This is a genomic window from Rahnella sp. BIGb0236 (genome assembly GCF_004364755.1).
Classification (GTDB): domain Bacteria; phylum Pseudomonadota; class Gammaproteobacteria; order Enterobacterales; family Enterobacteriaceae; genus Rahnella; species Rahnella victoriana.
In genome coordinates this window covers 286713-344383 of record NZ_SOAO01000001.1, presented here as the reverse complement: position 1 = coordinate 344383, position 57671 = coordinate 286713, and the positions used below count along the sequence as shown (strand labels likewise).

The 57671-nt window shown below is 50.3% G+C and carries 45 protein-coding genes and 1 pseudogene (2 of these 46 cut by a window edge); 19 read left to right on the top strand and 27 right to left on the bottom strand.

What is annotated here, in order from left to right; genetic code table 11:
- The 8 genes from EDF78_RS01460 to EDF78_RS01425 form a co-directional block, all read left to right on the top strand.
- Positions 1–157, top strand: the 3' end of a protein-coding gene (locus EDF78_RS01460) for an NADH:flavin oxidoreductase (RefSeq protein ID WP_133822345.1). 950 nt of this gene lie to the left of the window's left edge; the window shows 157 of its 1107 coding nt (coding positions 951–1107); its start codon lies beyond the left edge, outside the window; the stop codon is at positions 155–157.
- A gap of 76 nt (positions 158–233) precedes the next feature.
- Complete coding sequence (locus EDF78_RS01455; protein ID WP_133822344.1) at positions 234–1043, top strand: oxidoreductase; 810 nt, start codon at positions 234–236, stop codon at positions 1041–1043.
- 116 nt (positions 1044–1159) lie between these two features.
- Entirely contained in the window at positions 1160–2167 is a 1008-nt protein-coding gene (locus tag EDF78_RS01450; RefSeq protein WP_133822343.1) for an NADP-dependent oxidoreductase, read from the top strand.
- A gap of 274 nt (positions 2168–2441) precedes the next feature.
- Complete coding sequence (locus EDF78_RS01445) at positions 2442–5207, top strand: family 78 glycoside hydrolase catalytic domain (protein ID WP_133822342.1); 2766 nt, start codon at positions 2442–2444, stop codon at positions 5205–5207.
- A 63-nt stretch (positions 5208–5270) separates the two neighbouring features.
- Entirely contained in the window at positions 5271–6302 is a 1032-nt protein-coding gene (locus EDF78_RS01440; RefSeq protein ID WP_243839406.1) for a LacI family DNA-binding transcriptional regulator, read from the top strand.
- A gap of 386 nt (positions 6303–6688) precedes the next feature.
- Complete coding sequence (locus EDF78_RS01435; RefSeq protein WP_095925818.1) at positions 6689–8578, top strand: beta-glucoside-specific PTS transporter subunit IIABC; 1890 nt, start codon at positions 6689–6691, stop codon at positions 8576–8578.
- Positions 8579–8595: 17 nt separating this feature from the next.
- Positions 8596–10017 carry a glycoside hydrolase family 1 protein gene (locus EDF78_RS01430; RefSeq protein ID WP_095925817.1) on the top strand — a complete coding sequence of 474 codons (1422 nt, stop codon included), beginning with the start codon at positions 8596–8598 and terminating at the stop codon, positions 10015–10017.
- Between the two features lie 63 nt (positions 10018–10080).
- Positions 10081–10917, top strand: a complete 837-nt coding sequence (locus tag EDF78_RS01425; protein WP_133822340.1) for a PRD domain-containing protein — start codon at positions 10081–10083, stop codon at positions 10915–10917.
- 143 nt (positions 10918–11060) lie between these two features.
- On the opposite strand, the gene EDF78_RS01420 is transcribed toward EDF78_RS01425, so the two are convergent.
- Positions 11061–11951, bottom strand: coding sequence for a proline iminopeptidase-family hydrolase (locus EDF78_RS01420; RefSeq protein WP_133822339.1), 891 nt, complete (start codon positions 11949–11951; stop codon positions 11061–11063).
- 89 nt (positions 11952–12040) lie between these two features.
- On the bottom strand, positions 12041–12796 hold the full coding sequence (locus tag EDF78_RS01415) for a LuxR family transcriptional regulator (RefSeq protein WP_095925814.1): 756 nt from the start codon (positions 12794–12796) through the stop codon (positions 12041–12043).
- A 226-nt stretch (positions 12797–13022) separates the two neighbouring features.
- Between EDF78_RS01415 and EDF78_RS01410 the strand changes: the two genes are divergently transcribed.
- From EDF78_RS01410 to EDF78_RS01380, 7 genes are all read left to right on the top strand, one after another.
- Entirely contained in the window at positions 13023–13961 is a 939-nt protein-coding gene (locus EDF78_RS01410) for an ABC transporter permease (protein WP_095925813.1), read from the top strand.
- Positions 13958–14818 (top strand): ABC transporter permease, encoded by an 861-nt coding sequence (locus EDF78_RS01405; protein WP_095925812.1) that lies wholly within the window; start codon positions 13958–13960, stop codon positions 14816–14818. The genes EDF78_RS01410 and EDF78_RS01405 overlap by 4 nt, the downstream gene beginning before the upstream one ends.
- On the top strand, positions 14815–15810 hold the full coding sequence (locus EDF78_RS01400) for an ABC transporter ATP-binding protein (protein WP_095925811.1): 996 nt from the start codon (positions 14815–14817) through the stop codon (positions 15808–15810). Before EDF78_RS01405 ends, EDF78_RS01400 begins: the two co-directional genes overlap by 4 nt.
- Positions 15794–16846, top strand: coding sequence for an oligopeptide/dipeptide ABC transporter ATP-binding protein (locus tag EDF78_RS01395; protein WP_095925810.1), 1053 nt, complete (start codon positions 15794–15796; stop codon positions 16844–16846). The genes EDF78_RS01400 and EDF78_RS01395 overlap by 17 nt, the downstream gene beginning before the upstream one ends.
- On the top strand, positions 16827–18341 hold the full coding sequence (locus EDF78_RS01390) for an ABC transporter substrate-binding protein (protein ID WP_133822338.1): 1515 nt from the start codon (positions 16827–16829) through the stop codon (positions 18339–18341). The genes EDF78_RS01395 and EDF78_RS01390 overlap by 20 nt, the downstream gene beginning before the upstream one ends.
- 228 nt (positions 18342–18569) lie before the next feature.
- The gene (locus EDF78_RS01385) at positions 18570–20066 is read left to right on the top strand and encodes an MFS transporter (RefSeq protein WP_095925808.1); all 1497 of its coding nucleotides are present in this window, start codon (positions 18570–18572) and stop codon (positions 20064–20066) included.
- Between the two features lie 47 nt (positions 20067–20113).
- A complete protein-coding gene (locus EDF78_RS01380) occupies positions 20114–20692 on the top strand; it encodes a TetR/AcrR family transcriptional regulator (protein ID WP_133822337.1) in 579 nt (192 codons plus the stop codon).
- A gap of 36 nt (positions 20693–20728) precedes the next feature.
- On the opposite strand, the gene EDF78_RS01375 is transcribed toward EDF78_RS01380, so the two are convergent.
- The 25 genes from EDF78_RS01375 to tssB form a co-directional block, all read right to left on the bottom strand.
- A complete protein-coding gene (locus EDF78_RS01375; RefSeq protein WP_013577857.1) occupies positions 20729–20893 on the bottom strand; it encodes a DUF2474 domain-containing protein in 165 nt (54 codons plus the stop codon).
- 11 nt (positions 20894–20904) lie between these two features.
- Positions 20905–21912, bottom strand: a complete 1008-nt coding sequence (gene cydB / locus EDF78_RS01370) for a cytochrome d ubiquinol oxidase subunit II (protein ID WP_131693953.1) — start codon at positions 21910–21912, stop codon at positions 20905–20907.
- 2 nt (positions 21913–21914) lie between these two features.
- On the bottom strand, positions 21915–23339 hold the full coding sequence (locus tag EDF78_RS01365; RefSeq protein WP_095925805.1) for a cytochrome ubiquinol oxidase subunit I: 1425 nt from the start codon (positions 23337–23339) through the stop codon (positions 21915–21917).
- A 550-nt stretch (positions 23340–23889) separates the two neighbouring features.
- Positions 23890–24360 (bottom strand): hypothetical protein, encoded by a 471-nt coding sequence (locus EDF78_RS01360; protein WP_133822336.1) that lies wholly within the window; start codon positions 24358–24360, stop codon positions 23890–23892.
- Between the two features lie 65 nt (positions 24361–24425).
- Positions 24426–25814 carry a VasL domain-containing protein gene (locus EDF78_RS01355; protein WP_133822335.1) on the bottom strand — a complete coding sequence of 463 codons (1389 nt, stop codon included), beginning with the start codon at positions 25812–25814 and terminating at the stop codon, positions 24426–24428.
- 11 nt (positions 25815–25825) lie between these two features.
- Positions 25826–26254, bottom strand: a complete 429-nt coding sequence (tssE, locus tag EDF78_RS01350) for a type VI secretion system baseplate subunit TssE (RefSeq protein WP_131693956.1) — start codon at positions 26252–26254, stop codon at positions 25826–25828.
- A gap of 1 nt (position 26255) precedes the next feature.
- A complete protein-coding gene (gene tssJ, locus EDF78_RS01345; protein ID WP_279586756.1) occupies positions 26256–26792 on the bottom strand; it encodes a type VI secretion system lipoprotein TssJ in 537 nt (178 codons plus the stop codon).
- A complete protein-coding gene (gene tssG, locus EDF78_RS01340) occupies positions 26773–27870 on the bottom strand; it encodes a type VI secretion system baseplate subunit TssG (protein ID WP_133822334.1) in 1098 nt (365 codons plus the stop codon). Before tssG ends, tssJ begins: the two co-directional genes overlap by 20 nt.
- Positions 27834–29597 carry a type VI secretion system baseplate subunit TssF gene (gene tssF / locus EDF78_RS01335; RefSeq protein WP_133822333.1) on the bottom strand — a complete coding sequence of 588 codons (1764 nt, stop codon included), beginning with the start codon at positions 29595–29597 and terminating at the stop codon, positions 27834–27836. Before tssF ends, tssG begins: the two co-directional genes overlap by 37 nt.
- 24 nt (positions 29598–29621) lie before the next feature.
- Positions 29622–31226: a type VI secretion system protein TssA gene (gene tssA / locus EDF78_RS01330; RefSeq protein ID WP_133822332.1), complete on the bottom strand. Its 1605-nt coding sequence runs from the start codon at positions 31224–31226 to the stop codon at positions 29622–29624.
- On the bottom strand, positions 31226–34648 hold the full coding sequence (locus tag EDF78_RS01325) for an ImcF-related family protein (protein ID WP_133822331.1): 3423 nt from the start codon (positions 34646–34648) through the stop codon (positions 31226–31228). The genes tssA and EDF78_RS01325 overlap by 1 nt, the downstream gene beginning before the upstream one ends.
- 1 nt (position 34649) lies before the next feature.
- A complete protein-coding gene (locus EDF78_RS01320; protein WP_133822330.1) occupies positions 34650–35870 on the bottom strand; it encodes a hypothetical protein in 1221 nt (406 codons plus the stop codon).
- 4 nt (positions 35871–35874) lie between these two features.
- Entirely contained in the window at positions 35875–36132 is a 258-nt protein-coding gene (locus EDF78_RS01315; RefSeq protein ID WP_133822329.1) for a PAAR domain-containing protein, read from the bottom strand.
- Between the two features lie 30 nt (positions 36133–36162).
- Positions 36163–37032 carry a hypothetical protein gene (locus EDF78_RS25685; protein ID WP_243839405.1) on the bottom strand — a complete coding sequence of 290 codons (870 nt, stop codon included), beginning with the start codon at positions 37030–37032 and terminating at the stop codon, positions 36163–36165.
- A gap of 2 nt (positions 37033–37034) precedes the next feature.
- Positions 37035–39086: a peptidoglycan DD-metalloendopeptidase family protein gene (locus tag EDF78_RS01305; RefSeq protein WP_133822328.1), complete on the bottom strand. Its 2052-nt coding sequence runs from the start codon at positions 39084–39086 to the stop codon at positions 37035–37037.
- Between the two features lie 2 nt (positions 39087–39088).
- A complete protein-coding gene (gene vgrG / locus EDF78_RS01300) occupies positions 39089–41725 on the bottom strand; it encodes a type VI secretion system Vgr family protein (protein WP_133822327.1) in 2637 nt (878 codons plus the stop codon).
- Positions 41726–42369: 644 nt separating this feature from the next.
- On the bottom strand, positions 42370–43011 hold the full coding sequence (locus EDF78_RS01295; protein ID WP_133822326.1) for a hypothetical protein: 642 nt from the start codon (positions 43009–43011) through the stop codon (positions 42370–42372).
- Between the two features lie 167 nt (positions 43012–43178).
- Entirely contained in the window at positions 43179–43523 is a 345-nt protein-coding gene (locus EDF78_RS01290; protein ID WP_133822325.1) for a putative T6SS immunity periplasmic lipoprotein, read from the bottom strand.
- A 227-nt stretch (positions 43524–43750) separates the two neighbouring features.
- Complete coding sequence (gene tssH, locus EDF78_RS01285; protein WP_133822324.1) at positions 43751–46408, bottom strand: type VI secretion system ATPase TssH; 2658 nt, start codon at positions 46406–46408, stop codon at positions 43751–43753.
- 162 nt (positions 46409–46570) lie between these two features.
- Positions 46571–47062 (bottom strand): Hcp family type VI secretion system effector, encoded by a 492-nt coding sequence (locus EDF78_RS01280; protein WP_112289529.1) that lies wholly within the window; start codon positions 47060–47062, stop codon positions 46571–46573.
- 32 nt (positions 47063–47094) lie between these two features.
- The gene (locus EDF78_RS01275; protein WP_133822323.1) at positions 47095–48789 is read right to left on the bottom strand and encodes an OmpA family protein; all 1695 of its coding nucleotides are present in this window, start codon (positions 48787–48789) and stop codon (positions 47095–47097) included.
- A 3-nt stretch (positions 48790–48792) separates the two neighbouring features.
- Positions 48793–49446 carry a type VI secretion system protein TssL, short form gene (tssL, locus tag EDF78_RS01270; RefSeq protein ID WP_072012253.1) on the bottom strand — a complete coding sequence of 218 codons (654 nt, stop codon included), beginning with the start codon at positions 49444–49446 and terminating at the stop codon, positions 48793–48795.
- Positions 49443–50780: a type VI secretion system baseplate subunit TssK gene (tssK, locus tag EDF78_RS01265; RefSeq protein ID WP_133822322.1), complete on the bottom strand. Its 1338-nt coding sequence runs from the start codon at positions 50778–50780 to the stop codon at positions 49443–49445. Before tssK ends, tssL begins: the two co-directional genes overlap by 4 nt.
- A gap of 11 nt (positions 50781–50791) precedes the next feature.
- Positions 50792–52339 carry a type VI secretion system contractile sheath large subunit gene (gene tssC, locus EDF78_RS01260; protein WP_095925782.1) on the bottom strand — a complete coding sequence of 516 codons (1548 nt, stop codon included), beginning with the start codon at positions 52337–52339 and terminating at the stop codon, positions 50792–50794.
- Positions 52340–52370: 31 nt separating this feature from the next.
- Positions 52371–52865, bottom strand: a complete 495-nt coding sequence (gene tssB / locus EDF78_RS01255) for a type VI secretion system contractile sheath small subunit (protein WP_095925781.1) — start codon at positions 52863–52865, stop codon at positions 52371–52373.
- Positions 52866–53713: 848 nt separating this feature from the next.
- On the opposite strand from tssB, the gene EDF78_RS01250 reads away from it, so the two are divergent.
- The 4 genes and pseudogenes from EDF78_RS01250 to EDF78_RS01235 form a co-directional block, all read left to right on the top strand.
- A complete protein-coding gene (locus tag EDF78_RS01250) occupies positions 53714–55261 on the top strand; it encodes a methyl-accepting chemotaxis protein (RefSeq protein ID WP_133822321.1) in 1548 nt (515 codons plus the stop codon).
- A 320-nt stretch (positions 55262–55581) separates the two neighbouring features.
- Positions 55582–56139, top strand: coding sequence for a fimbrial protein (locus EDF78_RS01245; RefSeq protein WP_133822320.1), 558 nt, complete (start codon positions 55582–55584; stop codon positions 56137–56139).
- 57 nt (positions 56140–56196) lie between these two features.
- The gene (locus EDF78_RS01240; RefSeq protein WP_133822319.1) at positions 56197–56943 is read left to right on the top strand and encodes a fimbria/pilus periplasmic chaperone; all 747 of its coding nucleotides are present in this window, start codon (positions 56197–56199) and stop codon (positions 56941–56943) included.
- Positions 56891–57671 (top strand): annotated as a pseudogene (locus EDF78_RS01235) (fimbria/pilus outer membrane usher protein) (it continues 1643 nt past the right edge of the window). Before EDF78_RS01240 ends, EDF78_RS01235 begins: the two are co-directional and overlap by 53 nt.

Sequence of the window (57671 nt, the reverse complement as noted above, 5' to 3'; positions counted from 1 at the left end):
GGATAATCTGTACACACGCATGGAACGCGAAGAGTTTGACCTGATTGCTGTTGGCCGCGCACTCCTGTCTGACCCGCAGTGGGTTCAGAAAATCCGCACCGGTCGTTTGGAAGATCTGCACGGGTTTCAGGCAGAAGACCTGGGGACATTGTTCTGATGGATTTAATCCACCGACAAATCAATACATACCAAGCCGGCTCTGGCCGGCATTTTTTGCATCAAGGGAAAGTGATATGAAAGAAAAAAAACCTGTCGCCTTGATCACCGGCGCATCCTCCGGCATCGGCCTGGCCGTCGCGGAAAGGCTATATCATGCCGGTTACACTGTGTATGGCACCAGTCGAAAACAGGTGAGAGAAGACCAGTTCTACTTCAACATGCTTACACTTGACGTGACCCGCGATGAGTCAGTGAGTGGGGTAGTCAACGAGCTCATCGCCCGTGAAGGTTGTATTGACCTGCTGGTCAACAACGCCGGATTTGGTTTGGAGCCGGCAGCCGCCGAAGAAAGCTCAATAGCGCAGGCGCAGAGCCTTTTTGATACTAACTTTATGGGTATTGTCCGGATGGTACGGGCGGTGCTGCCGCACATGCGTGCGCGGAAGCAGGGGCGCATCATCAATATCGGCTCGGTTCTGGGATTGGTGCCGATGCCCTATGTTGCTCTATATGCAGCAAGCAAGCACGCGGTTGAAGGTTACACGGAATCGCTGGATCACGAAATGCGCACCGAGGGTATCCGGGTATCCGTTATTGAGCCTGCCTACACGCGCACACAGTTCGAAGCCAACAATGTCCCCCCCGATGCCCCGCTGGACGTTTATAAAGCCCGCCGGAGCGCACTGAAAATAATTGTCAGCGATGCATTGAAGTCAGCCGATGAACCCGATGTCGTGGCCCGCGTGGTTGTGGGTGCGGCGCAGGATCGACGTCCACGGACTCGCTACACCGCCGGAAAAACAGCAGCCAAACTGGCTTTTATGCGCCGCTTCCTGACAGCTTCTCTGCTGGATAAAGGAATTCGTAAAAGCCTCGGGCTCTGAGAGATCAGTTATCCATCACCTGACGTTGCACGCCCCCATAAAACTGTTTACTGAGTTTCAGGCATGTTGAATGTGCCCACAGGCATTTAATCTTGGTGAGCTTACGGATGATGAGTATGAAAGCACTGGTACTGAAAAGTTACGGAAAGAATGCCCGGCTGGATTTTGAAACCCGCCCGATGCCGCGCGTTAAAGATAATGAAATACTGGTAAAGATTCATGCGGTGGGGTTAAACCCCATTGATAACATGATTCCGGCAGGAACATTCAAACCCATTTTGCAATTTACGCTGCCGGCAGTGATGGGCAGCGATCTTGCAGGTATTGTGGTGGAAAGAGGAAAAAATGTAACCCGGTTCCACTCGGGCGATGCCGTTTACGCCAGCATCTTTGACACTGATAATGGTGCGCTTTCTGAATATGTGGCGGTGCCTGAAAGCGCAGCATCGCTCAAGCCTCGGAGTCTAGACTTTATTGAGGCAGCGTCGTTACCCATGGTGGCTTTGACCTCATGGCAGGCCTTTGAGCATGTAAACTTGCTGGCTGGCCAGAAGGTCTTTATACCCGCGGGGTCTGGCGGCATAGGGACTTTTGCTATTCAACTGGCACGGCATCTTGGTGCAAGCGTGGCAACCACCACAAGCGCAGGGAATTCAGAACTAGTCAGTCGTCTTGGTGCTGAGCATATCATTGATTATAAAACACAAGATTTTGAAAAAGTACTCTCCGGTTACGATGTAGTGCTCGGAACCTTGCGCGGTGACAGTATACAAAAAGCCATTCAGATCCTCCGGCCCGGCGGCAATCTCGTCTCACTGACCGGGCCCGTTGACCTGCCTTTCGCACGCCACAGAAACATGAATCCAATCATGAAAGCCTTATTCTGGCTGATGAGTCGTAAGATAAACGAAATGGCGTCACAACGACAGGTCCGGTATGGATTCCATTTTGTTCATCCAGATGGCAGCCGCCTGTCTGACATTGCTGAACTGGTGGATGCCGGAAAGTTGGCTCCCGTCATTGACCGGGTATTTTCCTTTGAGGAAACCCTCAGTGCGCTTTCCTATCTCAAAACCGGGCATGCGAAGGGGAAAGTAGTCGTTGCACTTTCTCCTGAGTCATAGCCCTTTCCTGACGACTACGCCCATTTTTCAAGCCTCAGCTTGCAGTACCTCTCTTTGAGAGGTACTGCACAAATCCCTCTGAAACCGGTTGCAAAGATAATGGGTGCAAATGTTACTCTGCAACCGGTTACAAAGAGCTTTAGCGCAAAAATCTCACCGTGACATACATCATGATTGGCCTGCGAATGTACTCATGTTATGAAATTCATAGCATTTAATCGGGGCAGTCTTACTCATGCGCTGAGCTAAACTTATTACAAAAGGCCATGCTGACATGTATTTGTATAAAATATCGCGTTTTAGCCCTGTAATGCTGATGATGCTCATCCCTTTAAACGCCCATGCAGTCCCCCAGATTCAGCCTTCTGATTTGCGGCTTGAACTGCAAAAACAACCTCTTCTGGTAGAAGATCTCAATCATTTTTCAATGAACTGGGTGCTTAACAGCAACCAGCGTAATGATATTCAAACAGCTTACAGAATCGTGATATCCGCGGATGCCGATTTTATAGATGCGAAGGGCCGTATTATTTATCAAAAACCGTTCTGGGACTCCGGAAAAGTGAACACATCAGATTCGTCAGGTGTGATTTATCATGGGCCTCAACTTTCCGCAGCGACCCGTTATTACTGGGCAGTCCAGACATGGAATCGGCAAAACGAAGCGAGTCCTTTTTCATCCATCAGTCATTTTGATACCGCGCTTAAAAATAACTGGCGTGCTAAACCTGTCTGGGTCGCCCAACGTCCAGACAATAATAATCAGGAAGATGATTGGGCATTTTTCCGTAAGGAATTCCGGGCCAGTAATAAAGCCATTAAACGCGCGATTATTTATTCAACCGGCACGAACCCTGTTGAATCCCGGCAGTATGTTTATAAAGTTAACTTGAATGGTGATTTTGTGGGGTTGGGTCCTGTCCGGGGCTTCGATGGTAAAACGTTTTATAACGCTTTTGACGTTACACCCCATATCAAGGCAGGTCAGGAGAATATCCTTTCCGCATCAGCGTTTAGCTATGGTGACAAAAAGTCGTTTATGGCAGAATTGCGCATTGATTACGCCGATGGCGATGTGCAAATTATTGCAACAGATAGCTCATGGAAGTCGCTGGCCGGGAATAAAGCATTTCCGTACGCTGGGGATGTGCATGACCCTGAAGCCATTTCATGGGTGGGATTCCGCTATCCCCACGAAAATATCAATGTAAAAGAATACCCTTCTGGTTTTCAGAACATTCATTTCGATGATGCTAAATGGCAACCTGTGGTTATTAAGCCCGACCTGAAGAATTTGGTCGGTTATCCGGCAGAAAACCTGACGAAAAGAAATATTTCTCCGTTAAGCGTCAAAAAAACGACTGACAATAAGTTTGTGCTCGATTACGGCGTCACTGTTGTGGGTGGTATGAATCTCACCATTGATACGGGGGATAAAGGGGGGGAAGTTGTCACCATCAAGGCCGGAGAGGTCATGAAAGATTCCCAAAAAGTGCAATGGAAAACAGCCGCTTTGGTCAATAATAACGATGTGTGGACACTGAAAAACGGCCCTCAATCTGTTGAACACTTTGGGTTTCGTGTCTTCAGGTATGCAGAGGTTTCAGGGCTCCCGGACTTTGTCACCGAAAAAAATCTCCACAACTATCTGACGACATTCACTTTGCAGTATCCGTTTGATGATCAGGCTGCATCGTTCCGTTCCTCAAATGAGCAACTCAACAAAATATGGGCTTTTTCACGTGACTCAATCAAAAACCTTAATCACGATTTATACGTGGATTCGCCAAATCGAGAACGCGCTCCCTATGAGGCTGACACCTACATTCAGCAATTAAGTAATTATTCCCTCAGCAACGATTACGCCCTTGCCCGGTTTTCTGTGGACTGGCTGACCCATAATTCTACGTGGCCGATGGAATGGAAGGTGTATAACATTCTCAATTCCTGGAATGATTACCTCTATACGGGTGATCGAAAACTGATTGAGAGAAATTTCAGCCTGTTGCAAACGAAAATCCCGCCCAAACTCTTGCAAGGATTTAGTCCGAAAACCGGGCTGGTCACCGCCAGCTATGGTGATGGCGGCCCGGGGCCCGATCATGACATTGTCGACTGGCCCAAAAAACTGAGAGACGGATATCAATTCTCAGACACGCATATTGTGACTAACGTATTCTTTTTTGCAGCGACAAAGGCGATGTCTGATATTGCTGCCGCGTTAAATAAGACGCAAGACAGTAAAAAATATGTGGCGCTCTACAGCAAATCCCGCACCGGTATTCAAAAAACATTCTTTGACCGCCAGCATGAGGCATTCAGAGATAATGTAAATGGTGAGCTGCACTTCTCAAGTCAGGCCAATTCATTTGTCACTGCACTGGGCGCAGCATCCCCGACACAATCAGTAAACGCCGCCAACTACCTTGCTGAACAAAAAATGCTTAAGGGCAGTGTCTACAGTTCTCTGTTTGCATTGACCGCAATGGCTGAACATGGTCAGGCGGAAGAAGCGGTTAATCAGATTACCGGTATGAACTCAGATGGGGTTCCGCGTGATAACAGCCATAACTGGCGACATATGATGGAACTGGGTTCCGGTTCAACAATGGAAGCATGGAATGAGACGGATGATTTTACTGTGAGTCACTCTCATCCGTGGGGAACATCACCTTCTATTGTCATCCCTGAAAGTCTCTTCGGCATTAAGCCGCTGGAGCCTGGCTGGGCCGTGTTTCAGGTGAAACCCGCGCGTGCAGGGCTGAGCAATGCGTCGGTGAAAGTGCCCACTATCCGGGGAGTCGTAAAGGTGTCTTATGAAACAGTCGGTACCGTATTGCATCTGAAAGTGTCTGTTCCGGTGAATACCCACGCCTTCATCTATATTCCTGCGGATAAGGTGACGGCTGTCAAAGAGAGCGGTTCTGCATTGAGAACAACGCAGGACAATCCAGAAATTGTGGGTGTGCAAGACGGATACCTTAAAGTGAAGGTTGGCTCTGGAGATTACAATTTCACCTCCGAACTTGTCCGATTTTAAACAAGGCTCGTGATGACATGATATGCGGGAAACGATGAAACATAGCACTCTTTAAGCGGTAAGATGGTTACTGCAGTAGATGCGCTGGAGAACGTAATGATTACAATGCTTGATGTGGCAATATGCGCGGGGGTGTCCAAAGCAACCGTTTCCCGGGTTTTAAATGGTAAAGATGTGGTCAGAAAAGAAATTAAAGAACGGGTCTATAAAGCCATCAAAGAAACCGGTTATCGGCCTAACCTGCTTGCTCAGCAGATGACAACGCAAAAAACGAGCATGATAGGGCTGGTGATCACCAATGAGGTGTATAACGGACCCTACTTTTCGACTCTTTTTTATAATGCAGCAAAATATTGCGAGCAACATAATCACCGTCTTATCTTCGCTGACGGGAAGCGGACTTTTGAAGAAGAGATTAACGCCATAGATTTTCTGGTGGGGATGAAATGTGCAGGCGTGATGGTTTATACAAAATATTTGAGCGCGTGTAAGCTTGATAAAATCGTCAGTTCAAGCCCCATTCCGATTATTGCATTGAATCAGAAGCTGGAAAATAATGCTGAGAGCTCTGTTTTTATTAACCATTATCTCGGTTGCTTAAAAATGATGGACTTTTTGTACGGTATGGGCCATAGCGAAATTGCTTATATTTCTGGTAAAAAAAACTCGCGAAGTAATACGGCCCGACAAACCGCGTATCTTGAAAAAATGGCAGAGTATGGGCGGGCTGTCGATAATAATATGATCGCGCAGGGATCGTGGAATATGCAGAGCGGCTACGAAGCGGCTAAAGAGTTAATAAATAATAATTCGGTTTTTACGGCAATACTTGCTGGCAATGATGACATGGCATTTGGGGTGATAAAAGCCTTGAAGGAAGCCGGGAAACGGGTTCCTGAAGACATTTCTGTCGCGGGGTTTGATAACGCAAAAATGGGCAACTTCTTTTCACCCACCCTGACGACTCTGGATGTACCCCTGGAGGAGATGTTCAGGCGTGCTGTCGAATCAATTTTGGATGTTCACCAGGATGAGGGATTTTCTGAGCTCTCCGGCACGTTAGTGATCAGAGAGTCAGTCCGAAAAATAAATTAATATAACAAGCATATGACTATTTTCCCTGACGCAGTTTTAGGGAGTTATCATTTCTGTTGAATTTTTCTGTACCATAAATGTGCCAGACTATTATTATCCGCGAGTTGAAGTAGAGACTTTTTTTTCTGCTCTGGTTGCCAGAAATTAAGTTCAATTTTTGACGTGTTAATTTATATGTGAGGAATAATTTCCATTGGTTATTTGTGACTCAACTCACAAAAAAAGTCAAATGCGGTTGTGCATGCCAATGCTTTTTTACTAGCATGAGTGTCTGGACGTTATCGGTTTATCCGAGCGAAACCTGACACTTCTGCATTAATATTATGCAAAAGTGTCAGGTTTTTTTTTGCTCTGAAAATCATCGATATTCTTATTTCGAGGCAGCTATGCATAATAAAGAATTGGCTGGAAAAATACTTGATTTCGTTGGGGGCAATAATAACGTTGTCGAACTGGTGCATTGCGCAACACGTCTGAGATTTACGCTCAATGACAAGAAAAAAATTGATGTTCATGCGCTTGAAAACTTAGACGGCGTCATTACGACGGTGCAATCAGGTGGGCAATTTCAGGTCGTTGTGGGTAACAAAGTCGCTGAAATTTATCGTGAATTAGAAAATATGTTGCCGCAAGATGGTCGTAAAGAGCGTGCAGACCCGACAGATGACAATAAAGGCCCGTTGCTAAGTCGTCTTATCGATATTATTTCTTCAATCTTTACCCCTTTGCTGGGAGCGATGGCGGCATCAGGGATCATTAAAGGCCTGCTGGCTATCGCGTTCGCGAACGAGTGGCTTGATAAGAAAGAGAGTTCAGCGGTGATTTTACAAGCCGCCTCAGACAGCCTCTTCTATTTTTTACCGGTACTGCTGGCGATAACGGCAGCGCGTAAATTCAAAACGGACATTTTCGTGGCTGTGACTGTGGCCGGGGCTTTAATTTATCCTGACATTGTGGCCTTTTTCACTCAGCACACAGAGGTTCATTTTTTTGGCCTCCCGGTCATGATGATGAAATATACCGGCACGGTATTGCCAATCATTTTGGCTGTCTACGTGATGTCATTGCTGGAAAATCTGATAAAAAACGCGATTCATGAGGCTGTCCGAAGTGTCATTTTGCCGTTTATTTTACTGCTTGTGATGGTACCCCTTACGTTGCTTACTATTGGCCCTGTGGGGGTGTTTACAAGCGAGGCAATTGCTGGCGTATTTGTCAAAATATTCAGTTTTAATCCCATTATAGCCAGCGCCTTATTCGCAGCAGGCTGGCAGGTGTTTGTGATATTCGGCATGCACTGGGCTTTTACTCCCGTCATCATCAACGAAATTACGGTGCTGGGTAAAAGTACACTGAAAGCCGCGACGGTTCCCGCTGTGTTTGCTCAGTCAGGTGCTGTGCTGGCGGTATTGCTGAAAACCAAGAACAAAAAAATGAAGACACTGGCAAGTGGTGCCTTTGTCTCGTCGATATTTGGGATCACCGAGCCTGCGGTATATGGCATTACACTTAAACTCAAAAAACCCTTCATCTGCGCAGTACTCGCGTCGGCAGTGGGTGGCGGGATCGTCGGGTATTCTGGCAGTGGCGCAATATCGATGGGGATCCCGAGTCTGGTTACGCTTCCAATATTTTACGGTGAGGGATTTGTTGGGCTGCTGATCGGCATTGCGACCTCTTTTGTACTCTCTGCTGTTTTAACCTATATCGTCGGATTTGACGATCCGATAGAGACAGATGATATTCCAGAAAAGCAACAATCTGTCAGCACACAGAATTCCTTCCCTAAACCTGCATTGATCCGCAACGTAGCGAACATTGCCACTCAGGAAAATATCTGGTCCCCGGTCAGCGGCCAATTAGTGCCATTGGAAAGTGTAAATGACAACGTTTTTTCTTCTGGCGTTGTGGGCTATGGGATCGCTATCGAGCCCTTCTCGGGGCAAATTGTCGCACCGGTCAACGGTACTGTCGTGTCCACTTTTGCCAGTGGTCATGCCTTGCACTTGCTATCGGACCAAGGGGCCGAAGTCTTAATTCATATTGGAATCGATACCATTAAGCTTGATGGGAAGTTTTTCATTATGCATGTGAGCTCAGGACAACATGTTAACAAGGGTGATCTTTTGGTTGAGTGCGATTTTAACGAAATTCGTAACGCCGGGTTCGATACCGTTATTCCTGTCGTCATCACTAATCCTGAAAAGTACCAGTCCATTGAACCTCAGCAGAAAGAACGCACAGAGTCGGGTGCGTTGTTATTGTCACTTTCATAAACAGTAAGGGAGCACCTATGCGATACACACACCTGAAACCGTTTCCGGAAAATTTCTTCTGGGGAGCATCGACTTCAGCCTATCAGGTTGAAGGTGCATGGAATGAAGACGGCAAAGGGCCTTCTGTTATTGATGCCCGGAGTGAATATCCTGAAGGAACGACGGATTTCACCGTGGCCAGCGACCATTATCATAAATATAAGCAAGATATTGCTCTGCTGGCAGAAATAGGCCTCAAGGCCTACCGTTTTTCCATAGCCTGGACACGCATCGTTCCTGATGGGGACGGAGAGATCAATACCGCAGGTTTGGATTTCTATCACCATTTAATTGATGAAATAAGGGTTCAGGGTATGGAGCCTATTGTGACCCTCTATCACTTCGATTTGCCCCAGGCGCTGATGGATGTCGGAGGCTGGTATAACCGGCAGACTGTTGATGCGTTTGCCCGCTATGCTGAAATTCTGTTTGATGCGTTTGGTGAAAAGGTTAAGTACTGGTTGACGATCAACGAGCAGAATTTGATGATTTTGCAGGGGAATGCCCTCGGTACCGTTGATCCTAAAATACAGAATGACAAAAAAAATCTGTATCAGCAAAACCACCATATGTTGGTTGCCCAGGCAAGAGTAATGCAATTACTTCACGAAAAATATCCGGCTTCACTGATTGGTCCCGCGCCGAATATCGCTCTGATTTATGCAGCGACCCCAAAACCTGAAGATGTGCTGGCGTCAGAAAATTACAATGCTATCCGTAACTGGCTCTATCTGGATATGGCTGTGCATGGCAAATACAACCATCTGGCCTGGGCATATATGGAAGAGAAAGGATTTCTCCCGGACGTTCAGGCAGGAGATGACGTGATACTGGCTGCCGGCAAACCCGATTTTATTGCCTTTAACTATTACACCACGCAAACCGTAGCAGCCAGTCAGGGCGACGGACATGATGAAGTCATCCGGGGAGGAAACAAATACCTTAAGTCAGGTGAGAATGGCGTGCACCGTGGTGCAGCGAATGAACATTTGCCTCGCACTCAGTTCGGCACGGAAATTGACCCTGTCGGGTTTAGAAATACGTTACGCGCAATCTATGGCCGGTATCGTTTACCTTTGCTGATCACAGAGAATGGAATCGGGGCATTTGATAAACTGGAGGCGGATGGAACAATTAATGATCAATATAGAATTGATTATTTGAGAGCGCATATTCATCAGATGCAGTTAGCCATTACTGACGGTGTTGAAATCTTAGGTTATACACCCTGGTCGGCGATTGATTTAATATCCACGCACCAGGGATGCTCAAAGCGCTATGGGCTGATATATGTCAATCGCGATGAGTTTGACCTTAAAGATCTGCGCAGGATTAAGAAAAAAAGCGCTTATTGGTATGGTGAGATGATAAAGAGAAACGGACTAACCGATGCGGTCTGAGGGACAACGTAGTGTGATGCAGTGTGCATCACACTTTATATTTTTGAACTAAGAAAACGTGCTATGAAAATAATCAAGATATTAAGTAATAATGCGATTATGGTAGAGAACGAGCAGGGTGACACTCTCGTCGCACTTGGCCGTGGCATCGGTTTTGGGAAAAAAAACGGTGATCGTGCTGATGCCAGAACGTTTGAAGCCCAATACCTTGAAAAAAAAGAGGATATCACGTTGTCCTGGCGCCAGCTGTTCAGCAATATTCCGGATGATATTATCCAGATTTCCAGGGAAATTGTGGGCAATATTGAAAAACGTTTTCCTGTTGCCTCGCAGTTGTCATTGATCCTGGCTTTAAGCGATCACATATATTATGCGATAACTCGGGCCGGAAATAATCAGATGATAAAAAACCCACTGGCATGGGATATAAGAATGTTTTATCCGGAAGAATATCAAATGGCAAGTGACGCTATTGCACTAATAAATAGGAAAATGTATGTGGAACTTCCAGAAGAGGAAATTGGATTCATTGCATTACATATCGTAAATTGCAGGCATAATGGGAATATGTACGACACCATGCAATCAGCCACCTTAATAAAAGATATAATCAATATTATAAAGTTGAATTTTCTTCTTGAATTAAATGAAGGTTCAATTAACTTCCAACGTCTGGTGACTCATCTTAAGTTTTTTTCAATGCGGATGATAAATAACGCCCCCTTTAAGCTGGATGACGACTCTGTTTATTTTAGTATACGAGAGAAGTTCTCTGAGTCATATCGGTGCACAGAGAAAATTGAAGTTTGGTTGGAAAAGAATCATTCTTATAAAATGAATTTCGATGAGAAAATGTTTCTTACCATACACATTGAAAGATTAAGAAATTCTGATGCTTAATAATGGGAAAGCATAGTTAATGTATAAGGCTTTATTTCTTTTTAACTTAATATCCACTGCGTTTTTTTATCCAACTAGTGTATTAATATGGCCAGGCTATTTTAATATATGATGATGTCCCCTTTGCAGGGGAGCAAATAACGTTAAATCTTATCCAAAAAATCCACCACGCATTTCATACACGCCTCGCGTTCTTCCACATGCGGCATATGGCTGGAATTTTCAAAAATCGACCATACGGCACCGTTGATGAGATCTGCGAACGGCTGCACCACTTCCGGGGCGGCTTCGTCGTAGCGACCAGATATCAGCAACACCGGCACGTTAATTGCGGGCAAACGGTCGATCACCGTCCAGTTTTTCATGCTGCCGATAACGTGGAATTCAGTCGGCCCGTTCATGGCGAGATATACGGTCGGATCGTCGTCCATTGCGGCAAACGTGCGTTTCACATCGTCTGGCCACGGGTTGAGACGGCAGACGTGGCGGGCATAAAATACCTGCGATGCAGCTTTGTATTCCGCACTGTCGAGGGTTCCTGCGGCTTCATGCGTGAGTAAGGTTTCCTGAATGTCCGGTGGCAGTTCGCTGCGCAGTCTGGCGGCGGCTTGCAGCCAGAGTTCCATAGACGCAGGCGAGTTGGCGATGATCAGTGCTTTCAAACCGGCAGGCTGCGTGACCGCGTGTTCGGCACCGAGCATACCGCCCCAGGACTGGCCGAGCAGGGCGTAATTATTCTGGATACCCAGGCGACGCAGCAGATTATCAAGCTCCGCCAGAAAGAAAGACGGCTGCCAGAAGTCCGCCGGTTTGTCCGGCAGATGCGTCGAACGGCCATTACCAATCTGATCGTAATGAATCACCGCGCGTCCTGTTTCGGCGATATCGCGGAAGGCATCGACGTAATCATGTGTGCAGCCCGGACCACCGTGCGCAATCACCAGCGGCGTTTCGCCGTTGTGTAAATCGCCGCAGATGCGGTACCAGGTCTGGTATTCCTGAAACGGAGCATAGCCTTCAGTAATGTTGTACATTTTGTTTCCCCTGCCGGTGAATAATCATCACAGGGTAAACATCAGGGCGGCGCTGAACAGCTAGTAAAAAAGATAGAAAATCGCGCGGATCAACTGTCGAGTAAACGGTAATGCATTGCCCGAACCACTGCCTGCACGCGGTTGCTGGCGCCCAGTTTACGCACCGCTGTATTGAGATGCAGCGTGACCGTGGCTATTGAGCGGTTCAGCTTGCGGGCGATTTCTTTGGCGGTTAATCCCTCCGCCGCCCAGCTCAGACATTCGCGCTCGCGCTTGCTCAGTCGCACGTGCTGGCAGGTCAGAACGCTGCTGTCGAACAGCGGGTAAACGCACTCCTGAAAGGTCAGCGCCAACAGGCTCAGTTCGGCCAGCACGTCATGAATATCCAGCTCATGCCCGGCACCGGTGTGGATGCCGGTGACCGTCACAAATCCCCCGTTCGGCAAATGCAAAGGAACCGTCGCGCCGCACGGCATATTGTTATCGCACATGTAATGGGTGACCGGTTTATTCAGCTCACTGAGCCGGTTTTGCAGCGGGGTGTTGTCAGGGCGCTGATAAGACCAGACAAACGGCGCGCAGCTTTCCACCGCGTAATGCTGCACCGGATCCACCTGATAATAGCCATTCTCCAGCCATAACCGTTGCATGTCGCCGGGCACGTTGCCCATGCGCAGCAGGGACGGCGTGATCAGTTCTCCCTCCAGCGTTCGCGGAACCGGCGTGTAGTCGTAAATCAGGGCATCAAATCCCAGACGCGAGGTCTGGGCGAAAAGCTGATCAAACGCACCATTGACGGTGGTTTCCCGCAAAGACACTGCACTTTCCTGCACCGTGAGCTTCATGAATTTATCTCCGCATGACGTCTTTTCTGTCCTGAAGGGCTGATCGGGCATCGATTGTGCTCAACCTCATTTGTTAAAGAAAAGTTATGCAATCGTGGTGCCACATCGCCCGCGGACAAACCTAGTAATTTTGCTAACTACCGGCGGGGTCTGCCTGCGGCTAACGTAAAGCCACAGGGGAAAAGACTCTCACTCTGCACCAGAAACGGCCATTAAGAGGATTGTCATGCACCGTTACCGATTTTTGCTCTGGCGACCGCTGCAACTGCTGCCGGTTTTGCTGGGGATCAGCATTCTGACTTTCGTGATGGTGCGCGCCATTCCCGGCGATCCGGCGCGGATCCTGCTCGGCGTCCACAGTTCACCGGAGGCCATCGCCCGTATCCGTGTGCAGTACGGTCTGGATCTGCCCGTCTGGCAGCAATATCTCTATTTTTTAAGCAATCTCTTTCACGGTGAAATGGGTAAGTCGCTGATTTATCGCGTCGATACGCTGAAGCTGATTATGACGCGCATCGAACCGACGTTGTTTCTGGTGCTGGGCAGCGTGCTGCTGGCGATGCTGTTTACCGTGCCGCTGGCGGCCAGTGCGGCGCGTCATCGCGGACGGCTGGCGGATCAGGTGATCCGTTTGCTTTCCACTATCGGCCTCGGATTACCCGCGTTCTGGCTGGCGATCATGATGATTTTGCTGTTCAGCCTGTCCCTCGGCTGGTTCCCGGTATCTGGATATGGCAGCGATGTTGGCGAGCGGATACATCATCTGTTTTTGCCCTGCCTGACCGTTGCACTGGCGCTGTCGGCGGTGCTGACCCGCAACCTGCGCGCCAGCCTGCTTATGGAATTGCAGAATGATTACGTCACCGCTGCCCGTGCGAGGGGGCAGAACGAAAACCGTATTTTTTGGCGTCACGTGATGCCCAATTCGCTGGTGCCGACTGTCAATCTGCTGGCGGTGAATATTGGCTGGCTGATTGGTAGCACGGTGGTGATTGAAAGCGTGTTTGCTATCCCCGGTATGGGGCAATTGCTGGTGAAAGCCATCATCAGCCGCGATTACATGGTGGTGCAGGGCGTGGTGCTGGTGTTTGCGCTGGCTACCGTTGTGGTGAATCTGCTTGCCGATTTACTGACCGTGGCACTGGACCCGAGGGTGAAACTATGAGTATGACTGAAAAGATCGCCACGAAGCGGATGGGTCAATTTCACCTGCGCTGGTTGCCGCGTCAGCAGGCGCTGCGACTGGGAATAATAATGCTGAGCGTGTGGGTGTTGATTGCGTTGCTCAGCCCGTGGATCGCGCCGTTTGACCCGGTCGCGCAGGATGCTTCGGTGACATTGTCACCTCCGACTTTTGCCCATCCGTTTGGTACCGATAATTTTGGTCGTGACATTCTTTCCCGCGTGATGTGGGGCGCACGGATTGATCTGCAAATCTGTCTGATTGGCGTCATTTTCCCGTTTACCTTCGGCACGCTGATTGGCGCGTTTTCCGGCTATCTTGGCGGCGCGGTGGACACCTTTCTCATGCGGGTGATCGACGTGGTTCTGGCGTTTCCTTTTCTGGTGCTGATGCTGTCGATTATTGCGATTCTCGGGCCGGGACTCGGCAGCTTTTATATCGCCATGGCGATGGTCGGCTGGGTGTCCTATGCCCGTCTGGTGCGCTCGCAGGTGCTGACTCTTAAGCACCGGGATTTCATTCTGGCTGCGCGCAGCCTCGGTTACAGCCATCCGCGCATTTTACTTTTGCACCTGTTGCCCAACGCGCTGACCAGTTCGCTGGTGTTTTCCATGTCTGACTGCGTGCTGGTGTTGCTCAGCGGCGCGTCGGTGAGTTATCTCGGTCTGGGGGTCCAGCCGCCGGTGGCGGAATGGGGAGTGATGGTCGCCGAAGGGCAAGGCTTTATTACCACGGCGTGGTGGATCACCACCTTCCCCGGTTTAGCGATCGTTGTACTGGCGATGAGTTTCAGCCTGCTGGTGGACGGACTGGGCGACAAACTGGGAGAGCGACCATGACACTGATGCAAGTTTCCGGTTTAACCATCGAAGACCGGCAGGGCATGGCGCTGGTCGATAACCTGTCGCTGACGCTGAATGCGGGCGATATTCTCGGGCTGGTCGGAGAAAGCGGTTCCGGCAAAACACTCAGCTGCCGCGCCATGATGCGCCTGCTGCCGGATGAAAGGCTCAAGATCAGCGCGGGAGAAATCCGGCTAAACGGCACCGATTTGCTGACCCTGAGTGATAAACGCATGACGGCCATTCGCGGGCGGGAAATTGGCATGATTTTCCAGAATCCCGCCAGTCATCTTAATCCGGTAATGACCATCGGCCAGCAGATTGCCGAAAGCCGCCGGCTGCATTTCGGTGCCAGCCGCCGCGAAGCCCGCGCCCAGGCGGTGGAGTTGCTGCGTCAGGTCGGCATTCCTGATCCGCTGCGCCGCGCGGATAACTATCCGCACGAGTTTTCCGGTGGTATGCGCCAGCGGGCGATGATCGCCGTGGCGCTGGCCTGCGAACCCAAAATGCTGATAGCGGACGAACCGACCACCGCGCTGGACGTCACCGTGCAAATGCAGATTTTGCGCCTGCTCCGTGACCTGCGTGACCGGCTCGGTATCGCCATTATTCTCATTACTCATGATCTCGGTGTGGTAGCGCAAACCTGTGACCGCATTGCGGTGATGTACGGCGGGCGAATGTGTGAAACCGGCGAAAAACGGCCGGTACTGGCACAGTCGCTGCACCCGTATACCCGCGGACTGATCGACTGCCAGCCGGTCAGTGAAGGTGGCGCAGGTCGGCTGATCACCTTACCTGGCCAGCCGCCGGTCGCGGCGCGATTCCCGACCGGTTGCCGGTTTCATCCGCGCTGCGAAAGGGCGACATCAATGTGCAGCGAGGTACAGCCCGCGATGCCATCCGGCAGCCATGTGGTCGCCTGCCATCATCCGTTGCCGGGTCTGAACGCGGTAACGTCCGGGAGGGAAAATGAACCCACTTTCTGATGTGAGCAAACGCCCGTATCCGCTGCTGGAAGTGGAAGAACTGAGTGTCACCTTTCCGGTATCGGGCGGTTTGGGTCTGAAAAAACGCAGCGTACAGGCGGTCAACAATGTGTCGCTCCATATCAATGCTGGTGAAACGCTGGGACTGGTAGGGGAATCGGGCAGCGGGAAAAGCACGCTCGGCAGGGCGATGCTGCATTTGGAAAACACCAGTGCCGGACGCGTGCGGTTTAACGGCCAGCTGATCACCGGCGGAATGAAGCCGGATATCGCCCGTTTACGGCAACAGACGGCGATGATTTTTCAGGATCCATTTTCGTCACTGAATCCGCGTCAGACGATTGGCGAAAGTATCGGCGAAGTGCTGCGCGTGCATCACAAAGTGGCGAAAGGGAATATTCCGGCGCGCATTAATACGCTGCTGACGCTGGTCGGACTCAGCCCCGAACATGCCACGCGTCGTCCGCAGGCGCTGAGCGGCGGACAATGTCAGCGCGCCGGAATTGCCCGCGCGCTGGCTATCGAACCGCGTCTGATTGTCGCCGATGAATGCGTCGCTGCGCTGGATGTGTCGATTCAGGCGCAAATCATCAATCTGCTGATGGATCTGCGCGAAAGCATGGGGCTGGCAATTCTGTTTATCGCGCACGATCTGGCGATTGTCCGCCGCCTGTGCGACCGGGTGGCGGTGATGTATCTCGGTAAAATTGTCGAAAGCGGGCCGACGCAGACGGTATTTAACGCGCCGCGCCACCCGTATACCGCCGCACTGGTGGCGGCGATTCCTGAAATCGATCCTGACCGCCCTTTGCCTGAACATCCGTTACAGGGCGAGCCACCGAGTCCGGTGTCGCTGCCTGCGGGCTGCGCTTTCCATCCACGCTGTGCTTTTGCGATTGATGCGTGCCGGCACGGCGCGGCGCCTGAAACCCGGCATATTGCCGACCATGCCTTTGCCTGTGTGCTTGACGGCCACAGCAGTGAAGGTGTCTATCCGAAGACTGAAGGAATGTTACATGAAGCAAAAGCATTTTAACGTTGTGGCCGCCGGGGTGCTGCTGGCGTTGAGTCTGGTCAGCGAAATGGCGCAGGCGGCCGGTGTTTTGACCATTGGTCGCCGGGAAGACAGCACGACATTCGACCCGATCAAGTCCGCGCAAAACGCGGATAACTGGGTATTTTCCAACGTGTTCGATCCGCTGGTGCGTGTCGATAACACCGGCACCAAACTGCTGCCGGGGCTGGCAGAAAGCTGGACGATTTCGCCGGACGGTAAAACGTATACGCTGAACATGCGTGACGCGAAATTCTCCGACGGCACGCCGGTGACCGCCTCTGATGCGGTGTTCAGCCTGACGCGAATCCGTGATGACGCCGGATCACTGTGGAAAGATTCCTACAATATTATCGATACGCTGAAAGCCACCGACGCGCATACGCTGGTCATCACCCTGAAAACGCCGTCGGCGGCCTTTTTATCACAGCTGGCGCTGCCCAATGCGTCGGTGATTTCACAACATGCATTGACCAAACAGGGCGCAGACGATTTTGCCGAGCACCCGGTCGGTTCCGGCGCGTTCAGTGTAAAAGAGTGGACGCGCGGTGAGAAAGTTGAACTGGTGAAAAACCCGTATTACTGGGATGCCGCAAAGGTGAAACTGGATGGCGTCGAGTGGCTGACGCTGCCGGATGACAATACCCGTATGCTCAAAGTGCAGGCGGGCGAAATTGACGCAGCGCTGTCTATTCCGTTCTCGCGCATTTCGTCGCTGCAAAAAGACCCGAAACTGGCGGTAGAGCTGGATACATCAACCCGTGAAGATCACCTGCTGATCAACCATTCACACGGCGATCTGGCCAAAGTAGAAGTACGTCAGGCGCTGGATTTTGCCATCGATAAAAAAGCCATTATTGATACCGTGACCTTCGGTTACGGCAAAATCGCCAACTCGTATATTCCTGACGGCGCGCTCTATCATTACGCAGATAACCTGCAACGTCCGTATGATCCGGAAAAAGCGAAACAGTTGCTGGCGGCGGCGGGTGTGAAAAACCTGACCCTGAAATATCTGGTGAACGCCGGCGATGAAGTGGATGAACAGATTGCCGTACTTTTACAGCAAGAGCTGGCAAAAGCAGGGATCACTTCCAACTTACAGAAAGTGGATCCGAGCCAGAGCTGGGACATGCTGGTCGCGGGCGATTACGACATCTCGGTGATGTACTGGACAAATGACATTCTCGATCCGGATCAGAAAACCACCTTTGTGCTCGGGCATGATTCCAACAACAACTACATGACGCGCTATCACAACGAGAAAGTGAAGGCGCTGGTCGCTGCGGCGCGGGTGGAGATGGATCCGAAAAAACGTGAACAGATGTACATCGAGTTGCAGAAAATGGCAAAAGCGGATGTGAACTGGATTGATCTCTATTACAGCCCGTACCGCAACGTCACCCGCACCAATATCAAAAATTTCCATCAGAATCCGCTGGGGCGCTTCACGCTCGAAGAGACTGTGAAAGAATAAAAAATCCTGCACCAGGGAGATAATAAGAAAGCTGAGACAAAAGTCTGTTTTACCCCTTTTTGCCCACTTCCTAGTGGGCTTTTTCTTGCCTGTAAATCTGACCTTTTCCCGCGCCGTATCTTCAACGCTTCATCAACTGTCAGGCACATGCTGCTTGAGTTTGAGCGGTTGCTCAAGTATCTTGCTGGTCTTGAGCAACTGCTCAAAATCTATCTGAGGCACTTTTTTATGTTCGTCAATAATCGCTGGCTGATACTTGCCATCGTCACCAGTACGCTGTTTCTGATCATCATCGATATGACCGTGTTGTACACCGCGTTACCCCGTCTGACACAGGCGCTGGGTGCCACGGCATCGGAAAAACTATGGATAGTGAATGCCTATCCTCTGGTGGTCGCCGGGCTGCTACCGGGCGCGGGAATGCTGAGCGACCGGCTCGGGCATAAGAATCTGTTTATGAGCGGGCTGCCGGTTTTTGCCCTTGCGTCTCTGTGCGCGGCATTTTCTGCCAGCGCCGGGATGCTGATCGCCTCCCGCGTGTTTCTGGCGATTGGCGCAGCGATGATGATGCCTGCGACGCTGGCGATTGTGCGCCATGTATTTACCGATGAGCGTGAACGCGCGCTGGCGATCGGCATCTGGTCGGCGGTGGCTTCCGGTGCGGCGGCGCTCGGGCCGGTGATCGGCGGCGTATTGCTGGAATATTTCTGGTGGGGATCGGTATTCCTGATCAACGTGCCGATCGTGCTGGCGGTTTTCCCGTTCGCGCTGGCGCTGATCCCGCGTGGTAAAGGCAACAAACAGCGCCCGTGTGACTTTATCGGTTCTGCGCTGGTGATGGCGGGGCTGGTCGGCGTGATTTACGCGCTGAAAGAACTGAGCCATATCAATTCCTCATGGCTGGTCATCGTGTCTGCGGCGACGGCGGGCGTGATTTTCCTCAGCTTATTCGCCAGAAGACAACAGCGCGCATTGCAGCCGATGATCGATTTCTCGCTGTTCCGTAACCGGGCGTTTGCCTGCGGTGTCGGTGTCGCTATCACCTCAATGATTGCGCTGATTGGCATCGAACTGGTGCTCAGCCAGCGGTTACAACTGGTGCTTGGCCTGTCGCCGTTTATGGCGGCGATGTTTATCCTGCCGATCCCGGTGGCGTCTGCACTGGCCTCGCCGCTGGCGGGTATGCTGATCCCGCGTGTCGGCGTGCGTAAAATGATGCTGGGCGGCTTTGCGCTATCGGCACTGGGGATTGTGATGCATGCGCTGGTGTTTGACGCTGGCGTGACGCTGCAACTGATCAGCCTGTTTATCTTAGGTTTCGGGCTGGGAGGAGCCGTGACCGCGGCTTCAACCTCGATCATGCTCAACGCGCCGGAAGACAAAGCCGGCATGGTGGCGGCGATCGAAGATGTGTCGTGGGAAATGGGTGGCGTGCTTGGCGTCACCTTGCTGGGCGGTCTGATGACGGCGGTGTACAGCCGCACCCTGGAACTGCCTGCCGCGCTGGTCACCGGCGACGCGGCCTATGACAGTCTCGACGAAGCGCTGGCGATCGCCAGCCATCTCAGCCCGGAACACGCGACAATTATCACGGATCTCGCCCGCGCGGCGTTCGACCAGGCGTTTATGGCGGTGCTGGTGTCGGCGGCCGCGCTGGTCATAGCGACGGTGATTGTGGTGAAAATCGTCTTGCGTAAGTCGTTGGGCGCACGTCTGCCTTCCTGATAAAATGCGGCCAGGAGCGGTTGCTCGATGCCAGCACAGGATTGATTATGAAAGAAAATCAGGAGGCGTTAAGGGCTAAAATTCTTGACGGTGCCATCAGTCTCTTTATCGAAAAAGGGATTGAAAAAGTGACGACGCGCGAGCTGACGGAGCGCGTCGGCATTTCCCGCAGCCATATTTATCATTACTTTCGCGACTGGCAGACCTTATGTATCGAGGCGCTGAAGGAGGTGATGCTGGCTGAGCTGACCGAATTCACCGCTGAAATTGCGCCGCTTCAGCCGCAGGAAAAACTGCACACGCTGGTACGCAATTATTTGCCGGACACGCAGGGCGATATCTGGCAGCTTTACGGCTCACTGTGGCAACTGGCGGCGCATAACGAGGCTTACGCCGGACTGGCGCAACTGATGGTGCACAAGTGGCTGGCACTGCTGGCGGAGATTATCAGTGCGGGGATTGAGGCGGGCGTGTTCAGACCGGCGAATGCGGCACGGGTGACGCGGCAGTTATCTGCCATCATGAATGGCTATTCCGATCAGCTGATCGTCATGCCCTCTGCCGAAACCCGTCAGGAAGCCATGGACGATATTCTCGATTTTATCGGGCGGGTGCTGGAGAAATAAAAAACAGAAGGCCGCCATGATGGCGGCCTTTTTCACTTAATGACTTCTCATTCCCGCCGCAAACATCAGCAGATGAAATACCGATGCCACAACAAATAACGCCAGCACGCTGCCGCCCCAGATGACGGCCATCCAGCCGACACGCTTTAAGAACGGGGCTTTAGTGATGTTGCTGTCATCCATTTTTCTGATGAGATTCATAGCGAGATTCCTCAGTGATAACCCTGATCCGGTGTCACTTTCCCGCGGAACACGTAGTAGCTCCAGAAGGTATACACCAGAATGATCGGGATAATGAACAGGGCGCCGACCAGAATGAAGCCCTGGCTTTGCGGCGGTGAAGCCGCTTCCCAGATGGAGATGGACGGCGGAATAATGTTCGGCCAGATGCTGATCCCCAGACCGGTATAGCCCAGGAACACCAGCGCCAGTGTCAGCAGGAACGGCGCGTGATGCGCGTTTTTACTGATGGCGCGGTACATCCACGCCGAGACCAGCACCACCAGCACCGGCACCGGCAGGAACCAGTAAAGGTTAGGGCGCGAGAACCAGCGGGTGGCGATGTCGCTGTGGGTCAGCGGCGTCCACAGGCTGACGGCCAGCGTCACCAGCAGGAATACCACCAGCAGCGGTTTGGCGATTTTGTGCATCGCTTCCTGCAATTCGCCTTCGGTTTTCATGATAAGCCAGGTGCAGCCGAGCAGGGCGTAAGCCACTACCAGCGCAAAGCCACAGAACAGGGTGAACGGCGTCAGCCAGTCCAGTGCGCCACCGGCGTACGTGCGGTTCACAACAGGAATGCCGTTGATCACTGCGCCCAGCACCACGCCCTGACAGAAGGTGGCGATAACCGAACCCCAGATGAAGGATTTATCCCACACGTGGCGTTTGGCCGGGCTGGCTTTGAAGCGGAACTCAAACGCCACACCGCGGAAGATCAGACCGAATAACATCAGGGTCAGCGGGATAGTCAGTGCATCCAGGATCACCGAGTACGCCAGCGGGAATGCGCCATACAGCGCCGCACCGCCGAGTACCAGCCAGGTTTCGTTGCCGTCCCAGACCGGCGCAACGGTGTTCATCATCACGTCACGGTCGTGCTCTTTTTTCACCAGCGGGAACAGCAGACCGATACCCAGGTCGAAGCCGTCCATCACCACATACATCATCACGCCGAAGATGATGATCAAAAACCAGATCAGCGGTAAGTCGATACCCATTATCAAGCTCCCTTATTTTCGTCGGTCAGTGATTCTGAAATCGCAGACAGCGGACGCGCAGGTGTGCGGTGCTGGCCGGGACCACCGTGGTCAACGCTTTCACCTTCATGCGCCTGCGGACCCTTGCGGATCAGGCGCATCATGTAGCCGTAACCGACACCAAACACCGAACAGTAAATGACGATGAACAGGATCAGGCTGACGCTCATCTGCAACACGTTATGGTTGGATACCGCGTCTTTGGTGCGCAGCAGGCCATACACCACCCACGGCTGACGCCCCATTTCAGTGGTGATCCAACCCGCCAGCAGGGCCAGCAGACCGGAAGGGCCCATCAGGAAAGCAAAGCGCAGGAACGCTTTCGAGGTATACATTTTGCCGCCACGACGCAGGATCAGGCTCAGCACACCCAGCAAAATCATCAGCATGCCCAGACCGGCCATGATGCGGAAGGTGTAGAAGATCACGGAGGAGTTCGGACGGTCTTCTTTCGGGAAGGATTTCAGCGCCGGGATCTGATGCGTCAGGCTGTGCGTCAGGATCAGGCTGCCCAGATACGGGATTTCAATCGCGTAACGGGTTTCTTCACGATTCATATCGGGGTAGCCGATCAGTACCAGCGGGGACGGTTTGTTGTCTTTATTTTCCCAGTGGCCTTCGATGGCCGCGATTTTAGCCGGCTGATATTTCAGGGTATTCAGACCGTGGGCATCACCGAGGAATGCCTGAATCGGAGACACGATCAGCGCCATCCACATGGCCATCGACAACATGGTACGGATGGCTGGCGTATCACGACCGCGCAGTAAATGCCATGCCGCAGCAGAACCGACGAAGAAAGCAGAGGCCAGGAACGCGGCGGTGGTCATGTGCATTAAGCGGAACGGGAAGGACGGGTTGAAGATAATCTTCATCCAGCTGACCGGTACCACCAGATTGTTAACAATCTCGTAGCCCTGCGGGGTCTGCATCCAGCTGTTTGAGGCGAGGATCCAGAACGTCGACATCAGCGTGCCGAGGGCAACCATGCAGGTAGAGAAGAAGTGCAGGCCCGGTCCGACGCGGTTCCAGCCGAACAGCATCACGCCGAGGAAACCGGCTTCCAGGAAGAACGCGGTTAACACTTCATACGTCAGCAGCGGGCCGGTAATACTGCCGGCAAAGGAGGAGAACATGCTCCAGTTGGTGCCGAACTGGTATGCCATCACCAGACCGGAGACCACGCCCATACCGAAGTTCACGGCAAAGATTTTCGACCAGAAATGATACAGGTCGCGGTAAGCCTCTTTCTTCGTTTTCAGCCACATGCCTTCCAGAACAGCCAGAAAACTGGCAAGCCCGATAGTGATAGCGGGAAAAATGATATGAAAAGAGACGGTGAAGGCAAACTGGATCCGGGCCAGTTCTAGCGCATCAAGACCAAACATAACAACCTCTTTTTGTGTGTCAGGTGACCCTTCCAAACAGCAATACCGGTACGGGAACCGGCGATGTCTGACATTCGCAGGTGAAGTCTTGAATGAAAGGGTGGTACAGCTGGGGTTTCGCGAGGAGCCGATTTAACCACATCGTATGAAGGCATTAACAGGGACGGTTCCGTGGGGAAATTAGTCGTTGAAACACTTTCTGTGCGGGTAACACGCAGGGGCGGGAAAACTAAATTCGGGGAAAAAGGAGACGCAGGGCGTTAACCACAAAAAATGAGAGGTCATGTTGTTGCATTGATCTGGATCAAAAAGTTTTGATGTTTTTCAAATGTAATTTCCCTGCATCCGGTAATGACTTGTTGTGTGCAAAATTGGTAACAAGAAAGTTAAATCGTGCAGGGCATCAGCGCATTCTGATTTTTAATGCAATGTAAATTTATGTCATCGATTTTGGCCGAAAATGCCGCCAGAAGGTAATTCCCGTAACATTATTTTACATTTGTGCTGCACGTTATCCGGATGAATGACAAAAAAAAGACGCCCGAAGGCGTCAGGGTAATAATCCTTCAATCAGTTCAAAAAAGAGCTCTTCGCCAAACGCCCGCTCTTGCGCCGTGAAAGGATTCGCGGGACGCCATGTCCAGTCTCGGTTCTCACCTGCGCGCATAAATAACCGGCACAGAACAGTGACCCGGCCCTGCGTGCAAAGGCTGGTTTCCACACAGCCCGTGACGCCTTGTCCGTATAAAAACACCGGTGTGAAGGTCACCTGGCTGTCTTCATAGGTCAGCCGGATACCGGGAACACTGAACGATTTCCCGCCGATCAGGCATTCAATCAGCGAGACGGTGGTGCTTTCGACCCCGATGCCGGTGCCTTCCAGCCATTCTTCCATGTTTTCCTGCAACAGCGCGATCCGCTGCCGGAACTCGGCGATATCCGCCTGTCCTTTATTTTCATATGAGCCAGTGCGGGGCTGGCTGTCCTGTAGTTTTTTCAGGAACCGTTCTTTTGCTGACATACTTCCTCTGTATTTAAGATGGCTGACGTCATCATATTTTCTGATCACGCCGCCATATTCATTGGTCAGTTATCTGCCTGACCGTTTTTACCGGCGGTCGCCGGTAAGGCTTGAGTAAGCAACGCGTAGCGGTTCAGCAACTGCGTAAACTGATTATCAAGTTGCAGCATCAGTTGCGGCGGAATCGCGGTTTTGTGTTGCTGTAGTTCGGCAAGTTTACGCAGGGATTCTTCCACCGGCGGCGCGCTGTTCAGAGCCTGCTGGATAGCAAATACCGACGATTTCAGCTGTGAGACAGTCATGTATTTACCGCGCTGCTCATCCAGCCCGTTGAGTTTATCCGCCAGTTGTTGCAGCTGGGTATTGGCCTGTTGCCAGCCGCTGAGGTTTTCCAAAGGCACGGCATTGGCGTTCAGTTGCTGCGTCCAGCTTTTCGCCAGCGCGGCGGTTGCCGGATTATCAGGCCATAACATCAGCGCCTGACCGACCAGATGTGACCCGGTATCCTGCGCCCAGCGCGGCGACAAGGTGGCGAGCTGGCGCGTTTGCTGCTGCATGGCGGCCAGATACGCCGGTGCCTCGCGGTGCAGCATCTCAGCCTGCCGGTTCTTCAGCGTTTCCAGCGCCTGTGTGTTCAGCGGTTTGGGCAACACCGGCAGCGTCGCCATCAGCTGCTCACCGGAAGGCGGATGATAAAACGCCCTGATGCCCGCCGAAATCCCGCTACCCAACAGCACCGTCACCACCATCCCGGCGATGAACCCTTTCCATTGCACCGGATGCTTCACCGGCGCGGGTGGCGCAATCGTCACCTGTGGTTCGGCAGGTTCAGCCTGCGCGACATAGACCCACTGCTCGCGGGGTTGCGCGGCCCACTCTTTTTCCGCGTTTTCAGTCGCTGCCGCAGGCAGGACGATCGGCGCATCGCTGGTGGCGTGCATATTTTCCAGCCTCACGGCGGCACCGTGCATAAAACTGCTCAGTGCTTCCAGTTGGCTGACATGCTTCAGCTCCAGACGCTGCAGGACCTCGCACAGCGCATTGATCAGTTTTTCGGCCTGATAGATCTGCGACAGATCGTGATAATCCAGGGTCATGCTGCGCAATGTCTGTTGCAGACGCTGGCTCAGGCCGGAGAGTATTTCCATCCGCGCATGCACCGGCTGCGGCCACAGTCCCGGCCACTGCCGTGAAATCAATGCCTCGAGGATCGCCAGCCCTTCATTTAAACCCGATATCCCCGCTACGCGCGCCCGGGCCTGCGTATACCACGATGCCGTTTGCAGCTCGATACCGTTTTGCTGGAACAGATTCAGACACAGCTGTTCCACTTTTTGCCAGTTAACATCCGGGCGTGCCGGATGGGTAAATTTGCTCAGTTCTTCGCGTAAAACGGCGTAATCAGCCAGCGCACGCGGGTCACCCCCGGTGCGCAACTGGCGTTCAATTGACATGGTTGTTTTCCTTAACTGACGTAATTCTGCTGTTTCATATGGCGCATCAGTACGCGGCCTTCCGGCATAAATTCGGTACCGAATCGCACTAAGCCAAGCTCTTTCAGTTCGGCGTCAATGGCGTATTCAAGATGTCCGGGGCTGGACTGGGGCAATAAAATAACGTGCAGTTTTTGGATGCGTGGCTCGTATTTCAGCAAGGTCTCTGACAAAACATCCAGCAGGGAATGCGCTGTGCCGGGCATCCCTTGCAGGATTTTGCTCATGTCCGGCAGGCCGTAATCCGGCAGATGGCTTAGCGTGCCAGCACGACAGTTGAGAATGCGCTGCATGTTGTCGAGCACGGAGAGGATCACCTGATTCTCTTCGCTGACGTTGTGCAGATCGAGGCCACCGGCAAAATTGCCGAGCAGCATTTCGTAGAGTGAGGGTTGCGGCATATCACTTGTCCTTCAGTGGCAGCAGTGTCATTCCCTGATTATTCAGTTCGATCTGGCGCGCCTTATCCGGATCCAAATCATCGCGGCTGAGCACGATACGCCAGGTATTGTTGGTAATATCCGGTGACAGGAACATGCCTGCGACCGCGACATACTGCGCTTTTTCATTCATCGGCACGTCGACAGACACTGCCGCCCCCGGAAGTACCCGGATATCTTTTTGCTCCAGCAGATCGGCTTTTATCGCCTGACTGTCTTGTGCAAACAGCGATGGATAATCGGTATCGTCAAACACTTTTCGGTCTTTCAGCTGATAGATACGCACCACCGTAGAAAGCGGAGCGCCGCTGGCATTGTTGTTGATGGCATCGCGAGCTGTGATATCCAGATGCAGCGTTTTCACTTGCTTGTAAAAAATGGATTTGGTCACAGCAACCGTGCCGTCGCTGACTTTCTGGGTCAGCCCACATCCGCTCAGTGTGGAGACCATTGCCAGCATCAGTAATGTAAAACGGGTTTTACCAGCGGTAGTCGCCATATTCATCAGTTTCCCTTCTGTGAAGATTTTCCTGAACGCGCTGATAGCGGCCCAGATTAATAGTGATCATTTCATTTTTATTTTGCATCGCAGGAACAGTCTTTAGTCTGCTCATCACGGCGGTTCTTCCCAGAAGCACACCGGATTTTGCCGGCTGACAGGAAAGTCGCGCATCGGGCAGCAGCGCGCGGGAGACCGACAGTTGCAAACGAACGTGCAGCCGCGACCCGAGGTATACCTGCAGTAACGCCAGTAAGTCGGTATAAAGCTGCCCTTCTGGTAACCATTCCCGGGCTTCGTCCGGATTTTCAGTGGTCAGTTTCAGCAGAACCTGACAGTTCACATCGACGGTCTGCCGTCCCATCACCGGACTGCTGCTCATGCTGACGGGTGCGGTAGCACTCATGGTTAGCTGCTTGCGCAGGGGGATCAAGCAGCGGTCATGCGCCATTATCTGCGCCTGTGTATCCGGTGCCAGCAGCTGAACCAGCGCGATAATGCCTTCGCTGGTGCGAGTCGGCAGCCGCATCATGCTGGTCAGTGCCAGAAAACGGGAAACCGGCGTGGCGATATCTTGCGTACATCCTTCTATGCCGAGCCCGCACAGACTCAGCAGATATTTCGACGTTTTATCCGTCCCGCCGGGGGTAAACGTGGCGGGATATGAGTATTTACGCCAGATCCGGTAATACTGCGTGGTCAGCCGGTGGTTAAAGATATCCAGAAAATCGGCGACAGCCTCGTAACCATCGCGACGCTGGGTAATGTCATCGATATAGGCTGTAGGAAGCGGCGATTCGACACCGTATAGCCCCATAAACGTCGTGCGGATGGTCGGTGGAAGATGCGGATGCTCCGGCATTTCCACCCGTTTAAACTCGCTGGCGGGAAATCCCATCCCCGGATGTGGACGAAAACGTACGGGATCGTGTCTGACTTGCCACTGGCTGCCCAGAGCAGGGGCATCTGGCTGGCTTTGCTCCAGCAACTGACAAAATCGATAAAACTGGGTGTAGGGCAGTTTATCGTGCAGTTGCTCGATTAGCCGGGCAGGCGCTGATTGTGATTCTCTTTCCATCGGATGCATTTCCCGGCAGGCTGAACGATAAGAGTTAACTGATTGAATAAATGGATATCAGCGTAAAGCGCAAAGAAGCGGTTGAGCATTTCCCCGAACAGGTGAATATCACCTTCACCGGTAAAACCATTGCCATCGAGCGTCACTTCTATATCAATTCCGCGCAGCAAAAAACCTTTCTCAAAACGTTGGATCTGATGATGTTGCACCTGCTGAATGGCGTCCAGGCGGCGGTTGTTCAGCTCATCGCTCTGCCAGTTATAGAGCTCCAGCGTCCCGCGTAACACGTCTGCATTGCTCATCAGGTTGAGATAACTGGAGCCAAGATGACTAAGCACGCGCCACTGGAAGTGATCTTCTGCCGGAGGATAAGAAGGCAGGGTCGGCTTGCTGAGATTTCGGACTTTCAGCGACGTCTGTAATACGGCCTCACAGCGATCAAGTAAGGTGCTTTGTAACGCTTTGCGTGGTAACTGACCGTTAGTGCCGGTTATTTTCAGGGAGACGGGCTCGCGGGTGAATTCGCGATCCACTTCCCATTGCTGACCGCCAAGGATCAGCCACGTATCATGCAGCCCGGTCACACCGCGTTTAACTCGGGTGTGAAAATAACGCTCCGGCGCATGGCGTCTCTGCATCCCGCCGCGGTGACGGAAGCTGGTGAAGGGCACGTAAGTCGCGTCCGACGTGCGTTGCGAGCCTGTAACAGAATCGACCGAATATATTTCAGTATGACCGTCCTGTAACCGTCGTGGACGCAGCAGGTACTCATTCTCCAGTCCGTTAATAAGCAGCGGATCTGCTTCCAGCGTGAACAGATTGATCACCGGTACACAATGCAGCGCCATGGCTTCATCGGTAACAGGCAGATCACTTTGCCACTGGCTGTTGAAAACGACTTCCAGATCAAAGAATGCGATGCCTGCAGGCAAGGTCACTGATTCCAGCCCGTTAAGATGCACGAACATGAATTTTTCGCGGAAGGTGAAATACTCCAGCAGCAACTGATAGCCGCTGAACGCACTTTCGCCTTTTGGCCACAGCAGATCTTCATCTGCAAATCCGCCCGGCGAGAACCAGCCATCCAGTTTGATGCGGTCAGCCTGATTGGGAAGGCGGATATACAGCGCCGCCTGACGGCGGGTAAGGGCAAGATGCAGCGCACTGCTAACCGGTGCCTCACCTGCCAGATAAAAACACAGACGACGCAGATCAACCTGTGACCAGTCAGTCTGTGGGCTGCATGACAGACGCAGGCGCAACACAGAACGCCCGTCAGGCTCAGTCGCCATCACCACTTTTGAAACGGCCAGCGGGTTAAGCGTTATGTCGCGCGTGGTGCGGTACTGGCATACGGTATTTTTTGGGCCGACAGGGCGGGAATAGATTTCCATTCCCGCGGGCACAGTTTCGGTCATTTTCATCGACGGCACGTCGGGGCTCAGCGACACAATGGAAAGTGACGGAATGGTGCGCAGATAGTGTGGCCATAACATGCTCACCAGCCCTTCGGTGAATTCCGGCAGGTCGTCGTCAATCTTTTCGCGCAGCCGTCCCATGGAGAAGGCAAAGCCTTCAAAAAGACGTTCAACGTAAGGGTCAGGGGGGCCGGGTTTATCCAAATCGAGCATCGCGGCGCGATCAGGATGAGTTTGTGCAAACTCTTTCGCCGCATCGCGCAAATAGCGCAGCTCGGCATCGTAATAACGCAGGGTTTGGTCTTTCATAGTATTTTTCCGAAGGAGGCTTCGTTAGCCACACAGCACCGCAGCGCGTGCCGGGTCGAGGGCGATGAGTCCGGCCAGCAGATATTCCATGTCACCGTGCAGGCGGGATTTATCGGTGTCTGCGCGGCTGGCTTTCATGCGCAGCAGTTTCAGGCGTCGGGCTTTCACTTCAAACAACAGTTCCGGTTCCCACTGCGTGAGAGTGAGCGTCGAGCCGTTTCCGTCCAGTTCACCGAGAAGATGCAGCGCCATGTCGTTTTTGCCGTACTGCTCGGCGACGCGCGCCATGAGCAGGCGTAAAAGCCACTGATGGCGCGGCGTGCGGGTGCCGGGACGGTTTTGCAACCAGTTGAGTGCCGCTTCCACGCCGCCGCTGTCAGCCTGAGCCAGTGCTTCGGGTTCCAGCTGCAGGATATCGTCATCACCCGCCGTACTGGCTGATGCGGAAGGTTCATTGCCCCAGTTGCCGGTTGACGTCATCACCTGCTGGTTAATCCAGTTGAGCGTGACCTCATCGGCGAACGGTGTGCCATCATCGAATGCCAGCCCTTCAAGACCGGGTAAACGGGTGAGTAATCCGTTCAGATCCTGCTTAATGATGTCAGCCCAGGTTTCATAGGGGGCGCCTGCTTTGACAAGCGCCTGATGGATGTACCATTGCAGATCCAGCCAGAGATGATTCACCCCCAGAGCAAACAGACTGTCGGTTTGCTCCAGCAGCTCCAGCCAGCTTTGCTGCAGATAAAGTCGCTTGAGCAGGGCGCGGTGTTCGGGTTTCGGCGGCGACAAACGGGTACGTCCGTCGGCAGCCAGCGGAGGCAATTCATGCAGGGTATCAAGCCGGATGCTTTTAATCAGATGATGACCTGAGAGCCAGCCGGAGGGCTGATCACGCAGGTATTTCGCCAGCAGTTTTGCCTGATCCAGCAGGTCGCGTCCTGAAGTCACCGGTTTAAGTGTCGGGGAATCAGCAGACGTGTTTGATGTGTGGCCGGTTGATGCTGCGCTGCTGTTCTGCGGGATAACCGCATCAAAGCCTCCGGACTGCGCAAGCCGGTTTTCCAGCGCACCATAAAGCACCCCAAACTGCGGGCGGGTGGCGGGTTCCCAGGAATTTAATCCCTGTTCGATGAGCGACAGTGCGCCGATGATGCGGGAAAAATCAGTCTTATCCACTTCCGGGAACAGCGACAGGCTGTCCAGGACGCGGGAACCTGCCAGCCACTCCAGCGCGGCTTTCCGGCTGGTGGAACGCAACGGATGCAGGGTTTCACCAAAGCGTGTAATTAGCCCGGCCAGCAAAGAAAGGCCGTCGGCCAGACCGGTTTCTCCGTCCCGATGCAGGCGCGCCCAGATGTAATAGGTCGCGACGCGGACGTCTTTGCAGTGTGAGACAAGCAGATTTTCGGCCAGCTCGCAGGTCAGGGACGTATCCGCGCCCGACAGTTTGTTAACCTCTTCGCGCATTTGCTGGAAGTTATCGTCATAGCCGGGATCTTCTCCGGCAGGCATGTCCTGCGTAACCGGCTGTAGCCAGTTATCCCAAAGCGCGGCCTGCTGTTGCGCCTGTTCCAGTAAAGACGCAGGCTCGGCAGAACACGCGTTCTGCAATGTCAATAATGTGGCCATTACGGCTCCTCAGCGATAGCGTCGGGATCAAAAGGTTTTTCTGCAGGCGCAAGCGATGCAGCCTGAACCTGGAAAATCTGCACGGGGAGGGTGAAATCACGCAATCTCAGTAATGCCAGCGGGCCTTCACCGGCTTCGGTGCGCAGGGTGTAATTCAGCAGTCTGCTGTCCGGTGCTTTCCAGGTGATATTAAAGCTGCTGCTCACGCCCTGATACGGCGTAACAGACGCTTTATCGAGCAGGCGGATCAGCCCCCAGGCACCCGGCAGATCAGCAAACTGGCGTGTGCCTGCCTGCGTGCTGATCCAGCTCAGGCTGGCGCCCGGCGCTTCGGTATCATTAGGCCAGGTGAAGCGTTTCCATGTCGGAAGCTGGTTGTAATAGCTGAGCTTCTGGCTGTCGATCACCAGATCTGTTTGCATCACATCTTTAGCCGTGCCCGGACGCAGCTCAAAATGCATCCCCGCTTCGCCGTTGGTGAAAACCACGTCCGAGAGGTAACTCAGGGTATCCATCGCTTTGAGGAATGCAGGGCTGAAGGTCAGACCCTGCGCATTAATACTGTCTGGCACCCAGTGGCTGCCTTCTTTATGTAATACACCGTTCAGACGGGTTTGCAGGAAGCGTGCGATGCGACCGCTGTCACTGTTGAGGTAGCGGGCCATCAGCGGAAGTGATACTTCACTGCTGGTATTTTTTAACGGATAACGGCCACCGAATGCGCTGTTCCAGTCATCGACAATCGCCGTTTGCCATTGTGCGTTCAGGCTCTCGGCAGCGGGGGTCAGCACCTGCTGCCATGCCTGTTCCATTGGCTGAACAAAAATTGTCTGCCCGAAACCGCTCCATTCCTGACCCAGACTTGCGGCCACCAGACTGCCGTAATCACGGGTTTCAGTCAGATCCACGGCTTTGCCCTGGAATACCGTTTGCGCCAGCGTCTGCGTCATTGCCTGCGGATCGGCGGCATTGACGACCTGCTGGAGTTTCAGACGCACCTGTGTGACGCGGGTCAGGAAGGTTTGCAAACTGAGGTTGGTATTACTTTGACCACCGGCTTTATTGTCCATTAACGCGAGTATCGGGCCAAAAGTGGCATCCAGCGGACCACGGGCACCGGCTTGCTGGTCAATCGCCGGTTGTTCGTCGCGGCTTAAAAGATTTTTGGCAGATTTCACCAGCGAGTCAGACAGTGCTTCTCCGCTCTGACCGGTTTTGCCTTGTATGCTCAGGGTATTCATCAGCGCGACCAGCGGCGACTGACGTACGTCCGCCATCAGGGTCAGCTGATCGATAGCATCTGACAACGTTTGAGCCTGCTGCCAGTGCAGACTGTTTAAAAATTCCAGCCAGCTCGAAGAGAAGTCCGCGAAGTAACGTTCTTTGAGACGCGCCTGCAACGCTTCCGGTGAGCCCTTCTCTAACACAGCGGTTTTGCTATCACTGAGTACCCAGTCCATTTCTTCACGTCGGCCGTTAACCACTTTCTCAATCGCCGGTTTGACAGATTCCTCCCAGGCCTTACGGGTAAACATGCCCGGCACGACGGCATCGGTGGTAAATATTCTTTCAGCATCGGTATCACCCGCCATATCGGTAAGAGTCATATCCGCATACTGGTGGGCGACCTGTCGAAGCATTTTCTGATACAGCGTCGATTCGCTGTTGCGTGCGCCCATCAGGCGGACGAGTAAAGTTCGAACCTGACTGACCAGATTTTCATCAGGGGACAGTTGCCAGCCGGAATGACGGGAAAGACTGCGTGCATAGAAATCCAGCAAGGCGGGGCCTTCACCCTGCCAGATACCATCCGGCACATTTCTGCGTTGCGGCCATTCGCTCAGCAACGTTTTGCTAAACCACTTAGCGTCCATTTTCTCAGGACGCGACAGCATCAGATAAAGTTTTAACTGGTCATAAGCAGATTTTACCAGTGCGTCCCGGCGTGGATCTGCCGGAGGTAGCCCGGTGAATGTATTGAGGCGGTCTTCAAGATGCTGAGCGGCAGCGTCACGCAAAAGAGGCATCGCGCTTGCGGCATACTGTGGCCAAAGTGCGGCCAGCAGCGGGCTATTCTGATTCAGTCCAAACCGGCTATACCAGGGCGTATGCTGCTGGCGATACTCAAGCTGGTCGAGCGTGTTTTGCAGTTCGTGCTGAGCTTTGAGCCGCAGAGGAAGAGTCTGCTGTACATCCGCCGCCTGTTTCACCTGTACTTCGCTGGTATTAATTGTCTGGCGGTTAACCAGGAAGGACATGATCATTCCTGCGCCCCACAACACCATCACACCTGCGGCAATTGCGCTGAACGTTTTGCCCCAGGCAAACCCGAGTTTTTTGGCCGTCAGCCCGGCCGGTAATGCCGTCAGGGAACTCAGCAGAATGTCCCAGCGGTTATCCTTACCCCAGTGATGTTTCACTGTGCGCTGAGCATTCACCGACACCGGGCTGAACATGATGCCAGCAAGGGGAGAAGGGCGGTAGGGACTTAGTAAGGCGGCCAGAGGTTCAGCAATAAAGTCCGGTTTATGTGCCAGTTGGTCAGCAAGTTGCAACAGGAATAAACTCTGTGTGCTGACGCTGATTTGCTGCGTACCTTGTTCGATCAACATTGGCACCAGCGCGGTAAGTTGTGTTCGCAGTTCATCGGGTTTGCAGGCAGCAGGCAGCAGGCAGCCGACGGGTTGCGTAATGCGATCTTTATTATCATCGTCTGCCGGATGCAGCGACCATACATAGAGCGGCAGCCGCCATCCCAGCAGATCAAAGCGCACGGCAAAGGCCTTCGCGGCGCTGTCCATCATGTCAGCAGTGAGAGGTGTCTGAGTCTGCAACTGACCGTTCGCGGTATGTTGCGCCAGTGCAGATGTCACCCAAATCACGCCATCCAGCGGGCGACGGCGCAGATTACGCAATGCGTTAAGCCACGCGCTGTCGGCCTGTGCGCCCAAATCTCCCCCCCACAACAACAGGGTACCGCTGTCTTCCTGCCAGTATTGCGACGTCAGGCCGGGTGTCAGACGCTCAACGTCAGCAGCGCTGCCGGTGAGCAGCAGAATGCGGACTTTGCGTGGCCAGAAACGGCCGTAGGTCTGGCGCAGGGCCTGACGGAGTTCGGTAAGCAAATGAACACCAGTAGTAACCTGTTTTAATTGATTAACATTGTTCGGATGGGTTGCCTGCTCGTTATTTAACCTGCGGAAGAAACGTAATCTGGAAGCTAATTCAACCAGCGAACGTCTGCTAATAAGTAGTAGAGAGAGAGAAAGAGAGAGTAATAAAATAGTACAAAAAACACGGAATTTATCTTCAGGTGATGTCCAGCCTAAGGACTCACCCCAGAAATAGTATATAAGAAATAAAAAGACTGTAACGATAAAGATAAAAAGAGCGCCAGAAAATCTAATGAAAAATCCTTTCATGCTATGAGTCGCTATTTATATTGTTGGTTGAGATATAAAAATAAGACACGAGGATATTGTCATGTTTATTTATAATTATGTAATTCCCAGGTTCGAGATTTTCATTTATATAATTAAGCTGCAACATCTCAGTAAGTGGAGGTGATTTGCATAAAATATCGGTCGTGTCAATATACATAAAGGATGATAATGCACTTTCAGACATAAAGTCAGCTGTATTTAATACAAGCTTGCTGATTTCTTCCGTGTTTAAACCAGAGTACACCACACCTGACAAATTCTTATCATCCGGCACTCCACCCCATGTAAACAGTTTTTGAATGCCGGACCAATCGTATTCAGGTCGATAAAGAGAGCCAAAGGGGGAGTTTTTATTATTGTCTTTATTTGTTTTTTTACCCAATAAAAAGGCAACGGATTCGGATTTACCATCAACATCATCGTCTAATAACGCATTCCCGAGAAAATTTGCGGAAATAAGGATCAGGTATTCACTTTGGGTTTCATCTAACCAGCTGTCAATTGACTTGGGAAGATTTTCACTAAACTCAAGCATTTCTAAGAATGGTGTATTACTAAACTGAAACACCCACATGCTCTCCATTATGGGTATTAAGTCTTCTTCAAGAACACAAATGATATTTACTTTTGTTTTAGAGGGTAGCAAAGTAAGATGCGTATGAATATCGCTAATTAATCCGTTCATAGTAAGGCCGAAAACTAACGCTTTTCTTTTCGCTACTTCATTTTTTATTGTTAGTTCACCCCCTGCTGAATTAAATAACAGATATCTGGTTGTGTGAGTATGTTTTGGAGTAAATCGCATTGGACATGTAATATAGTCAGTGCTATTAATTACATCCCCATTTATGTCAGGCAACCTAATCTGTAAGTCAATGATTTCAAGATTGAGGCGGCCTTTGATGAGTAGTTCTTGATAGTAATCGGTGCGAGTTGCATTCCAGTATTTTACTTCGATATTTTCATTATTCCAAAGTATAACTCTAAAAAGAAATGCCCCTCCCCAAATTAAGAAAGGCACTATCAAAAGTTGAGACCAGAAAATATAGATATTTTTTGATAGGTACTGTGGAAAATGAACCAGAAAAGAATACATATATAATAAAACTATACAAACTAATATCCCTCCCCAAATCCATAATGAAGGCGGGGGGCAAGTCGTTTTTTCTTCTGGGGGGATGTCGAAAATATCAACTGGCATAAATTCATTCCTTTAAAATACGCGAGCCAGCAGAAATCAATGTAGCACCACACGCACATCTATTTCCTTCTAAAGAAATAGCTAACCCGTTATCGCAATGATTATCATCACCTTCTATGATAAAGTTAACACCGTGCTCGGGGCATGTTACTTTGTCTGATTTACGCGCTACAGGCATCCCATCTATGCTAACTATATTTGACCCAGTAATGACAGTGCCACCATGAGTCGTTTTGTCGCCAACGTGAATGATTTTTTTCATAATTTAAGGCTTTTATAAGTGAGGGGAGTATTATTTTCCTACGATGACTTCAGGAAGTCTTTCAAGGAAAATAGGTTGGAACCCTTCAGGGTCATCTACTAATACGGGCTTTCCATTGGTCATCACAACATTTCCATTGCCATCTAATTTTGGAGTTTTTGGTTGAGGTTTTCCAGTTTTATCGTTGACTACAATAATTTTATCTACTCCTACAAACTTGAATGCTGCTTCAATACTGGTATCTACATAATAATCTTTTATTTTCTTAATGGATTTATTGAAGATGTCAATGCCATCTCCTTGTAATGCAGAGTCAGGGAATTCATCAAGTTTTATTATTGAATTGAAGGTTTTGCTAAAGAAAAATATTTTATAGAATATTTCCAACTCATCTGGTTTTGATTTTTTGTGGTATGCACAACCAGTATAAAAGCTCATGTAATCTTCTTCATCAGATAAAATACCATCACGCCTGTTAAGACAATTCAATATGTTGCTGGCTTCATTGTCATCTATCAGAAATTGTGATGTGTGGTTTTTTTGTTTTATTCTTATTACTTTTTCAGGCGCTAATTTTTCGTTGGCTGCGATGGTGTTTTCTTGATTTATAGTTCGTACATATTTCCCATCAAATATCCCCAGCCACAACTCCTGTTTTTTATTGACTAACCAATACTGGTTATCGGGTATGATTTTTTTTCTTTGATTGTCAGGAAGGCCGTTTTGTGTATTTTTGTATTCAAGAATTTGTTCTTTTTCTTCTTGATCAAATAAATTCTGTGCTATTTTTCTTGAATCATTTTTCCATGCATTAGCATCAACTTCCGGGAGTGATTCCTCTGACCAGCTTGTTTTGAAAAAACTGATAAAAATTAAAATAAAAACAATGCGATATTTCATGTTTAGTCCTTTTTAGTAGGGTAGTCAAAACCGTCAATAAATACTGCTGGGTCAATGTGATCTAGCACTCCTTTCCCTGTCGCCGCTTTAGTCCTAACCTCAAAATGAAGATGCGCTCCCAAACTAATGCTTGTCATAGAATGAGCGTTTCCTGTATTTCCGGTCTTACCTAATGTATCTCCGCACTTTATGAATGAGTTTTGTGAAAGATGCGAGGAGATCTCAGATAAGTGAGCATAAAAAAAATAAATGTTATTAATTGGCTTTCCTTTGTATATACAGAGAGATGCTTTGTCGTCTGGTAAATCAGAAGCTTGAACTATTATGCAAACTTGTTTGCCATAATCCCCTCTTGCAGGGTTAGTAATAAATGCTATACGCCCGTCAGCTACCGCATAAATAGTTGCTCCCGGTTCAGCTGCAATGTCAATACCCTGATGGGCTCTCGGCATTCCATGAGAGTCAGTCCTGACGTTAGGACCAAAACTTGCACTTCTGGCACTTCGTAAACCATGCGTCCTAATTTTGCATATATCCAATGGATTATGCCATCCTGAAGTATCACCAGCATTACCAGCATTACCAGCATTACCAGTGTTGCCGCCACTTTTTTGATTAGGAGGTGGGAGAAGAGTTTTTACATTTAGGTCGGGGTTTATTTTTTCTAATACGTTCTTTAATGATATTTTCACTCCAGTGGGTTCTATACGAAAATGATCTAGAACAATTGCAGAGTCGTATCGTTCCACGAGCCATGCTATATAAGCTGTCCTTGAGGTCTTGTCTATGGACAAAAAACGTTCTGCATCTTTATCTGTGACATTTTTGTTTAGTTTGAAGTCATATTCTGCATCAGAGTATGTTCTGCCATAATATTTCGAAGTGTCCTTCCCATTCGAAATTATATCATAGGCACCAGCCTCACCATTATGATGGCATAAATATGCTACCATCATAAGCTGGTCAGAGGTTAATGTACTAATTGATGGGAATCTCTTTGTCAAATTGTTGATTAACTCCTTGTCGTATAACCCTATCATATCTATGCTGTATGCAGCATCCATTCTGAGGGCTAGTATAGATTGCAAATTAATTTCATGTTGGATTCCATCTGGTGAGGTGCCATAAAATTTTTTTGACTGAGCGGAGTATTTCAAGGCCGTATAACCGTAAGTTTTGGTTAAATTCTGATATACCTTTGATGATGAGTTTGCACTATAACTTAACCACGTATTTTCAACAAACTGACCAAGCCCGGCAGCCGTAGATTTACTGTTAGCTGCACTGGCAATCCAACTTGTTTCAGCTTCTATTAAAGCTGAAAAACCCTCAGGCTGAAAATCATATTTATTCGATGCCTCAATAATAGAGTTTCGATATTTTTCTGCTACAGGCGGTAACCGTAATCCCTCACTAACATTGCCAATGTTGCTCACACTCGTTGGAATGCCACTCTCAGTGCGAGTAGTTTGGTTTATTGTAGATTCTTTATTTGACGCTGTTTTTGTATCGGAAACTCCTTTCTGAGATGAAGACGTTTTACTTTCCTGCCTGGCATTTTCTTTTTCCTGTTGTTTACTTGAGAGTTGAGGACCTTTCTCTACGCTGGTACTTCCTTTAATCACCATTTCTCTCGATGAAATTTTGAGCGTTTTCTTCCCTAGTGGCAATTTTTTATGGTCAGCAATGACTATATATTCTCTTTTATTCAAATGTTGCAGTTCGACTTTAATACCTTGAGTACTATCTTCAACAAGTAAACCATTGACAGCACCGCTTCCGTCAGTAACGTATTCATGGGTTTTATTGTCAAAAATCAGTTTAAGTTTTGCATTGCTGAGGGGGCGCCAGGCGAGATCATATATCCTTAGATTTAACTGAGTATCATAGGATTTATCTTTTGTGGGTAAATTTAATATTTGCCCGGGTTGGATAATGTGCTGTTCGGCTTTTGTGTTGAGCCCATTTATACGACAAAGTTCGCTGATTTCAATGGAAAAATTACGACTTATCTTCCATAAACTGTCACCAGTCTGAACGGTATATTTTTCCATGATTATGCCTCTTCCTGTTCATTAATTTCACCATCGTACTGTGGACCATGTTCGCCAATATCGACATCATCAGTAATCTCTTCATCAGGAATGGCATCGTCATCATCAGAAAAGAGGCTTGTCCATTTGTCATCCCCAATTATTGCATGGAAATTTTTTCCTGTAGGTTGACCGAAACAACCAGATTCACCATCATTGAAAACTGATGTCCATATTTTTTCTTTGGTATCACTATCAAAAATATTCACTTTCATAGTTGATGGTGCAGCATTCCCCAAGGCATCGAGTAGCATAAATTTTATTGATTGGGGGCCACTATCTGGTAATTCTGGCATTGTGGATTTAAGTGATGCTGGGCCGCTATAAAGAAGCTTGCTCTGCTTCATGGTAATATCCCCAGGGCAACCTAACTCTATATTTCCACCAGAAAGGCGTATATAGGCCCCGCCAGCACAAGCTAATGTTAATGTTTTAGCAGCTGTCAAAGTAATGCTTTCAGTTGTGCTGGTCAGTGAAATATCTCTTTTCGCAATAGTCTCAATATTTCCTGATTGCGCCTGAGAAACTAGGTCACCTTTTGCGGCAATTGTCTCGACACCTTCGTCTTCAGTAAAAATAGATATCTTTTTAGACGCGGCTAAGGATATATTCTTTTTCGCGCCTAATTCTGTACTTTGTCCAGATGTCATGTATATATTATTGCTCCCAGAGATCTGGAAATGACTGCCGCTTGCTAAAGCAATACCTTCTGGAGCACTTGCCAGCAATACTGCCTGCTGTAATTCAGATAATTTCTCTTCCATCAACTTTTGCTGTTGCTCATACTCTAATACCTGAGCTTTTGCTGCGAGTGCCGATTGCGAAAGCGATTCCATTTGACTATAAGCTTGCGAAAGTAATGTCTTGGCCGCTGCCATACCAAGCATTTGTTCGCTACCATCTGCCTGGTCTGCACTAATAAATAAACCCTTCCCGCCGCGTATCGCCCCCCATTTATCGGTTCTCAGCTCAAACCCTTCACCGCGTTGTGTTTTGTTTGCATCGACGTTATGCCCAAGGTTCAGCTGGGTTTTGCCGCCGTATTCCGTACTGAGTTTTATATGCTCTTCGCCGCGTTTATCTTCCATACGCAGCTTATTATTTGCCGGGGTACGGATAACGTTGCGGGTATTATTGGCTTCTGTCACATGATCGACATGGCGCGAGTCGTGCAGGGCATGGGCGATATAGGGGCGGTCGGGGTCGCCGTCATGAAACGCGATCGCCACTTCGGTGCCCTGGATCAGCGGGAAGTGAATACCATACACATCGCCACCGTAAGGTTTGGCGAGGCGGACAGGCATGCTTTCCTGACCTTGCAGTTTATCATCCTGATCGGCATCGAATTTAACACGGTATAAACCGGACGCATCCTGCCAGGCGTAGATATCGTTTGATTTCGCGCTGGTGACGCGTGCCATCATGGTGCCGCTGACTTTTGGGCGCGGCTTAAGGGCAGGGCGCCAGCAAAGGGTTTCGCTGTAGGGGACGGCGGCAATGGTTACTTTCAGCGCATCTTTGCGGCTGCCGGTGAATCCGGTGCGGATGAGTACCATCGGCGATGACAACAATTGCGGAAGCGTCGCTGGGATTGCGTTATCGGTTACTGTCAGAACCAGCGCCGGGTGCAGCGTAACATCAGTACTCGTGCCGGTTATGTACGTTTGCTGTGATAAAAAACGTTCGTGGTCTAGATTTGCCAGGAAATTCGCTGTTTCGGCAGCGGGATCTGATTTTCCGCCAGTATCCAGATGACGTGGCTTGTAGTGATAAACATCGCCATAGGTGGTGCCTTCACCTTCGCCACGGGTCATATCTGCTCTGGAAGACTGAAGCACTTTCTGAGCTTCTTTATGGTTATAATCCTTGGTGGTGACGCTGGCCTGTACGACATTTTGCCGCACGCTCAGCCCCCACACCGATTCTGCACCGCTGTCATTCATCCCTGACGGACTATTGAGTAGCAGCGTTTTTCCGAATTCGTATGCACTCTGCTTATCGGCAAAATGCACGACCTCAGTTTGCGTGTCTGGTTGTAACGTGAAGAAGTAGAAAATTCCCACTTCCGAAAGCAGACGCTCAATAAATTCCAGATCGCTTTCCTGATACTGGTTAATTTGTTCGCGTTTGGGATAGCTTTGCTTCAGGGAAAAGTCGTATTCCCAACCTTTGAAATCGTGCTCCTGAAGTATTTGCTCCACGACTTCCTGAACTGATTTATTAACGAAGAAACGGTGCGTACGGAATTGTTTATCCAGCAGGGAAAGGGAAGGCTCAACAATGATTTCGTATCTAACCTGATCACGTGAACCGGTCAGGCGTTGGAAGTGTGTAATGACACCATGAACGACTTTTCCGGTGACCGGATTGAGCAAATCTCCCGTCGCCATATTGAAGGTGGCTGGTTTGCTTAAGAGCATGTCAGCAGTGAGATCAGGGTAAGATGATGTGAACTTGATATTATAATGATACAGAACACTCACCTGTTCCAGACCTTCAAACGACTCAACATCCAGCGGATAAAGGCAGGACGGAATACTCAGGCTGTAACGATTCAGGCTTTTCTGGGGCATACTGGCCAGTGTATCAATCAGACTCATGTTGTTTACTCCATGTAATTGTTCAGCATCTGCAAGGTTTACTGCTGGCAGGCATCGGTCATTAAAGGCCATGATGAGGGGGCCAACGCATCACGGCAATATGGCAAAAATATCTCTCTTTCTGTCGGTGATACGTTATAAATACGTCCCTTGTTTATTTCCAGAGTGATAACAAAACTTCGCTGCTCAGCGTTTGTTTTTTCGAAGTGAATACCGACTCTATAATGAACAGACCCTTATCCGGGAAGTGGTAAAAAGAAGGTGGGATACATAATTTCCTATCCATCCAGCGGATATTAGCAGGACGGAATACTCAGGTTGTAACGGTTAAGCGTGTTTCGGGTAAGAGTAGATAAAAGATCCATTTTTATAATAACTTGCTATTTGAATAGGGGTTTGCTGGATAAGGTTTTTCTGCAGCTAGCGATAGTGGTCCCACTCATTGTAAATATAAGTAAGTGCGAATTTGTAAAGCCCATAACCGACGAAAAAGCCAAGAACCCCGACTACTCCGAAAAGAAGTCTGTAGGGTTCCTGAGAGAAAATAAAACACCAAATGGAATAAACTGTACTTACTAAACCTAGCGTCATGCCAATACCAGCAACGAGTCGGGAAATGATGATCAGGAAGAAATCTTTTATATTCATAGCCCACCAAAAAAAAATGCACAAATCCTATTGAACTCATCTGTGTCTTTATCTGACACTTCACAAGCTTTTTCGTAAGGTTTTACAATATCTTCAACTAGGTAATAAAGAAGGTCTAGGTCTCCAATCTTTTTCAATTTTAAGTACATTGCAGGATTTCTTTCACGTAAATACCTTGACGTATAAATAGCTCGAGATGCCTCGGCACCAACAGCTAAAATACCGCCGACAGCAAAGCCAGTGGTATAAGAGGCAACACCTTGGGATATAATAACTTTACCGATATTGAAACCGGTTAATTGAGAAAATATTATTTTTCCAGCTGTTGTACCCGATAGGTTTTTCGCAAAAGTTATTATTTTATTAGTATCAATACGTGAGATGAAATCTTCAATAAAGGGTTTTATAATAGCTTCTATGGTTTCTTGGCTAAATGTTGTTCTTTTAAAAAGCTTTACCAGTCTATATTTATCGTCTTGATTTTCACTATGATGTTCGCTATCCATAAAATCGTAACCCAGATAACCAATGCTGACAGGAAATGAGATAAAACCTTTTGCAACAGCACCCCAAAATCCATGGCTATCTACATTGATAGCATCAAGCATGTCGCGTGCAATCTCTTTTGCACCTTCCATAACGATTTTTCCCTTTTATTGTCTTGAGATATCTTACATTGGATTATCGTGCGCACTTTAAAATATTCATACTTTACTTAGTGAGATTCAGGGTCTCAGTATTACTTTTCTTCAGCATGTTTACTGTACATCTGTGCTTTTAAAATTTTAATGTAATAATATTTAAATTAATATGAATTGATGAAGTTTGCCGAATAAAAATCTCTTTTGCCATTAACTGTATTTATAACTGAGAAGCTTACGTTATATTCCTCTCCGGGCGTAAATTTAAACCCCATTAGCGGTAAGCATTTTTCTTTTGCAGATACTCTTTCGCTAATGTACACGGCAAACTCTGTTTTACTTCCTGATTTTTGTATTTTTAAACGCTCATAGACATAATTGTTATCTATCTTTGGCGGAAACACGCAGACATTTTTTCCATCTTGTTTTATTTCCGCTGTAGACCAGGGTATTTTATCTCCCAAGCATCCAGTCAAAAAAATAACATATCCTAAAATAAATTTATTCATACCATCTCGTTTAAAGTGGAATGGTGTCAGAACAGACTAACGCTAGTTATTAAAGGTGCGGAGCAGAATCTTATCTAACTTGTATTAATATAAATTAGTATAAACTTGGAACCAACTATGCCGCTATGGAAATGTAAATAAGTCCGGCGTCCTCTATCTCTTTTATATTTTCTGGAAGTTCTATATTGTTTCGCGCCGGAGACTACCCGGCGCTCCGTTACCGATATTTATTCTGCGGCAGAACCCTCAAATTCCAGCGTGATCCCTTCTTCCTCATCCCAGCCCAGTGCCAGCGCCGTGGCGCGTTGTTGCGCTGCCATGCGTTGCAACAGTTGCTGGCTCAGTACCGGCAGGATCTGCTGATTGAGCAGGCTGTCGATGTTGCGCGCACCGGTATCCGGCAGCATGCAGGCAGCGACCAGCGTGTCGTACAGACTTTCTTCGATGGAGCAGGTCAGGCCATAGTGCTTGTTCAGACGCTTCGCGACTTGTGCCAGTTTCATCTCAACGATAGTGCGCAGTGCGACGGCGTTCAGCGGACGATAAATCAGTGTCTGGAAGCGGGCGAGCAGGGCGGGCTGGAAATGATCGCGCAGGATCGGGCGCAGCAGTTCCTGTAAATCGCTGTCAGTGGCTTCCGGCTGTTCATCCAGCAGTTGCATCAGGCGGTCGCTGCCGAGATTGGCGGTCATCAGGATCACGGTATTGCGGAAGTCGATTTCACGTCCTTCACCGTCGCGCATAAAGCCGCGGTCGAACACCTGATAGAACAGGTTGATGACATCACGGTGGGCTTTTTCCACTTCATCGAGCAGGACGACGCTGTACGGACGTTTACGCACGGCTTCAGTGAGAATACCGCCCTGACCGTAACCGACGTAGCCCGGAGGTGAACCCTTCAGTTGGGAGACGGTATGCGCTTCCTGATACTCGCTGAGGTTGATGGTAATGAGGGATTTCTCGCCGCCGAACAGGCAGTCGGCAAGGGAAAGGGCGGTCTCGGTTTTGCCTACGCCGCTCGGGCCGACCAGCAGGAAGACGCCCAGCGGGCCATTCTCAGACGTCAGGCCGGTTTTGGCGGCGCGCAGACGTTGTGCCATGTCGGTCAGGGCATGATCCTGTCCGACGACCCGTTTGTTCAGGTGATTTTCCAGTTGCAGTAAATCGGTCTGCTCATCTTTCAGCAGGCTGGTGAGCGGCACGCCGGTCCAGTCAGCAATCACCGTGGCGACGGTACGGACATCCACGTCCAGCGACAGCAGCGGGGCGTTGCCCTGCAAATCAGTCAGATGGTGTTGCAGGCTGGCGATTTCCGCCTGACGGCTGATGTCCTGACGGGTTTCCAGCAGTTGCTGCGTCAGGGCTTTCTCTGCATGGTACTGCGTATCCAGTGTGGTGAGTTGCTCGCCTAAGCTGTCGGTCTGACGTTCAATCTGTTCCAGCCGGTCGCCATGAGTTTTGTTGCCCAGCGCGATGTCTTCCAGCAGAGCCTGCTCTTCCATTTCCAGCGCGGTGATTTGCGCCTTCAGACGGGTCAGATCTTCCGGCAGCGTATCCAGACTCATGCGTACACGGGCAGACGCGGTATCTAACAGGTCGACGGCTTTGTCCGGCAGCTGACGACCGGTGATATAACGTCGCGAAAGGCTGACGGCGGCTTTTACCGCTTCGTCGGTGATGTGTACGCCGTGGTGTTGTGCGTAACGGGATTTCAGACCGCGTAACATCAGGCATGCCATTCCGTCGTCCGGCTCATCAACCTTAACGATCTGGAAGCGGCGTTCAAGGGCGGCGTCGCGCTCAAAATACTGTTTGTACTCGCTCCATGTTGTCGCAGCAATGGTGCGCAGTTCGCCACGGGCCAGGGCCGGTTTCAGCAGGTTAGCGGCGTCCGCGCCACCGGCCTGATTGCCCGCGCCAATAATAGTGTGCGCCTCGTCGATGAACAGCAGCACCGGCGTCGGCGATTGTTGTACGGCATCGATAACATTTTTCAGACGCTGCTCAAACTCACCTTTCACACCGGCACCGGCCTGCAACAGACCGAGGTCTAAGGTGCGCAGGCTGACGGTTTTCAGGCTGTCCGGCACGTTGCCTTCGGCAATGCGTAACGCCAGACCTTCCACCAGTGCGGTTTTGCCCACCCCCGGTTCGCCGACCAGGATCGGGTTGTTTTTACGACGGCGGGAGAGAATATCGACCATCTGACGGATTTCATTGTCGCGGCCAAATACCGGATCAATCTGCCCGGCTTTGGCTTTAGCGGTGACATCCAGCGTAAATTTATCCAGCGCGGCCTGCAGGGCTTCACTTAATGACTGGCCATTCATGCCTGCATCAGATTTTGGACTGGCAGCCTCATCGGAAAGCGACGAAGGGGTGCGGTTCAGGCTTTCTTGTTGTTGCAGCTCCGGGCGCTCTTCCGACAACGCATCCAGCACCGGTTTCAGGCGGCGGATATGTTCTTCGCTCAGGCTGAACAGCGGCCACAAGCCTTCGCAGCGCAGCAGGCGCGGCTGCCCCATCAGTGCTTCGAGCAGGTTCACGCTGCGGATACTCTGGTTGTCATCCTGCAATGATGCGGCGAGCCAGCCCGCTTTCATCAGCGATTGTAAATCCTGAGAAATTTGCGGACGCGAATGCACGGAACGCGGCAGGGCATCGAGATGTGACAGCAGGCTTTGCCATAAAGCATCCATGTCCCACTCATAACGGCGGGCCAGAACGGTAATGTCACCTTCACCCAGTTCCAGCAGTTTGAGCAGCCAGTGTTCGACGGTGATTTCACTGTGGGCGCGGGTCTGGCAGAGCGTTGCGGCGGCTTCCAGCGCTTTTGCGCAGTACGGATTTAAGCGGCGAAGTAAGACAGCTGACTGATGTTCCATGCTAAATTCCTTTTTGTGGGTACGCTACCGCCCTTAGCCTTTTCCTTTGCAGGAAACCCAGGCCCATAAGGTCGATGTCCGGTGGTGTTTTTGTTTGCTCAACCGCCAGAAGCGGCTCAGGAAACAAAAACAGCAGACGGCGAACCGTCTGCTGATAAGGTCTTACGCGGTAGTACGTTCGTTCCAGGAATCGGAATGAATGATGTTGCCGTCTTTGTAGGTCCAGGTGATTTTTTCGTAACGCAGCTCGATCATTTCGAGGTGGTTATGTTTTTCAAACGCCGGGTCTTTGATGTCGTTCATTTTTGGCGCGACTTTCACCAGCTTGACGTTTTCCAGTTTGGTGTTGAAATACTCAACTTCCTGGCCCGCGTCATTGATGCGATACCATTTGAACTCAGCAGATTTCAGGGTCTGACCGGTGGTCACTGCTTTGTACAGGTACGGGCTGGAAGAATCGATTTCTTTGGTAAACAGGAACGGGGTGTGAATACGGGTACCCGTCAGTTTGCCGGTGTTGTTATCGGTCGGGATATACAGGTTGTGATCCTGTGCCACCACTTCGATGCTGCCTTCGCGATCTTTTACGTCTACGGAACCTTTAATGTCCGCACCGCCGTCGTCTTTCAGCCACAGATAAACAGGAATTGCCATGGGTAGTTCTCCATTTCTAAGGTAAACATTCATCAATCATTTGATGAACTTGGGGTTGCTGATGCTTTGCAGGCATCTGCCTGTGGCATCAGACTGATTTCGACACGACGGTTGGCCGCACGGCCTTCCGGTGTATCGTTTGTTGCAATCGGGCGACTCTCACCGTAACCCTGTACGGCAAAGCAGCTTTCGGACACGTCGCCGGTATCGCGCATCCAGTTGCGTACTGACTCTGCACGTCTGAGTGACAACATTTGATTGGATTTTTCATCACCTGTGTCATCAGTGTGACCCGCTACCACTATCAGCCAGCCCGGTTTGGCTTTGATCCCAACCAGCGCGTTGATCAGCACTTTGGTGGAGCTTGTTTTAAGCTCGGATTTACCCACGTCAAAAAGTGACAGGGAATCTAGCCGGATCGTTTTCGGCCCCTGAACAATTTGATTGATCACCGGTGGCGGCGGAGGGGGGGGAGTCCAGCTATTGATGGCGGTCTCCAGTGGTGCGATCAACCGAATCCCCTGATATAAGCCCAATGACATACGCATTGGTGCTCCGCTGCGCAGCCAACCATCCAGTAAACCGGCGTCGGTGCGTAATTGTTGCTGAGCAATCATCTTTGGCGAGGATGGCGTGCCGGAAAGACGGTTATATAAAGCGAGGTGGTCACCCACGCTCTGTACCAGACGCTGGTTATTTACAAAAGACGCCAGCAGGGCGAAGAGCAGGAAAACACCACATAGCAGCCCTGCCAACTGACAGGCTTGCATCAGCCGGGAAACGCCGTGACGTTGCGGCAAATAGGGCAGCAACACCTCCGGCAATGGCAGGCATTCTTGTGAATGGACAACGCCGGGGGTTAGCGTAGTCACGTCACCTATGTGCGCTTGCCACAGATTGTCCAGACTCCCGGCGACGGGCGTAAAACAAGCACCCCATGCGCAAGGGGTCAGCGCGGGGACATCGCTTTGCTGACGCGTCAGAATGCTGCTGACGTGAGTTTCAAGCCAGGGCAGCAGGCTTTCTATCCAAAAGACCGTGCTCAACCTTTCCTGAGTGTTTCTGATATCCAGTTGCTGGCTCCAATCCATCAGCGGTATGACGCCTGCCCCTGCTTCATGAACCTGAACGTTTTTGTTTCCCGGAATGATGGTAAACCACCGCTCAGCCAGGGTGTCTGTTACCACAGGCGGAGATAGCCAGGTGCTGACCCAGACGGGGGGAATTCCAGCCAGCCAGTTTTTGCATTGCACAATGGCACGGTGCCAGACATGGAGTTTTTGTGCGAAGTCGTCCTTATCCTGATGTTGCTCGGGGACTATGGCCAGAAGAATGGAGATCTGGGCGATTAGCGCCGGGCGTTCTGCCGCGAGATGCTGTGCCAACAAAGGCAAGTGCTCTGGAAAAGTGACCGGCAGATACCAGCCCTGACGTGTTTCACGGAAAAGGACCGAGTCGGAGAACAGCGGAGCACTGTCGCCACAAACCAGCACAACAGCGCCCTGAAAATCCTCAGGCGGAAGAACAGCGTCCGAAATGTGTGCATGTGCAATTTCATTACGGTGATTTTTACGCCACTGAATATAGCCCGTAGCACCACTCATGATGACCACCAGCATGCTCAGTGCCATCCGGCTTCCTGTGCCGAGCGGCCAGAAGCCGAGAATCAGCCATAAGGTCAAACAGGTCGCCAGAAGCAGCAGTATTAGCTGTGTTAATCCGCGCATCCGTCAGTGGTTCCCTGTCAACTGAGAGACCATACGTGTCAATTGCGTATTTAGGACGAACCAGAGCGCAATCAGAATCACGATGCCTGCAACCCATGAAAACCAATAGGTTCTGCGTCCGGAGCGCAATCGCAGCGAACGTGAAACAATGGGCATTTCCTGCGCTGAGGCGAAAGGCGGCACTAACTGATTTAGCTTGCGAACCACATCTTCTCTGCGCTCATCCCCTTGTTCGCGATAACGGCCAGAGAAACCCAACGTCAGCGCACGGTAAAAGCAGGTGAGCACCGCGATATCAGGAGCAGGTTCATGGAGCACCTTGCGAATACGTTCCCATAACTCCTCCCCTGCATTCAGAGTATTGAAGTAGCGTGCCTGAAGTGGGTCCTTAAGCCATTTGGTGTTTCCGCTATCTGGTTCCTGGCGGTTAAGTACACTTTCATCTAATAAGGCACATTGCGTATAAAGCATGTGGTCGCAACTAGATTCGCTGAATCCTGCGCGTGATAAGGATTCTCTCGCGCCATCAATCCAGTCGCAGGCCCGGCGGTAAAGAGCCTCACCGTCTTCTATTTTCTGGCCGTTACGCAACTGGCTGACCATCAACCAGCAGGGATAAAAAACTTCATCAACAATTGATCCATTTATCTTGCTCATGAGCGCAACACCGCAAACAGTTCAAGTTTGATTTCACCCAGTGAACCTGGGGTATAGAAAGCGCAGTTTCCAGCATCCAGCATTGCCTGGGCGGCAGGACTGTTCAGGTCCAATGCAAAATATTGGTTTTCAAGGCGCAACGGGATAGCGGCCGGTACATGAGACAGCGCCTTCATTACGACACCGTTCAATGCCACGTTGACCACGTCAGAAACATCCTCAAAACTCCCTGCTTTGCAGAGCAGCGGGAACTGAGTTTGCAGCAGGTGGTTTGGAATGGATGAGCGCACGGAAAGATAGAAATCAGCGCCGTCGCGCAGACGGGAATCATGCAGCGATCCGGTCCAGAACTGACCTTCATGCGTGAGTTCAATCGCCACCATACGCGATGGCAGGCTGGCCTCGAGCAGGGCATCCAGTAGTGTGAACAACGGCGGGAATACCTTCTCAGGCGCATCATGCTGATACAGAGGAATATCTTCCGCTTTATGCTCAAGGGAGAACGTCAGCAGGCTGCCAGCCAGACGGACCAGTTCACGATAGAACAGTTCCGGATGACGGGCCGGAGCCTGATATAGCTCCATCAATACCGGCTCCGCACTATTGAGCGCATTCAGCAGCCAGAACAGCGACACATCGGCGACGGCAAAATCAGCCATTCGTTCATTGCTTTCGCGGCGCATCGCCATCAGGCGTCGACGGCGGGCCTGAAGGCGGTGAATTAAATCACCGAGTTCCGTCAGGACTGCCGGAGAGGACGACAACGAGAGCATTGGCGGAATGAACTCTGCATCCGGTGTCCATTGGCCTTGTGCATTACGCACAAGACGGACAACAGGGCAGGTCAGATACGCGCTGTTCTCCTGATGGGAAAAACGGAGCGTTATCGAATGACGCTGAATAGCCAGTTCTGTCCGTTCATGCCCTGATAACTCCTGCACGGTGACCCATTCCTGGTGCCAACGACGTGGACGTTCACTGTCCTGACCGTCATCCAGATTGCCGCCATTGGCTGAAAGCAGAGGTAATGCCAGTACGACATCAACGCTGTCCCGGTCAGAAATTGAAGATAAGTCGCAAGCCGGAGGCAAATTATCCGCCAGCTCGGTATCAATCAGCGTCCCATCAGGAAAACGAACCTTCAGGCGTAAAGCATTCAACCTGGAAAGGGCTAATGAGCCGATGTCGAATGTTGCATCAATCACTCCCCAGGGATTTGCCAGAGCCATATGAGCAACCCTGTCAGACACAAAAGCATCCCAACGGGCTTGTTGCTGGAACTGTTGCGGGGCCAAAAAGGCCCCGTCGCTCCATAATGGGCGATAAATTTTCATCGTTTCTCCGCTTATGCCTTAGCTTTAGGCATCTGAGAAACCAGTGACAGATTCACGTCCATGCCTTCTACCTGGAAGTGCGGAATGGCATACAGTTTCACGCGGAAGAAGCCCGGGTTGTCTTCGATATCTTCAACGGTCACTTTGGCGTCACGCAGCGGATGAGAAGCCTGCAGGTCGTCGCCCGGATCGGTCATCTCAGTCACCAGTGTGCGAACCCAGGTATTGAGCTCCAGCTCCAGCAGACGGCGGTCTTTGGTGGTGCCGATGTTTTCGCGCTGAATCAGCTTCAGATAATGCGCGATGCGTGACAGCAGGAAGATGTACGGCAGACGCGCATTGATGCGGCTGTTTGCGGTGGCATCAGCCGTGTCATACAGCGCCGGTTTCTGCGCGGAGTTGGCAGAGAAGAAGCAGGAGTAGTCACGGTTTTTGTAGTAAGACAACGGGATGAAGCCCAGATTGGCAAACTCGAACTCGCGGGTTTCAGGGATCATCACTTCTGATGGGATTTTCACCTGATTGCCGGTACCCAGATCGTACAGGTGAATTGGCAGATCAGTGACTGCACCGCCCGCCTGCGGGCCGCGGATTTGTACGCACCAGCCATTTTTGATGAAGCTTTTCACCATATTGGCGGCAAAGGCGAACGCCGCGTTGGTCCAGAGATATTTCTCGTGATCCGGACCTTTCACTTCTTCAACATAGTTGAAACTGCGAACAGGGACGGTATCCGGGCCATACGGCAGGCGGCCGAGTACGCGCGGCATTGTCAGGCCGATATAGCGGGAGTCGTCGGAATCACGGAAGGATTTCCATTTGATGTATTCGGCACGGTCAAAGTAGTTACCGATATCTTTAATCGCCGCCACTTCTTCCATTGAATCTTTCAGGAAGAATTTAGGGCCGACCGCACCGACGAACGGCATGTGCGCAGCAGCAGACACTTTAGAAATGTTGCGCAGCAGGGCGACATCTTGCGCCGACGCGTCAAACTCGTAGTTGGAAATCACAGAACCGATTGGCTCGCCGCCCGGTGTGTCATATTCCTGAATATAGGTATGACGGTACAGGCCGCTCTGAACAATTTCAGGGCAATCTTCGAAATCCTGACGTAAATCGTCTTTGGACACGTCAAGCAATTCGATTTTCACGTTCTGGCGGAAATCAGTACGATCAACCAGGAACTTCAGACCACGCCAGCCGGATTCAACGCGCTGGAATTCCGGGTGATGCATGACCACGTCCAGCTGACGGCTGATCTGGCTGTCGAGTTCGGCAATGTGGTGGTCGAGCAGCGTTTTATCCAGACGTTCAACCGTCTGACCTGACAGCTTCAGGCGCTCCAGGAAAACCTGTACAGCGGCGGTAACGCGCTGATCGGCGGTAACATCTGCCAGCGCCGACGTATCCTGAAAATCATTCAGGTCACCCAGTGAGGAGACCGGTGTCAGGTTGATTTTATCGAACAGGGAAGCATATACCGTACCGGTTTCCGGGCGATCCAGAACCGTCGTCTGGCTGGCAGAGGAGTTTTCAGTATTGACTGACATAAGCATTATCTCGCATTAATCCGTTAAGTGGAGGCAATTACGCCTTAGGTGCCAGGGCATTCAGCTCACTGCGCAGTTCATTGCTCAGTGAAGGATCTTTCAGAATGGTTTCAAGCTCTTTACGGAAGGTGGCGTTATCGAGCAGATTGGATTTAAGGTCGCGTAAGAGATTACGCATGGCCAGCATGGCGCGCAGTTGGGGGATCTGACGGGCAACCTGTTCTGGCTCAAAGTCTTTCATTTCATTGAAATTAAGCGCGACATTCTCTTCACTGCGATCGCCTGCCAGCGTATTTTCTACGGTCAGGTTCAGTGACGGGCTGAATTCAGCCAAAACGCTGTTAAAGTTATTCTTATTAATGTTCACTTTTTCGCGTTCAGATAACGGGCGGTTCTCTTTTCCGTTACTGTAATCGCCCATTACCATCAGTTTTAATGGCAACTCGACTTTCTTCTGTGCGCCGCCGGTGTGCAAATCCAGCTTGATATTGACGCGCGCTTTCGGAATTTCATTCTGGAAGCTATTAGACATGCCTATCCCTTATTTATGGAGTGATAAACGCTGCCGATGATTCTTAAAATATGATATTGGCAACCCTGCCATAAACTGCATCCTTGCCCGTATAACGCGGCGGGAAAATCAGGGTCACTGGCGAACCATAATATTTATGAGAAACATTTCGCAGTGTGTTTTGATTTTATCTTGAAAGTGGAATTTCAGATAAGTACCTGTGTACGACATTTTAGAGAAACACCTAGCTTAATAGATAATCAAATCATGTAACCAAATGTTTCTGTCTTGCGAGGGTGACATAAGAGATAACTACGTTGATATATAGGAATTTTCTACGCGCTTGCCCGCAGGCCTTGCTGTGCATGGGTTTTACTTAAGCGAAATTTAAAATTTAATGGCAATTTCCTTTAAAACTGACGAAAAATAAATAATTCATTCGCTCGGTGAATGCTGCTAAATTCATATAACTTCATTTCCTGACGCATTTAATTTATAAGAATTTTCCTCTAAAACCCCTAGGAATATTCACAGGGGGTATGTGTAAGATGTCATATTAGAAGTGTGAGGCATGAGAAATTTTGCACATTTTTATTTGGAATTAAGGGGGGGTTAATAGTGATAAACATGTGGGAACTATTTTTAATGGGATTTTGTTCGCATTTTTAATGCTTACGTGAAAAATCTCAATGTGAACGCTTGTTGAATATTCTGAGTGTTTTAGGGTCCCGCGTATCGATGAGTACGCGGGTAAATTTCCGCTACGATCGATCATCCTGCCATAAATTTCAGATAGGGCGCTGGGAATGTTAAACATTTGATGTGAAATGCCGATATACAGACTCCTGCTCCGTTTTGAGAATCTCCCGATGTCGCTTAAAAAGTCGTCTTTGCTTGTCCTGGTAGTGCTTTTTGCCCTCTTTTTCACCAGTATGCTGTCGAACGTCTGGCTGCTCACCCGGAGTAATCACTCACTGGATGACGTGAACAAAGAGATCCGTGTGGTGCTGTCTATTATTGATCCGATAAACCACAGCCGGACCTCCCGTGTCCGGGTGATGGAATATATGAAAGAAATTGAAAATGGCGATGGTCAGCAGTCAAAACCTGCGCTGGACGGCGTCAGTGACGTTATCAGCAAAGCCGATGCGGCGTTTCAGGCGTATCTTGCTGCACCCAAATTGCCCGGTGAAAGCGGGCTGGCCGAGGAATACCGCAATACCTATCAGGATTATCGCCAAAACGGTATCCAGTCTTTGATCGATGCAGCGAAAGCGGGCGATCAGGCAGCGTTCAAAGCGCGGATACCGGTGGTGGTAAAACTCGATCGTCAGTATGAAATCGTGCTGGATAAAGTGCTGGCGCTGCATGAAGAGTACGCCAGAAATCTCAACAGCGATGCGCAAAGCAACTTCAAACTGGGTATCGGACTGACGATCGGTTTTGGTTTGTTATTCCTGATCATCATTATCAGTGTATTGGTGTTACTGAAACGTTTTGTTCTGACACCGTTGCTGAGTTCCCGCGATCATTGTCGTCAGATTGCAGAAGGCTATCTTGATACGCCGGTGCCGGTTAAAGAAAAATCCCGCAGCGAAATCGAAGAGCTGATGCAGTCGATGGAACATATGCGTCAGTCGCTGACGCGGATTATCGGGCAGGTGCGCGACACCAGTCATACGGTAGCGCATGCATCACAGGAAATTTCTGCAGGTAATATTGATCTGGCTTCGCGCACTGAACAACAGGCTGCCGCGCTGACACAGACTGCCGCCAGCATGGAAGAACTGGGCGCGACGGTAAAACAAAATACCGAGAACGTTTCCCGTGCCAGCAGTCTGACCCGTGAAGCGGTGCAAAATGCGCGGGCAGGTGAGAAAGTTGCGCAGGATGTGATTGGCACGATGGGGCGCATTAACAGCAGCTCGAAAAAAATCGAAGACATCACGGGTGTGATCAACAGCATTGCCTTCCAGACAAATATTCTGGCGCTCAATGCCGCCGTCGAAGCCGCGCGCGCGGGCGAACAGGGGCGCGGATTTGCCGTGGTGGCCAGCGAAGTGCGCAGCCTGGCACAGCGCAGTGCCGTGGCAGCAAAAGAAATTGAAAGCCTGATTTCGGAATCAGTGACCAATATCCGCGAGGGGTCTGATCAGGTCTCACGTACCGGTGAATCCATCTCTGCGATCATTTCTTCCGTCACACAAGTCAATGTATTGATGGAACACATCTCGACGGCATCTGATGAACAAAGTCGCGGGATCAGCCAGATTGAACAGGCGGTGACAGAAATTGATGGCGTGACACAACAAAACGCCGCACTGGTTCAGGAATCAGCGGCTGCCGCCGCGTCGCTGGAAGAACAGGTCTTATATCTGACGCGATCTGTATCAGCGTTCAGGCTGGCGACGGTGTAATTAATCACTGTAATCAATATATTTTCAGCTGGAAGAGTTAATTAAAGCCGGTCATATCATAAAAAATGTCCGGCTTTATTATAAATGAAAATTAGTGAAGTTATTTACAAGGATTACTAATTATTTTTGTTTTCGTCGATATATTTCTCTGTCAGGGGGAATAACTATTATTGTGAATCTTAACTTTGGGTATATGATGGACGCGGCTAATAATAAAACGTAATCATGTATTCATTTACCAAGTTAATGAATGGTTTGTTAAATATTGATGTTGTCATTATTAGTCAATGACCTCTCCTGACTTATATAGGGAAATACAGATGCCTGATATAAAAAATGCCATATCCTTGTTTGCGTGGGTACTGACATCGACCTTTGCTGTTTCGGCAATGGCGGCGGATGGAACCATTACCTTTAATGGAAAAGTGACAGACACCACCTGTTCAATTGCCGTGAATGGCGGTACCGGGAATGCAACGGTGACATTACCCATGGTTTCATCAAATAGTCTGAAAATATTAGGTGAAACCGCCGGTGCAACGCCCTTCAATATCTCTTTGACCGCGTGTTCCGGCACTGCATTAGGCATGGCCAGCACATATTTTGAACCGGGGACGTATGTCGACAGTACAACCGGCCGGCTGAATATTGATTCGACCGTCTCGGATGCCGCAAAAAATGTTCAGGTTGAATTACTGAACGCCAGCATGGATCCCATTATCGCCGGGACTTCTGTTGCAAATGGTCAGAATGATATCGCGGTGGACATTAGCGCAGGCAGCGGGACATTAAATTATTTCGCCCGCTATTACGCTACGGCGCAATCCGTTGCAGGTTCTGTCGCTACGCAAATTGATTACACGATGACTTACGAGTAACACATGTTGGGGTGAAAGAGGAGTTTCACCCCCTATTAACAACAGAGGATTTCAGGGATGGTAAAAGCTTTATTTCTTAGCGTAATAATCGCCTTCATTTTTTCTTATAAAGCCTACTCAGAAGTGGTGATCAATGGTACCCGGATTGTGTTCCATGCACAGGATAAGGAAGCCGTTGTCCAGCTGAAGAATACCGGTAAAAATCCTTATCTTGTACAGATGTGGCTGGATAAGGGTGACCCCAACGCCAGACCTGGTGAGGTTACTGTGCCCTTTGTGGTGAATCCGCCCGTGGTGCGTATTGACCCTGAAAAGGGGCAAGCCATCAGGCTGATGATGACGGGCGGGCAATTACCTCAGGATCGGGAAACTCTATTTTGGTTTAATCTTCTGGAAGTACCGCCCAAAGCAACGGCGATGATCCAGTCAGGGAATAATGTGTTGCAGATGGCATTCCGCACGAGGGTGAAACTATTATACAGGCCTGATAAATTGCATCCGTCACCTGTGGAAGTGTATAAGGCTTTAAGGTTCTCACTCAGCGGCGATAAATTAACGCTCACCAATGATTCTCCCTATTTTATTACCTTCAGTAAGCTGGAAATCAGAAAATCAAAAAATTCTGCTATCCTCGCACGCGTGGAGCATTTCGACCAGAGAATGGTGGCGCCTGAAGGGAAAATAGAATTCATATTGAAGTCTGTCGCAGATCATCCTCTTCATGGTGAGACTTTATTTTACAGCGTCATAAATGATTACGGCGGGGAATCAATTAATGAACAGGTGTTGGGGAATAATATCTGATGCAACACCGTTCTCATTGATAGTGACGTTAATGAGAATGGCTGTGGGGGTAATATCAGTATTCGTTTTTAATGCTCATCCGGCGGAACAAAAAGAGGTCATATTTAACAGTGCCTTTCTGCGATCCGCTATTGACGTGAGTGAATATGCAGAAGGTAATCCTGTTCCCCCCGGAAAACATCGGGTAGATCTATATGTCAACGATAAATGGAAAGGGCGAACCGAGGTTAATTTTGCTTTGCCGGATAATGACTCAAAAATTGCCCGTGCGTGTTTTGATATCCGGCTGGTTTCTGAAATGGGTATCGATATTGAAAAACTTAATGCCAATGTCGTGGAGCAACTTAAAGACACCGCTCACTGCAACGATATCAGTCGCGTGCTCACCGGACTCGATAGCCGTTATGACGTCACCACTCAGCGTCTCAATGTGCAAGTTCCGCAGATTTATTTGCTACGTCATGCGCGCGGTTATGTCAGCCCTGAATTATGGGATAAAGGTATCACGGCGGGGACAATTGAATATGACTATAACGCCTATCATGCCGAAATGTCGGAGACACAAAATCTCTCGACACAATATCTCGGTTTGCGGGGCGGTATAAACTGGGATGTCTGGCGGTTGCGCTACAGGGGCACATTTAACTGGAGCGATGAGAATGGTTGGGACTATGACAATACCAGCACCTACCTTGAACGCGCGATAGTGCCGTTGCGCAGCAAACTGG

What these genes read in the sequence shown, in the direction of transcription:
- EDF78_RS01455 (WP_133822344.1), top strand. Translation starts at nt 234, where the DNA reads ATGAAAGAAAAAAAACCTGTCGCCTTGATCACCGGCGCATCCTCCGGC.
- EDF78_RS01450 (WP_133822343.1), top strand. Translation starts at nt 1,160, where the DNA reads ATGAAAGCACTGGTACTGAAAAGTTACGGAAAGAATGCCCGGCTGGAT.
- EDF78_RS01445 (WP_133822342.1), top strand. Translation starts at nt 2,442, where the DNA reads ATGTATTTGTATAAAATATCGCGTTTTAGCCCTGTAATGCTGATGATG.
- EDF78_RS01440 (WP_243839406.1), top strand. Translation starts at nt 5,271, where the DNA reads ATGGTTACTGCAGTAGATGCGCTGGAGAACGTAATGATTACAATGCTT.
- EDF78_RS01435 (WP_095925818.1), top strand. Translation starts at nt 6,689, where the DNA reads ATGCATAATAAAGAATTGGCTGGAAAAATACTTGATTTCGTTGGGGGC.
- EDF78_RS01430 (WP_095925817.1), top strand. Translation starts at nt 8,596, where the DNA reads ATGCGATACACACACCTGAAACCGTTTCCGGAAAATTTCTTCTGGGGA.
- EDF78_RS01425 (WP_133822340.1), top strand. Translation starts at nt 10,081, where the DNA reads ATGAAAATAATCAAGATATTAAGTAATAATGCGATTATGGTAGAGAAC.
- EDF78_RS01420 (WP_133822339.1), bottom strand. Translation starts at nt 11,951, where the DNA reads ATGTACAACATTACTGAAGGCTATGCTCCGTTTCAGGAATACCAGACC.
- EDF78_RS01415 (WP_095925814.1), bottom strand. Translation starts at nt 12,796, where the DNA reads ATGAAGCTCACGGTGCAGGAAAGTGCAGTGTCTTTGCGGGAAACCACC.
- EDF78_RS01410 (WP_095925813.1), top strand. Translation starts at nt 13,023, where the DNA reads ATGCACCGTTACCGATTTTTGCTCTGGCGACCGCTGCAACTGCTGCCG.
- EDF78_RS01405 (WP_095925812.1), top strand. Translation starts at nt 13,958, where the DNA reads ATGAGTATGACTGAAAAGATCGCCACGAAGCGGATGGGTCAATTTCAC.
- EDF78_RS01400 (WP_095925811.1), top strand. Translation starts at nt 14,815, where the DNA reads ATGACACTGATGCAAGTTTCCGGTTTAACCATCGAAGACCGGCAGGGC.
- EDF78_RS01395 (WP_095925810.1), top strand. Translation starts at nt 15,794, where the DNA reads ATGAACCCACTTTCTGATGTGAGCAAACGCCCGTATCCGCTGCTGGAA.
- EDF78_RS01390 (WP_133822338.1), top strand. Translation starts at nt 16,827, where the DNA reads ATGAAGCAAAAGCATTTTAACGTTGTGGCCGCCGGGGTGCTGCTGGCG.
- EDF78_RS01385 (WP_095925808.1), top strand. Translation starts at nt 18,570, where the DNA reads ATGTTCGTCAATAATCGCTGGCTGATACTTGCCATCGTCACCAGTACG.
- EDF78_RS01380 (WP_133822337.1), top strand. Translation starts at nt 20,114, where the DNA reads ATGAAAGAAAATCAGGAGGCGTTAAGGGCTAAAATTCTTGACGGTGCC.
- EDF78_RS01375 (WP_013577857.1), bottom strand. Translation starts at nt 20,893, where the DNA reads ATGAATCTCATCAGAAAAATGGATGACAGCAACATCACTAAAGCCCCG.
- cydB (WP_131693953.1), bottom strand. Translation starts at nt 21,912, where the DNA reads ATGGGTATCGACTTACCGCTGATCTGGTTTTTGATCATCATCTTCGGC.
- EDF78_RS01365 (WP_095925805.1), bottom strand. Translation starts at nt 23,339, where the DNA reads ATGTTTGGTCTTGATGCGCTAGAACTGGCCCGGATCCAGTTTGCCTTC.
- EDF78_RS01360 (WP_133822336.1), bottom strand. Translation starts at nt 24,360, where the DNA reads ATGTCAGCAAAAGAACGGTTCCTGAAAAAACTACAGGACAGCCAGCCC.
- EDF78_RS01355 (WP_133822335.1), bottom strand. Translation starts at nt 25,814, where the DNA reads ATGTCAATTGAACGCCAGTTGCGCACCGGGGGTGACCCGCGTGCGCTG.
- tssE (WP_131693956.1), bottom strand. Translation starts at nt 26,254, where the DNA reads ATGCCGCAACCCTCACTCTACGAAATGCTGCTCGGCAATTTTGCCGGT.
- tssJ (WP_279586756.1), bottom strand. Translation starts at nt 26,792, where the DNA reads ATGGCGACTACCGCTGGTAAAACCCGTTTTACATTACTGATGCTGGCA.
- tssG (WP_133822334.1), bottom strand. Translation starts at nt 27,870, where the DNA reads ATGGAAAGAGAATCACAATCAGCGCCTGCCCGGCTAATCGAGCAACTG.
- tssF (WP_133822333.1), bottom strand. Translation starts at nt 29,597, where the DNA reads ATGAAAGACCAAACCCTGCGTTATTACGATGCCGAGCTGCGCTATTTG.
- tssA (WP_133822332.1), bottom strand. Translation starts at nt 31,226, where the DNA reads ATGGCCACATTATTGACATTGCAGAACGCGTGTTCTGCCGAGCCTGCG.
- EDF78_RS01325 (WP_133822331.1), bottom strand. Translation starts at nt 34,648, where the DNA reads ATGAAAGGATTTTTCATTAGATTTTCTGGCGCTCTTTTTATCTTTATC.
- EDF78_RS01320 (WP_133822330.1), bottom strand. Translation starts at nt 35,870, where the DNA reads ATGCCAGTTGATATTTTCGACATCCCCCCAGAAGAAAAAACGACTTGC.
- EDF78_RS01315 (WP_133822329.1), bottom strand. Translation starts at nt 36,132, where the DNA reads ATGAAAAAAATCATTCACGTTGGCGACAAAACGACTCATGGTGGCACT.
- EDF78_RS25685 (WP_243839405.1), bottom strand. Translation starts at nt 37,032, where the DNA reads ATGAAATATCGCATTGTTTTTATTTTAATTTTTATCAGTTTTTTCAAA.
- EDF78_RS01305 (WP_133822328.1), bottom strand. Translation starts at nt 39,086, where the DNA reads ATGGAAAAATATACCGTTCAGACTGGTGACAGTTTATGGAAGATAAGT.
- vgrG (WP_133822327.1), bottom strand. Translation starts at nt 41,725, where the DNA reads ATGAGTCTGATTGATACACTGGCCAGTATGCCCCAGAAAAGCCTGAAT.
- EDF78_RS01295 (WP_133822326.1), bottom strand. Translation starts at nt 43,011, where the DNA reads ATGGAAGGTGCAAAAGAGATTGCACGCGACATGCTTGATGCTATCAAT.
- EDF78_RS01290 (WP_133822325.1), bottom strand. Translation starts at nt 43,523, where the DNA reads ATGAATAAATTTATTTTAGGATATGTTATTTTTTTGACTGGATGCTTG.
- tssH (WP_133822324.1), bottom strand. Translation starts at nt 46,408, where the DNA reads ATGGAACATCAGTCAGCTGTCTTACTTCGCCGCTTAAATCCGTACTGC.
- EDF78_RS01280 (WP_112289529.1), bottom strand. Translation starts at nt 47,062, where the DNA reads ATGGCAATTCCTGTTTATCTGTGGCTGAAAGACGACGGCGGTGCGGAC.
- EDF78_RS01275 (WP_133822323.1), bottom strand. Translation starts at nt 48,789, where the DNA reads ATGCGCGGATTAACACAGCTAATACTGCTGCTTCTGGCGACCTGTTTG.
- tssL (WP_072012253.1), bottom strand. Translation starts at nt 49,446, where the DNA reads ATGAGCAAGATAAATGGATCAATTGTTGATGAAGTTTTTTATCCCTGC.
- tssK (WP_133822322.1), bottom strand. Translation starts at nt 50,780, where the DNA reads ATGAAAATTTATCGCCCATTATGGAGCGACGGGGCCTTTTTGGCCCCG.
- tssC (WP_095925782.1), bottom strand. Translation starts at nt 52,339, where the DNA reads ATGCTTATGTCAGTCAATACTGAAAACTCCTCTGCCAGCCAGACGACG.
- tssB (WP_095925781.1), bottom strand. Translation starts at nt 52,865, where the DNA reads ATGTCTAATAGCTTCCAGAATGAAATTCCGAAAGCGCGCGTCAATATC.
- EDF78_RS01250 (WP_133822321.1), top strand. Translation starts at nt 53,714, where the DNA reads ATGTCGCTTAAAAAGTCGTCTTTGCTTGTCCTGGTAGTGCTTTTTGCC.
- EDF78_RS01245 (WP_133822320.1), top strand. Translation starts at nt 55,582, where the DNA reads ATGCCTGATATAAAAAATGCCATATCCTTGTTTGCGTGGGTACTGACA.
- EDF78_RS01240 (WP_133822319.1), top strand. Translation starts at nt 56,197, where the DNA reads ATGGTAAAAGCTTTATTTCTTAGCGTAATAATCGCCTTCATTTTTTCT.